The organism is Streptomyces sp. MUSC 14 (assembly GCF_001866675.1).
Classification (GTDB): Bacteria; Actinomycetota; Actinomycetes; order Streptomycetales; family Streptomycetaceae; genus Streptomyces.
In genome coordinates this window covers 1-55,759 of the sequence record NZ_MLYN01000092.1, presented here as the reverse complement: position 1 = coordinate 55,759, position 55,759 = coordinate 1, and the positions used below count along the sequence as shown (strand labels likewise).

At 71.3% G+C, this 55,759-nt stretch carries 53 protein-coding genes and 1 pseudogene (1 of these 54 cut by a window edge); 27 read left to right on the top strand and 27 right to left on the bottom strand.

Annotation, left to right across the window (positions count from 1 at the left end):
• The 3 genes from BIV25_RS43640 to BIV25_RS43630 all read right to left on the bottom strand — a co-directional run.
• On the bottom strand, positions 1-106 hold the start of the coding sequence (locus tag BIV25_RS43640; RefSeq protein WP_071378145.1) for an AI-2E family transporter. Its footprint begins 968 nt before the window's first position; 106 of the gene's 1,074 nt are visible here — the first part of the coding sequence; it begins with the start codon at positions 104-106; its stop codon lies off the left edge, out of view.
• 56 nt (positions 107-162) lie between these two features.
• Positions 163-1,140 carry a pirin family protein gene (locus BIV25_RS43635; RefSeq protein WP_071378144.1) on the bottom strand — a complete coding sequence of 326 codons (978 nt, stop codon included), beginning with the start codon at positions 1,138-1,140 and terminating at the stop codon, positions 163-165.
• A 116-nt stretch (positions 1,141-1,256) separates the two neighbouring features.
• Positions 1,257-1,742 carry an SseB family protein gene (locus BIV25_RS43630; RefSeq protein ID WP_071378143.1) on the bottom strand — a complete coding sequence of 162 codons (486 nt, stop codon included), beginning with the start codon at positions 1,740-1,742 and terminating at the stop codon, positions 1,257-1,259.
• Positions 1,743-1,938: 196 nt separating this feature from the next.
• Here BIV25_RS43630 and BIV25_RS43625 point away from each other — a divergent pair, with 196 nt between their 5' ends.
• On the top strand, positions 1,939-3,765 hold the full coding sequence (locus BIV25_RS43625) for an acyl-CoA dehydrogenase (RefSeq protein WP_071378142.1): 1,827 nt from the start codon (positions 1,939-1,941) through the stop codon (positions 3,763-3,765).
• A gap of 74 nt (positions 3,766-3,839) precedes the next feature.
• The gene (locus BIV25_RS43620) at positions 3,840-5,138 is read left to right on the top strand and encodes a M18 family aminopeptidase (RefSeq protein WP_071378141.1); all 1,299 of its coding nucleotides are present in this window, start codon (positions 3,840-3,842) and stop codon (positions 5,136-5,138) included.
• A gap of 44 nt (positions 5,139-5,182) precedes the next feature.
• Here the strand turns inward: BIV25_RS43620 and BIV25_RS43615 are convergent, their stop codons facing one another.
• Together BIV25_RS43615 and BIV25_RS43610 are read right to left on the bottom strand one after the other, a co-directional pair.
• Positions 5,183-7,027 carry an NHL domain-containing thioredoxin family protein gene (locus tag BIV25_RS43615; RefSeq protein WP_071378140.1) on the bottom strand — a complete coding sequence of 615 codons (1,845 nt, stop codon included), beginning with the start codon at positions 7,025-7,027 and terminating at the stop codon, positions 5,183-5,185.
• 34 nt (positions 7,028-7,061) lie between these two features.
• Positions 7,062-7,457, bottom strand: a complete 396-nt coding sequence (locus BIV25_RS43610) for a cupin domain-containing protein (RefSeq protein WP_071378139.1) — start codon at positions 7,455-7,457, stop codon at positions 7,062-7,064.
• 52 nt (positions 7,458-7,509) lie between these two features.
• On the opposite strand from BIV25_RS43610, the gene BIV25_RS43605 reads away from it, so the two are divergent.
• Together BIV25_RS43605 and BIV25_RS43600 are read left to right on the top strand one after the other, a co-directional pair.
• On the top strand, positions 7,510-8,514 hold the full coding sequence (locus tag BIV25_RS43605) for a GlxA family transcriptional regulator (protein WP_071378138.1): 1,005 nt from the start codon (positions 7,510-7,512) through the stop codon (positions 8,512-8,514).
• Positions 8,515-8,545: 31 nt separating this feature from the next.
• Positions 8,546-9,040, top strand: coding sequence for an LURP-one-related/scramblase family protein (locus tag BIV25_RS43600; protein ID WP_071378137.1), 495 nt, complete (start codon positions 8,546-8,548; stop codon positions 9,038-9,040).
• A 21-nt stretch (positions 9,041-9,061) separates the two neighbouring features.
• Here BIV25_RS43600 and BIV25_RS43595 read toward each other — a convergent pair whose 3' ends face one another.
• A complete protein-coding gene (locus BIV25_RS43595; protein ID WP_071378136.1) occupies positions 9,062-9,886 on the bottom strand; it encodes a carbon-nitrogen family hydrolase in 825 nt (274 codons plus the stop codon).
• Between the two features lie 219 nt (positions 9,887-10,105).
• On the opposite strand from BIV25_RS43595, the gene BIV25_RS43590 reads away from it, so the two are divergent.
• Positions 10,106-10,930: a maleylpyruvate isomerase family mycothiol-dependent enzyme gene (locus BIV25_RS43590; protein ID WP_071378135.1), complete on the top strand. Its 825-nt coding sequence runs from the start codon at positions 10,106-10,108 to the stop codon at positions 10,928-10,930.
• A gap of 128 nt (positions 10,931-11,058) precedes the next feature.
• On the opposite strand, the gene BIV25_RS43585 is transcribed toward BIV25_RS43590, so the two are convergent.
• Together BIV25_RS43585 and BIV25_RS43580 are read right to left on the bottom strand one after the other, a co-directional pair.
• Positions 11,059-12,369 carry a nitrate/nitrite transporter gene (locus BIV25_RS43585; protein WP_071378134.1) on the bottom strand — a complete coding sequence of 437 codons (1,311 nt, stop codon included), beginning with the start codon at positions 12,367-12,369 and terminating at the stop codon, positions 11,059-11,061.
• The gene (locus BIV25_RS43580; protein WP_071378156.1) at positions 12,366-13,037 is read right to left on the bottom strand and encodes a GntR family transcriptional regulator; all 672 of its coding nucleotides are present in this window, start codon (positions 13,035-13,037) and stop codon (positions 12,366-12,368) included. The genes BIV25_RS43585 and BIV25_RS43580 overlap by 4 nt, the downstream gene beginning before the upstream one ends.
• A 189-nt stretch (positions 13,038-13,226) precedes the next feature.
• Here BIV25_RS43580 and BIV25_RS43575 point away from each other — a divergent pair, with 189 nt between their 5' ends.
• The 3 genes from BIV25_RS43575 to BIV25_RS43565 all read left to right on the top strand — a co-directional run bounded on the left by BIV25_RS43575 (position 13,227) and on the right by BIV25_RS43565 (position 15,686).
• Positions 13,227-14,138, top strand: coding sequence for a D-alanyl-D-alanine carboxypeptidase family protein (locus tag BIV25_RS43575; RefSeq protein ID WP_071378133.1), 912 nt, complete (start codon positions 13,227-13,229; stop codon positions 14,136-14,138).
• Positions 14,139-14,265: 127 nt separating this feature from the next.
• On the top strand, positions 14,266-14,613 hold the full coding sequence (locus BIV25_RS43570; protein ID WP_071378132.1) for a GntR family transcriptional regulator: 348 nt from the start codon (positions 14,266-14,268) through the stop codon (positions 14,611-14,613).
• Positions 14,610-15,686 carry a DUF1648 domain-containing protein gene (locus BIV25_RS43565; protein WP_256257181.1) on the top strand — a complete coding sequence of 359 codons (1,077 nt, stop codon included), beginning with the start codon at positions 14,610-14,612 and terminating at the stop codon, positions 15,684-15,686. Before BIV25_RS43570 ends, BIV25_RS43565 begins: the two co-directional genes overlap by 4 nt.
• A 52-nt stretch (positions 15,687-15,738) precedes the next feature.
• On the opposite strand, the gene BIV25_RS43560 is transcribed toward BIV25_RS43565, so the two are convergent.
• Positions 15,739-16,275: a hypothetical protein gene (locus tag BIV25_RS43560; protein ID WP_256257180.1), complete on the bottom strand. Its 537-nt coding sequence runs from the start codon at positions 16,273-16,275 to the stop codon at positions 15,739-15,741.
• A gap of 413 nt (positions 16,276-16,688) precedes the next feature.
• On the opposite strand from BIV25_RS43560, the gene BIV25_RS53870 reads away from it, so the two are divergent.
• Positions 16,689-16,811 (top strand): hypothetical protein, encoded by a 123-nt coding sequence (locus BIV25_RS53870; protein ID WP_256257179.1) that lies wholly within the window; start codon positions 16,689-16,691, stop codon positions 16,809-16,811.
• 128 nt (positions 16,812-16,939) lie between these two features.
• Here BIV25_RS53870 and BIV25_RS43555 read toward each other — a convergent pair whose 3' ends face one another.
• Positions 16,940-18,028: a DUF6183 family protein gene (locus tag BIV25_RS43555; protein ID WP_079177273.1), complete on the bottom strand. Its 1,089-nt coding sequence runs from the start codon at positions 18,026-18,028 to the stop codon at positions 16,940-16,942.
• 217 nt (positions 18,029-18,245) lie between these two features.
• Here BIV25_RS43555 and BIV25_RS43550 point away from each other — a divergent pair, with 217 nt between their 5' ends.
• The 7 genes from BIV25_RS43550 to BIV25_RS43520 all read left to right on the top strand — a co-directional run bounded on the left by BIV25_RS43550 (position 18,246) and on the right by BIV25_RS43520 (position 23,980).
• Entirely contained in the window at positions 18,246-18,674 is a 429-nt protein-coding gene (locus BIV25_RS43550; protein ID WP_071378129.1) for a WXG100 family type VII secretion target, read from the top strand.
• A gap of 61 nt (positions 18,675-18,735) precedes the next feature.
• A complete protein-coding gene (locus tag BIV25_RS43545) occupies positions 18,736-19,053 on the top strand; it encodes a WXG100 family type VII secretion target (protein ID WP_071378128.1) in 318 nt (105 codons plus the stop codon).
• The gene (locus BIV25_RS53865; protein WP_256257178.1) at positions 19,053-20,810 is read left to right on the top strand and encodes an RNase A-like domain-containing protein; all 1,758 of its coding nucleotides are present in this window, start codon (positions 19,053-19,055) and stop codon (positions 20,808-20,810) included. Before BIV25_RS43545 ends, BIV25_RS53865 begins: the two co-directional genes overlap by 1 nt.
• 89 nt (positions 20,811-20,899) lie before the next feature.
• A complete protein-coding gene (locus tag BIV25_RS43535; protein ID WP_143076811.1) occupies positions 20,900-21,529 on the top strand; it encodes a hypothetical protein in 630 nt (209 codons plus the stop codon).
• The gene (locus tag BIV25_RS43530; RefSeq protein WP_071378126.1) at positions 21,526-21,831 is read left to right on the top strand and encodes an RNase A-like domain-containing protein; all 306 of its coding nucleotides are present in this window, start codon (positions 21,526-21,528) and stop codon (positions 21,829-21,831) included. The genes BIV25_RS43535 and BIV25_RS43530 overlap by 4 nt, the downstream gene beginning before the upstream one ends.
• A gap of 22 nt (positions 21,832-21,853) precedes the next feature.
• On the top strand, positions 21,854-22,543 hold the full coding sequence (locus BIV25_RS43525; protein ID WP_071378125.1) for a contact-dependent growth inhibition system immunity protein: 690 nt from the start codon (positions 21,854-21,856) through the stop codon (positions 22,541-22,543).
• A gap of 480 nt (positions 22,544-23,023) precedes the next feature.
• Positions 23,024-23,980 (top strand): Bro-N domain-containing protein, encoded by a 957-nt coding sequence (locus tag BIV25_RS43520; RefSeq protein WP_071378124.1) that lies wholly within the window; start codon positions 23,024-23,026, stop codon positions 23,978-23,980.
• Between the two features lie 99 nt (positions 23,981-24,079).
• On the opposite strand, the gene BIV25_RS43515 is transcribed toward BIV25_RS43520, so the two are convergent.
• From BIV25_RS43515 to pdhA (BIV25_RS43505), 3 genes are read right to left on the bottom strand one after another with little or no spacing between them, the layout of a single operon-like run.
• Complete coding sequence (locus tag BIV25_RS43515) at positions 24,080-25,462, bottom strand: dihydrolipoamide acetyltransferase family protein (protein ID WP_071378123.1); 1,383 nt, start codon at positions 25,460-25,462, stop codon at positions 24,080-24,082.
• Positions 25,463-25,472: 10 nt separating this feature from the next.
• Positions 25,473-26,450 (bottom strand): alpha-ketoacid dehydrogenase subunit beta, encoded by a 978-nt coding sequence (locus BIV25_RS43510; protein ID WP_071378122.1) that lies wholly within the window; start codon positions 26,448-26,450, stop codon positions 25,473-25,475.
• A gap of 1 nt (position 26,451) precedes the next feature.
• On the bottom strand, positions 26,452-27,693 hold the full coding sequence (gene pdhA, locus BIV25_RS43505) for a pyruvate dehydrogenase (acetyl-transferring) E1 component subunit alpha (RefSeq protein ID WP_071378121.1): 1,242 nt from the start codon (positions 27,691-27,693) through the stop codon (positions 26,452-26,454).
• A gap of 729 nt (positions 27,694-28,422) precedes the next feature.
• Between pdhA (BIV25_RS43505) and BIV25_RS43500 the strand changes: the two genes are divergently transcribed.
• Positions 28,423-29,403 (top strand): phosphotransferase, encoded by a 981-nt coding sequence (locus tag BIV25_RS43500; protein ID WP_256257177.1) that lies wholly within the window; start codon positions 28,423-28,425, stop codon positions 29,401-29,403.
• Between the two features lie 75 nt (positions 29,404-29,478).
• Here BIV25_RS43500 and BIV25_RS43495 read toward each other — a convergent pair whose 3' ends face one another.
• Positions 29,479-31,179 (bottom strand): protein kinase, encoded by a 1,701-nt coding sequence (locus BIV25_RS43495; protein WP_079177272.1) that lies wholly within the window; start codon positions 31,177-31,179, stop codon positions 29,479-29,481.
• A gap of 343 nt (positions 31,180-31,522) precedes the next feature.
• On the opposite strand from BIV25_RS43495, the gene BIV25_RS43490 reads away from it, so the two are divergent.
• Positions 31,523-33,169 (top strand): protein kinase, encoded by a 1,647-nt coding sequence (locus BIV25_RS43490; RefSeq protein WP_071378120.1) that lies wholly within the window; start codon positions 31,523-31,525, stop codon positions 33,167-33,169.
• A gap of 183 nt (positions 33,170-33,352) precedes the next feature.
• On the opposite strand, the gene BIV25_RS43485 is transcribed toward BIV25_RS43490, so the two are convergent.
• Entirely contained in the window at positions 33,353-33,895 is a 543-nt protein-coding gene (locus BIV25_RS43485; RefSeq protein WP_071378119.1) for a bacterial proteasome activator family protein, read from the bottom strand.
• A 174-nt stretch (positions 33,896-34,069) separates the two neighbouring features.
• Between BIV25_RS43485 and BIV25_RS43480 the strand changes: the two genes are divergently transcribed.
• Positions 34,070-34,816 carry a hypothetical protein gene (locus tag BIV25_RS43480; protein ID WP_071378118.1) on the top strand — a complete coding sequence of 249 codons (747 nt, stop codon included), beginning with the start codon at positions 34,070-34,072 and terminating at the stop codon, positions 34,814-34,816.
• A 44-nt stretch (positions 34,817-34,860) separates the two neighbouring features.
• Here BIV25_RS43480 and BIV25_RS43475 read toward each other — a convergent pair whose 3' ends face one another.
• Positions 34,861-35,841, bottom strand: a complete 981-nt coding sequence (locus BIV25_RS43475) for an NAD(P)H-quinone oxidoreductase (protein ID WP_071378117.1) — start codon at positions 35,839-35,841, stop codon at positions 34,861-34,863.
• Positions 35,842-35,914: 73 nt separating this feature from the next.
• A pseudogene (locus BIV25_RS43470) lies at positions 35,915-36,607 on the bottom strand (TrkA family potassium uptake protein); the annotation flags it as partial.
• A gap of 92 nt (positions 36,608-36,699) precedes the next feature.
• Between BIV25_RS43470 and BIV25_RS43465 the strand changes: the two are divergent.
• On the top strand, positions 36,700-37,803 hold the full coding sequence (locus tag BIV25_RS43465) for a TrkA family potassium uptake protein (RefSeq protein ID WP_079177270.1): 1,104 nt from the start codon (positions 36,700-36,702) through the stop codon (positions 37,801-37,803).
• Here the strand turns inward: BIV25_RS43465 and BIV25_RS43460 are convergent.
• The 5 genes from BIV25_RS43460 to pdhA (BIV25_RS43440) form a co-directional block, all read right to left on the bottom strand.
• Positions 37,796-39,145, bottom strand: coding sequence for a molybdopterin molybdotransferase MoeA (locus tag BIV25_RS43460; RefSeq protein WP_071378115.1), 1,350 nt, complete (start codon positions 39,143-39,145; stop codon positions 37,796-37,798). The two genes, BIV25_RS43465 and BIV25_RS43460, sit on opposite strands and share 8 nt — an antisense overlap.
• Complete coding sequence (locus BIV25_RS43455) at positions 39,142-40,056, bottom strand: NTP transferase domain-containing protein (RefSeq protein WP_071378114.1); 915 nt, start codon at positions 40,054-40,056, stop codon at positions 39,142-39,144. The genes BIV25_RS43460 and BIV25_RS43455 overlap by 4 nt, the downstream gene beginning before the upstream one ends.
• Positions 40,057-40,171: 115 nt before the next feature.
• Positions 40,172-41,566: a dihydrolipoamide acetyltransferase family protein gene (locus tag BIV25_RS43450; protein ID WP_071378113.1), complete on the bottom strand. Its 1,395-nt coding sequence runs from the start codon at positions 41,564-41,566 to the stop codon at positions 40,172-40,174.
• Positions 41,566-42,570 carry an alpha-ketoacid dehydrogenase subunit beta gene (locus tag BIV25_RS43445; protein WP_071378112.1) on the bottom strand — a complete coding sequence of 335 codons (1,005 nt, stop codon included), beginning with the start codon at positions 42,568-42,570 and terminating at the stop codon, positions 41,566-41,568. Before BIV25_RS43445 ends, BIV25_RS43450 begins: the two co-directional genes overlap by 1 nt.
• Entirely contained in the window at positions 42,567-43,721 is a 1,155-nt protein-coding gene (pdhA, locus tag BIV25_RS43440) for a pyruvate dehydrogenase (acetyl-transferring) E1 component subunit alpha (RefSeq protein WP_071378111.1), read from the bottom strand. The genes BIV25_RS43445 and pdhA (BIV25_RS43440) overlap by 4 nt, the downstream gene beginning before the upstream one ends.
• Positions 43,722-43,896: 175 nt before the next feature.
• Here pdhA (BIV25_RS43440) and BIV25_RS43435 point away from each other — a divergent pair, with 175 nt between their 5' ends.
• Positions 43,897-44,397: an Lrp/AsnC family transcriptional regulator gene (locus BIV25_RS43435; protein ID WP_107486703.1), complete on the top strand. Its 501-nt coding sequence runs from the start codon at positions 43,897-43,899 to the stop codon at positions 44,395-44,397.
• Between the two features lie 15 nt (positions 44,398-44,412).
• Here BIV25_RS43435 and BIV25_RS43430 read toward each other — a convergent pair whose 3' ends face one another.
• Together BIV25_RS43430 and BIV25_RS43425 are read right to left on the bottom strand one after the other, a co-directional pair.
• Positions 44,413-45,000: a TetR/AcrR family transcriptional regulator gene (locus tag BIV25_RS43430; protein WP_071378109.1), complete on the bottom strand. Its 588-nt coding sequence runs from the start codon at positions 44,998-45,000 to the stop codon at positions 44,413-44,415.
• The gene (locus BIV25_RS43425; protein WP_071378108.1) at positions 44,997-46,511 is read right to left on the bottom strand and encodes a 3-hydroxyacyl-CoA dehydrogenase; all 1,515 of its coding nucleotides are present in this window, start codon (positions 46,509-46,511) and stop codon (positions 44,997-44,999) included. The genes BIV25_RS43430 and BIV25_RS43425 overlap by 4 nt, the downstream gene beginning before the upstream one ends.
• Before the next feature lie 159 nt (positions 46,512-46,670).
• Between BIV25_RS43425 and paaN the strand changes: the two genes are divergently transcribed.
• The gene (gene paaN, locus BIV25_RS43420; RefSeq protein WP_071378107.1) at positions 46,671-48,377 is read left to right on the top strand and encodes a phenylacetic acid degradation protein PaaN; all 1,707 of its coding nucleotides are present in this window, start codon (positions 46,671-46,673) and stop codon (positions 48,375-48,377) included.
• Here the strand turns inward: paaN and BIV25_RS43415 are convergent.
• From BIV25_RS43415 to BIV25_RS48690, 3 genes are read right to left on the bottom strand one after another with little or no spacing between them, the layout of a single operon-like run.
• Positions 48,374-49,153 (bottom strand): RNA methyltransferase, encoded by a 780-nt coding sequence (locus tag BIV25_RS43415; protein WP_071378106.1) that lies wholly within the window; start codon positions 49,151-49,153, stop codon positions 48,374-48,376. The two genes, paaN and BIV25_RS43415, sit on opposite strands and share 4 nt — an antisense overlap.
• A gap of 10 nt (positions 49,154-49,163) precedes the next feature.
• Positions 49,164-50,411 (bottom strand): HTTM domain-containing protein, encoded by a 1,248-nt coding sequence (locus tag BIV25_RS43410; protein ID WP_071378151.1) that lies wholly within the window; start codon positions 50,409-50,411, stop codon positions 49,164-49,166.
• A gap of 14 nt (positions 50,412-50,425) precedes the next feature.
• A complete protein-coding gene (locus tag BIV25_RS48690; protein WP_371273144.1) occupies positions 50,426-51,160 on the bottom strand; it encodes a DUF5819 family protein in 735 nt (244 codons plus the stop codon).
• A gap of 751 nt (positions 51,161-51,911) precedes the next feature.
• Between BIV25_RS48690 and paaA the strand changes: the two genes are divergently transcribed.
• Genes paaA through BIV25_RS43380 form a run of 5 tightly spaced genes read left to right on the top strand, consistent with a single transcriptional unit; the run spans position 51,912 to position 55,585 of the window.
• Entirely contained in the window at positions 51,912-52,988 is a 1,077-nt protein-coding gene (gene paaA / locus BIV25_RS43400; RefSeq protein ID WP_079177268.1) for a 1,2-phenylacetyl-CoA epoxidase subunit PaaA, read from the top strand.
• Entirely contained in the window at positions 52,985-53,272 is a 288-nt protein-coding gene (paaB, locus tag BIV25_RS43395) for a 1,2-phenylacetyl-CoA epoxidase subunit PaaB (protein ID WP_053660983.1), read from the top strand. Before paaA ends, paaB begins: the two co-directional genes overlap by 4 nt.
• A complete protein-coding gene (paaC, locus tag BIV25_RS43390; RefSeq protein WP_071378104.1) occupies positions 53,269-53,988 on the top strand; it encodes a 1,2-phenylacetyl-CoA epoxidase subunit PaaC in 720 nt (239 codons plus the stop codon). Before paaB ends, paaC begins: the two co-directional genes overlap by 4 nt.
• Entirely contained in the window at positions 53,982-54,521 is a 540-nt protein-coding gene (paaD, locus tag BIV25_RS43385) for a 1,2-phenylacetyl-CoA epoxidase subunit PaaD (RefSeq protein ID WP_071378103.1), read from the top strand. The genes paaC and paaD overlap by 7 nt, the downstream gene beginning before the upstream one ends.
• Positions 54,521-55,585, top strand: coding sequence for a 2Fe-2S iron-sulfur cluster-binding protein (locus BIV25_RS43380; RefSeq protein ID WP_071378102.1), 1,065 nt, complete (start codon positions 54,521-54,523; stop codon positions 55,583-55,585). Before paaD ends, BIV25_RS43380 begins: the two co-directional genes overlap by 1 nt.
• Positions 55,586-55,759: the final 174 nt, after the last annotated feature.

Here is a 55,759-nt window from a genome sequence, read left to right as displayed (position 1 = left end):
GGAACTCCCCGCACAGCCGCACCCCGACCCAGGCCACCCCCGCGACGAGCAGCAGCACGGCGCACCAGGCGGCGAGGCGCCGGACGGGGTCGGGGAGCAGATGCACGCGTCCAGCGGATCATCTCCGCCGGACGTGTGCCCTGTTTCCTTGGACCGACCGGGTCAGCCCTGCGGGCCCTCGGCGGTCATGCCGTGCACCGCCGGGATCGTGCCCAGCCGGCCCTTCTGGAAGTCCTCGAAAGCCTGCTGCAGCTCCTCCCGGGTGTTCATCACGAACGGGCCGTAGTGCGCCATGGGCTCACGGATCGGCTGTCCGCCGAGGAGGACGACCTCCAGGTCCGGGGTGTGGCCGTCCTGCTTCTCGTCCGCGCGGACGGTCAGCGCGGACCCGGCGCCGAACACCGCGGTCTGCCCCAGGTGGATCGGACGCCGCTCGGCCCCGACCGCGCCGCGCCCCGCCAGGACGTACGCCAGGCCGTTGAAGTCCTCGCGCCAGGGCAGGGTGATCTCCGCGCCCGGCGCCAGCGTCGCGTGGATCATCGTGATCGGCGTGTGCGTGATCCCGGGACCCTGGTGGCCGTCCAGCTCGCCCGCGATGACCCGCAGCAGCGCGCCGCCGTCGGGGGAGGTGAGCAGCTGGACCTGGCCGCCGCGGATGTCCTGGTACCGCGGCGCCATCATCTTGTCCCTGGCGGGCAGGTTCACCCACAGCTGGAGCCCGTGGAAGAGACCGCCGGACACCACGAGGGACTCCGGCGGGGCCTCGATGTGCAGCAGGCCCGAGCCGGCCGTCATCCACTGGGTGTCGCCGTTGGTGATGGTGCCGCCGCCACCGTTGGAGTCCTGGTGGTCGAAGATCCCGTCGATGATGTAGGTGACGGTCTCGAAGCCGCGGTGCGGGTGCCAGGGGGTGCCCTTGGGCTCGCCCGGCGCGTACTCCACCTCACCCATCTGATCCATCATGATGAACGGGTCGAGGTGGCGGTAGTTGATCCCGGCGAACGCCCGGCGCACCGGGAAGCCCTCGCCCTCGAACCCGCCCGGAGCGGTGGTGACGGCCAGCACCGGACGCGCCACGGCGTCGGCGGGTGCGGTCACACGGGGCAGCGTCAACGGGTTCTCGACGGTCACTGCAGGCATGGTCGGTACCTCCTTGTGCGCCCACTTTAGTTGAGCGTTGAACTTTTCACCACCCCCAACGCGAAGAGCCCGGAGGACATTCCCTCCGGGCTCCCTGGATCGAGACGGTGTGCGGCTCAGCCGCCGTACATGCGGCGCATCGCGAAGTCCACCATCTGCTCGACGGCCTTCGCGTCGAACACCATGCGGTGCTCCCCCTCCATGTCCAGGACGAAGCCGTAGCCGGTCGGCAGCAGGTCGATCACCTCGGCGCCGGTGATCACGAAGTACTTGGACTCCTTGCCCGCGTACCGGCGCAGCTCCTTCAGCGAGGTGAACATCGGGATCACCGGCTGCTGGGTGTTGTGCAGGGCGAGGAAGCCGGGGGTGTCACCGCGCGGGCAGTACACCTTCGACGTGGCGAAGATCTGCTGGAAGTCCTCGGCGGCCATCTGCCCGGTGGTGAAGGCGCGCACCGCGTCCGCGAGGGAGGGCGGGGACGGCTCCGGGTACAGCGGCGGCTGCTGGCCGTACCCGCCGACTCCGCCCTGCATCTGCTGCTGCGCCGAGCCGTACTGCTGCTGAGCAGCACCACCGTCCATAGGCTGGCCGTATCCGTACATGGGCGCAAGCGTACCGAGGCCCGGGGCGGCGCAGGGGCAGAGCGGCAGAACCCCTGCGGACTAGACCCTTCTCACACTCGGGCCGATAGGGGTTGCGTCTTATTACCGACGGGTAGCATCATCGTAGCTACTTGTTGGTTCGTGAACTAGGTGCGAGGAGTCAGTGCCTCGCCGATCCCTCTACGGAGCCGTCACCATGGGGCACTACAAGCCGAATCTCCGCGACATCGAGTTCAACCTCTTCGAAGTACTGGGGCGCGACAAGGTGTACGGCACCGGCCCGTTCGAGGAGATGGACGTCGAGACCGCCAAGAGCGTCCTGGAGGAGCTGACCCGCCTCTCCGAGAACGAGCTGGCCGAGTCCTTCGCCGACGCCGACCGCAACCCGCCGGTCTTCGACCCGGAGACCAACACCGCGCCGGTCCCCGCGTCCTTCAAGAAGAGCTACCAGGCCTTCATGGACTCCGAGTACTGGCGCCTCGGCCTGCCCGAGGAGATCGGCGGCACCACCTCGCCGCGCTCCCTGATCTGGGCCTACGCCGAGCTGATCCTGGGCGCCAACCCGGCCGTGTGGATGTACTCCTCGGGCCCCGCGTTCGCCGGCATCCTCTTCGAGGAGGGCAACGAGGTCCAGAAGCACATCGCCTCGATCGCCGTGGAGAAGCAGTGGGGCTCCACGATGGTGCTCACCGAGCCCGACGCGGGCTCCGACGTGGGCGCCGGCCGCACCAAGGCGGTCCAGCAGGAGGACGGCTCCTGGCACATCGAGGGCGTGAAGCGCTTCATCACCTCCGGTGAGCACGACATGTCGGAGAACATCCTCCACTACGTCCTCGCCCGCCCCGAGGGCGCCGGCCCCGGCACCAAGGGCCTGTCCCTCTTCCTCGTGCCGAAGTACGAGTTCGACTTCGAGACCGGCGAGCTGGGCGAGCGCAACGGCGTCTACGCCACCAACGTCGAGCACAAGATGGGCCTGAAGGCCTCCAACACCTGCGAGATGACCTTCGGCGACCGGCACCCCGCCAAGGGCTGGCTCATCGGTGACAAGCACGAGGGCATCCGCCAGATGTTCCGCATCATCGAGTTCGCCCGCATGATGGTCGGCACGAAGGCGATCTCCACGCTCTCCACGGGCTACCTGAACGCGCTGGAGTACGCCAAGGAGCGCGTCCAGGGCCCCGACCTGGCGCAGTTCATGGACAAGTCCGCGCCCAAGGTCACCATCACCCACCACCCCGACGTGCGCCGCTCGCTGATGACGCAGAAGGCGTACGCCGAGGGCATGCGCGCCCTCGTGCTCTACACCGCCTCCGTCCAGGACGCGATCCAGGTCAAGGAGGCGAACGGCGAGGACGCCGCCGCCGAGCACGCGCTGAACGACCTGCTCCTGCCGATCGTCAAGGGCTACGGCTCCGAGAAGGCCTACGAGCAGCTCGCCCAGTCGCTCCAGACCTTCGGCGGCTCCGGCTTCCTCCAGGAGTACCCGATCGAGCAGTACATCCGGGACTCCAAGATCGACACCCTCTACGAGGGCACCACGGCGATCCAGGGCCAGGACTTCTTCTTCCGGAAGATCGTCCGCAACCAGGGCGCCGCGCTGAACGCCCTCGCCGAGGACATCAAGAAGTTCCTGGCGCTCGGCACCGGCGGCGAGGAGCTGTCGGGCGCCCGTGAGCACCTGGCCAAGGCGGCCGTCGAGCTGGAGGCCATCGTCGGCCTGATGCTGACCGACCTCGCGGCCACCGAGCAGGACACCAAGAACATCTACAAGGTGGGCCTGAACACCACCCGCCTGCTGCTGGCCTCCGGTGACGTCGTCATCGGCTACCTGCTCCTCAAGGGCGCCGCGATCGCCGCCGAGAAGCTGGGCACCGCCTCGGCGAAGGACCAGGCCTTCTACACCGGCAAGATCGCCGCGGCGAAGTTCTTCGCCGCGAACGTCCTGCCCGGCGTCACCCTCGCCCGCAAGGTCTCCGCGGGCGTCGAGCTGGACCTGATGGAGCTGGACGAGGCCGCGTTCTGATCCCGTAGGTCCGTCGCGCGGGCCCGCTTCCCTTCCGGGGGGAGCGGGCCCGCGCCCGTCGTTAAGGTGAACCCATGAGCGCATCCGCTGCCCGCTTCGACCGCGGCCACACCGACGACCTGATGTCCTTCCTGGCGGCCGGACCGTCGCCGTACCACGCGGTCGCGACCACCGCGGCGCGGCTGGAGAAGGCCGGCTTCCGGCAGGTCGCGGAGACGGACGCCTGGGACGGCGCGCGCGGCGGCAGGTACGTGCTGCGCGGCGGCGCGATCGTCGCCTGGTACGTCCCCGAGGGCGCCGAGCCGCACACCCCGTTCCACATCGTCGGCGCGCACACCGACTCCCCGAACCTGCGCGTCAAGCCGCAGCCGGACAGCGCTGCGCACGGCTGGCGCCAGGTCGCCGTCGAGATCTACGGCGGACCGCTGATGAACTCCTGGCTGGACCGCGACCTGGGCCTGGCCGGCCGGCTGACCCTGCGCGACGGCTCCTCGGTGCTGGTGAACGTGGACCGCCCGCTGCTGCGCGTCCCCCAGCTGGCGATCCACCTCGACCGCTCGGTGTCCACGGAGGGCCTCAAGCTCGACAAGCAGCGCCACCTCCAGCCGGTGTGGGGCCTCGGCAACGACGTGCGCGAGGGCGACCTCGTCTCCTTCCTGGAGCAGGAGGCCGGGCTCGCGGCCGGCTCGGTGGCCGGCTGGGACCTGATGGTGCACCCGGTGGAGCCGCCGGCCTACCTCGGCCGCGACCGCGAGCTGGTCGCCGGACCTCGCATGGACAACCTGTTCTCCGTGCACGCGGCCACGGCAGCCCTGGCCGCCGCCACCTCCGGCGCCGCCCTCACCCGCATCCCGGTGCTCGCCGCCTTCGACCACGAGGAGAACGGCTCCCAGTCCGACACCGGCGCGGACGGCCCCCTGCTCGGGTCCGTCCTGGAGCGCTCGGTCTTCGCCCGCGGCGGTTCGTACGAGGACCGCGCCCGCGCCTTCGCCGGCACGGTCTGTCTGTCCTCCGACACGGGCCACGCCGTCCACCCCAACTACGCCGAGCGCCACGACCCGACCCACCACCCCCGGGTCAACGGCGGCCCCATCCTCAAGGTCAACGTCAACAACCGCTACGCCACGGACGGTTCGGGCCGCGCGGTCTTCGCCGCGGCCTGCGAGAAGGCGAACGTCCCCTTCCAGACCTTCGTCTCCAACAACTCCATGCCCTGCGGCACCACGATCGGCCCGATCACCGCGGCCCGCCACGGCATCCGCACGGTCGACATCGGCGCGGCGATCCTGTCGATGCACAGCGCTCGCGAACTCTGCGGCGCCGACGACCCGTTCCTCCTGGCGAACGCGCTGACGGCGTTCCTGGAGGGCTAGCCGGCGACTCGGGGGAGGGCGCCACTCCGGCACCCCCGGCCGTCCTACTCGTCCATCCCCGCCAGCACCAGCGGCAACCGGTCCGCGCCGCCCGCCGTGAGCCGCACCGGAACACCCCAGTCCTGCTGGTGCACATGGCAGGCGGGGTGCTCTCCCCCAGTCTCCGACCGGGAGGTGCCCCCATCCGGGTCGTCGTCGCAGCTCGCCGCCATCGCCGAGACGTGCAGCACCCCCTCGGTGACCGTGGGGTCCAGCTCCAGCTCCCGGCTCAGGCCGGTGCCCGTGCCCTCGCCCTCGATGAGGAGCTCGGGCGGGGTGGAGGAGACCAGGAGGCGGGTCGAGGGGCCGTAGCGCGTGTCCAGCTTCTGGCCGGCGGGCGCCTGGAAGATCACGTCCAGCTGAAGGCGGCCCGGCGCGACGTCGGTCGCCGCGCGCCGGGTGCGGTGGGCGACCGACTCCACGCGCACCGCCTCCTCGGGCAGCCGCAGCCGGGTCAGCCGGTGCCGGGCCGACTCCACCACCACGAGGTCCTCGCCGACGAGGACGGCGTCGCTCGGCTCGCGCAGATCGGTGGCGAGCGTCGTGACCTCACCGGTCGCGGGGTCGTAGCGGCGCAGGGCGTGGTTGTAGGTGTCGGCGACCGCGACCGAGCCGTCCGGCAGCGCGGTGACGCCCAGCGGGTGCTGGAACAGGGCCTGTTCGGCCGCGCCGTCCCGGTGCCCGAAGTCGAACAGGCCGGTGCCCACGGCCGTGTGGACGTGTCCGTCGAGGTCCACCCAGCGCAGGGCGCTCGTCTCGGAGTCGGCCAGCCACAGCCGCTCGGCGCCGGCCGCGAGGCCGGAGGGCTGCGCGAACCAGGCCTCGGCACCGGGTCCGTCCACCAGCCCCTCGTTGGTGGTGCCCGCCGCGACGGCCACGGCCCGGTCGGCCGGGTCGTACGTCCACAGCTGGTGGACGCCTGCCATCGCGATCCACACCCTGCCGCCGAAGACCGCCACGTCCCACGGCGAGGAGAGGTCCACCTCACGGGCCGGACCCGAGGTCGGCGACCCCTGCCACCACTGCCGGCCCGTGCCCGCCAGGGTGGTCACCGCACCCGTGGCGAGATCGAGGCGGCGCAGGGCGTGGTTGACGGTGTCGGCCACGACCACCACGCCGTCGCCGAGCAGGGCCAGCCCCTGGGGCTCGTTGAACGAGGCCTCCTCCGGACCGCCGTCCGCCAAGCCGCGCACGCCGGAGCCGATCCGGCGTACGACGGTCTCGGCGTCCTCCGCCAGCTCCACCAGCTGGTGCCGGGTGGTGTCGCTGACCAGCACATGCCCCGAGGGCAGCAGCAGGGCCTTGCCCGGGAAGCGCAGGGTGGTCGGCTCCGGCTCCGGCGGTACGTACGGACCGTCGCCACGGCGCAGGGTGCCCTTCGCCTCGTGCTCGGCCTCCAGCTCCTCGACCAGTCTCCCGATGGCGTGCGCATGCCCCTCACCGGCGTGCTGGGCGACGACGTACCCCTCGGGGTCGACGACGACGAGCGTCGGCCACGCGCGCACCGCGTACTGCTTCCAGGTGGCCAGCTCCGGGTCGTCCAGCACCGGATGCCGCACGCCGTAGCGCTCCACCGCGTCCACGACCGCCCCGTGCTCCGCCTCGTGCACGAACTTCGGCGAGTGCACGCCGATGACCACCACCGTGTCCTTGTGCTTCTCCTCCAGCTCGCGCAGCTCGTCCAGGACGTGCAGGCAGTTGATGCAGCAGAAGGTCCAGAAGTCCAGGACGACGATGCGTCCGCGCAGGTCGGCGAGGCTGTACTGCCTCTCGCCGGTGTTGAGCCAGCCGCCCTTGCCGATCAGCTCGGGGGCGCGGACGCGGGCACGTCGGGGTGCGGAGTCGCTCATGGATCCAAGGGTGCCACCCGGCTCCGACACCGGGTCAGGCCAGGGCGTGGCCCGTGGTCGCGTCCACGTGGTCGGGGACCTCCTCGTGCCGGTCACCGACCGAGAGGGTGCCGGTGGGCTCGAAGAGGAGGACTTCGGCGCGCCGGGGCGCGGACGGCCGGTGCTCGGTGCCGCGCGGGACGGTGAACACCGACCCCTTGGTCAGAACGACCGTGCGCGCACCGGCCGGCTCGCGCAGCCCCAGGTGCACCTCGCCGTCCAGGACCAGGAAGAACTCGTCGGTGTCCTCGTGCACGTGCCAGACGTGTTCGCCCTCGAACTTGGCGATACGGACGTCGTAGTCGTTGACGGCGGCGACGATGCGGGGGCTCCAGCACGCGTCGAAGGAGGCGAAGGCCTTGTCCAGGGAGATGGGTTGCGTGGGTTCCATGGGTTTATCGTGCAGCCGGGCAGGTCCCGCGCACGAGTGCTAGGAATTGCACATGCCGCAAGGATCCTCTCAAGCGCGCCCGCGTCGGGCTCGTGCGCCCCATCGCGTCACCGTCATTGTCGACGCGGGCACCAACCCCTTCGAGGTCGGCGTCGCCACCGAGCTGTTCGGCCTGCCCAGGCCCGAACTGGGCGTCCGGGGACCGCTGTACGAGGTGACGCTGTGCACGCCCGGCTCCGGGGTCCGGATGAACCACGGCTTCTTCACCCTGACCGGCGTGTCCGGCCTGGAGGCGGTGGACGGGGCCGACACCCTCGTCGTACCGGGCCGCCCCGACAACGTCGTACCGCGCGGTGCCGACGTCCTCGACGCCATCCGCCGCACGCACGCGCGTGGAGCCCGGGTCATCAGCTTCTGCACCGGCAGCTTCGCCCTCGCCGAGGCGGGACTGCTCGACGGCCGGCGCGCCACCACGCACTGGATGTGGGCGGACACCTTCCGGAAGCTGCATCCCAAGGTGCTGCTGGAGCCGGACGTGCTGTTCGTGGACGACGGCGACCTGCTCACGGCCGCCGGCAGCGCGGCCGCGCTCGACCTCGGGCTGCACGTCTGGCGCCGCGACCACGGCGCCGAACTCGCGAACGCCGTCTCCCGGCGCCTCGTCTTCGCCGCCCACCGGGACGGCGGCCAGCGGCAGTTCGTGGAGCGCCCGGTGCCCGACGTGCCCGACGAGTCGCTCGGCCCGCTGCTGGCCTGGTCGCAGGAACGGCTGGCCGAACCGCTGACCGTGGCGGACCTCGCCGCCCGCGCGGCCGTCAGCCCGGCCACGCTGCACCGCCGCTTCCGCGCGCAGCTCGGCACGACCCCGCTGGCCTGGCTGACCGGGGAGCGGGTCGCCCTGGCCTGCCGGCTCATCGAGCGGGGCGAGGAACGCCTGGACGTCGTCGCGGCCCGCAGCGGCCTCGGCACGGCGGCCAATCTGCGGGCCCGGCTGCGCCGTGAGACAGGGCTCAGCCCATCGGCGTACCGCAGGCGCTTCGGACCGTCGGAACGGTGATGATCAAGAAGCGGCGGGGAACGGTACCCGCATGAGATTCCTCGTACGCGACCGGCTCCTCGGCATCGGTGAAGACTATTGGATCGAGGACGAACACGGCCGGAAGGTGTTCCTCGTCGACGGCAAGGCGATGCGGCTGCGGGACACCTTCGAGCTGAAGGACACCCACGGACACGTGCTGATCGACATCCACCAGAAGATGTTCGCCCTGCGCGACACGATGGTGATCGAGCGGGACGGCGAGGGCCTGGCCAGGATCCGCCGCAAACGCCTGTCCCTGCTGCGCCACCACTACCGGGTCGCCCTGGCCGACGGCACCGAACTGGACGTCAGCGGAAAGATCCTGGACCGCGAGTTCGCCGTCGAGTACGACGGCGAACTCCTCGCGGTGATCTCCCGCCGACGGCTGCACCTGCGCGAGACCTACGGCGTCGACGTCGTCCGCGAGGACGCGGACCCGGCTCTGCTGATCGCCGTGACGGTGTGCGTGATCCACCTCGCGGAGAAGGAGCGCGAGGAGGACTAGGGGGACTGGGGAAACTGGGGACTAGGAGGCGTCGTGGGGCGGGCGCAGGCCGAGGACGCGGTCCTTCAGGGCGGGGAACTGCTCGCGGGTGACGGCCACCTTCTCCGGGTCGAGGTCGACCGTGAGGACCTCCTCGCCCGGTCCCGCCTCGGCGAGCACCTCGCCCCACGGGTCCACCACGATCGAGTGACCGGCCTGGGGAACTCCCGCATGGGTCCCGGCCGTTCCACAGGCGAGCACGAACGCCTGGTTCTCCACCGCCCGCGCCTGAGCCAGCAGCGTCCAGTGCGCGCGCCGCCGCTCGGGCCACCCCGCCGGGAGGACGAGGATCTCGGCGCCGGCGTCGACCAGTCCGCGGAAGAGTTCGGGGAAACGGAGGTCGTAGCAGGTGGCCACGCCCAGCGTGGTCCCGGGCATGCGGACCGTCACCAGCTCCTGCCCCGCGCCCATCAGCACGGCCTCGCCCTTGTCGAAGCCGAAGCGGTGGATCTTGCGGTAGGCGGCGGCCAGTTCACCGGAGGGGGAGAAGACGAGAGAGGTGTTGTAGAGGGTCCCGTCGCCCGCGGCGGAGCCGCTGCCGGACGCGGCGCGCTCCGGGATCGACCCGGCGTGCAGCCACACGCCCGCGTCGCTCGCGGCCTTGGCCATCGTTTCGTACGTCGGCCCTTCGAGCGGCTCGGCCTCACTGCCGAACTCCTCGTAGGCGAAGGCGCCTGTGGTCCACAGCTCCGGGAGGACCACGAGGTCGGCACCGGCCTGCTCCCGGACCAGCCCGGCCACCCGTTGCCGCCGGGAGTCGACCGATTCGTCCTCGTTCACGGCGATCTGGATCAGCGAGGCGCGCACACTACCACCGTCCTGGCATTCGAGAGGTCCACACAGGCCTACGATCGTCACACGAAAGCACTGCCGAGGTGACTGATTGCAGCGTAACTTGGGGGTCCCCCCGATTCGAGCGCAGCCGAGAATCGGGGGAGGTCCAGACACCCACCGCCGTGCCGCCGCCGCCCGCTGGCAACGCCGCCACAACCTGCCCGTGTACCGACCGCCGAGGGGTCCCGTTCCGTGAGTCTGCATCCCACCCTCCAGCCCTACGCCGACGCCTGGACACACTCCGTCGAAGCGATATCCGGGATGCTGCAGCCGCTCGTCGAGGGCGAGTGGAACCGGCGGACTCCCTGCCCCGGCTGGTCGGTCCGGGACGTCGTGTCGCACGTCATCGGCCTGGACTGCGAGATGCTCGGGGACCCGCGCCCCATCCACTCCCTGCCGAGCGACCTCTTCCACGTCAGGACCGAGCACCAGCGCTACATGGAGATGCAGGTCGACAGCCGCCGCCATCACACGGCGCCGGAGATGACGGCCGAGCTGGAGTACACGATCATCCGGCGCAACCGCCAGCACCGCAACGAGTCCCGCGACCCCGGCACCACGGTGCGCGGCCCGCTCGGCAAGGACGTCACCCTGGAGCAGGCCTATCGCACCCGGGCGTTCGACGTGTGGGTGCACGAGCAGGACCTGCGCACGGCCCTCGGCCTGCCGGGCAACCTCGACTCGCCGGGTGCGCACGTGGTCCGCGACGTCCTTCTGGAGGCGCTCCCCAAGGTCGTCGCGAAGGACGCGAACGCGCCGCGCAGCTCGGCGATCGTCTTCGACGTGCACGGCCCGGTGGAGTTCCTGCGCACGATCCGCGTCGACATCCAGGGCCGGGGCACCTTGGAGACGGCCCCGGCCCTCGGCCCCGCCGCCACGCTCTCGCTCGACTGGGAGACCTTCGTCCGTCTGGCCTGCGGCCGCGTCACCCCGGAGGCGGTGCCGGACCGGGTGAAGACCGAGGGCGACCCGGACCTGACGGCGGCGATCCTGCGCAACTTCACGGTGACGCCGTAGGCGGTGTCGTGGCGGGCAGCTGTCGGCGGTGAGCGCGCAGCGGGTTGTCACAGCGGAGTGTCACAGCGGGTTGTCCGGCCTCTCGGTCCGCTGGAGACGGGTGACGCGCGGGCGGGAGCGCGCGTCGGCTAGGCCGCGGGCACGTGCACCGTCTCCACCCGGCTGGCGACCAGCCGCTCGCGCTCCCGCCGGGCCGCCCGCCCCCGGAGCCGCAGGATCTGGCTGACGCCCAGCGCCTGCAGCACGAACACCGACGAGAACGCGACGTCGTAGTCGTCACCCGTGGCGTCCAGCAGCACCCCGATCGCGAACAGCGTCGTCATCGAGGCGATGAACCCGCCCATGTTGGTGATCCCGGACGCCGTCCCCTGCCGCTCGGGCGGATTGGCCGGCCGCGCGAAGTCGAAGCCGAGCATCGACGCCGGACCGCACGCCCCGAGCACCGTGCACAGCACCACCAGCAGCCACATCGGCGCCCGCTCCCCCGGGTACAGGATCGTCGCCGCCCACATCAGCGCCGTGGCCCCCACCGTCCCGAGCGCCAGCGGCAGCCGTGCCGCATGGTGCCGGGCGACGATCTGGCCGTAGACGAGCCCGATCACCATGTTGGACAGCACGACCAGCGTCAGCAGCTCGCCGGCCGTGGCCCGGCTCAGCCCCTGGGCCTCGACCAGGAACGGCAGGCCCCACAGCAACAGGAACACCATCGCGGGGAACTGGGTGGTGAAGTGCACCCACAGCCCCAGCCGGGTCCCCGGCTCCCGCCAGGACGCCAGGATCTGCTGCCGCACGTAGGCCGCGCCCCGGTGCGGGGACGGCTCCGGCTCGTACCCCTCGGGGTGGTCCTTCAGGAACAGCAGCGTCAGCACCAGCACCACGGCACCGGCGAGCGCGCTGCCCGCGAACGCCGGGGTCCAGCCGATGCTGTGCAGCAGCCGGGCGAGCACCAGGGTGGAGACCAGGTTGCCGGCCATGCCGACGAGCCCGGCGAGCTGCGCGATCAGCGGACCGCGCCGGGCCGGGAACCACCGGGTGCCGAGGCGCAGCACGCTGATGAAGGTCATCGCGTCGCCGCAGCCCAGCAGGGCCCGGGAGGCGAGCGCCGTGCCGTACGACGGCGAGAAGGCGAAGCCGAGCTGCCCGGCCGTGAACAGCACCGCGCCGATGGTCAGCACCTTCTTCGTGCCGAGCCGGTCGACCAGCAGGCCGACGGGTATCTGCATGCCGGCGTAGACCAGCAGTTGAAGTATGGAGAACGTGGACAGCGCGGAGGCGATCACGTGGAAGCGGTCTGCGGCGTCCAGACCCGCGACACCCAGTGACGTACGGAAGATGACGGCGACGAAGTAGACGGCGACGCCTATGGACCATACGGCGGCGGCGCGACGGCCGCCCGGCGGGTCACCCGGAAGAGTGACCTTGCCCGTCGTGACGCTCATCGGACCTCACCCCGCGCGAGGTGCTCGAACCAGGACACGTGCCGGTGCACGACCCCGACGGCCGCCTGCGCGTCCCCGGCGCGCAGCGCCTCCAGGATCTCCTCGTGCTCGGCCAGGGTCTTGGCGATCCGGTCCGGGTGCGAGTGCATGACGGCGACACCCATCCGCAGCTGGCGGTCGCGCAGTTGGTCGTAGAGCCGGGAGAGGATCTCGTTGCCGCCGCTGCGCACGATCTCCGCGTGGAAGGTGCGGTCGGTCACCGCGGCTCCGGCCAGATCACCGGCGGCGGCCTGCGCCTTCTGCTGCTCCAGCAGCGCGGCGAGCCGCTCCAGCAGCGCGGGCGGCGCGGGTACGGCCTTGCGCGCGGCGTGCTCCTCGACCAGCTGCCGGGTCTCCACCACATCGGCGATCTCCTGCGCGGAGACGGGCAGCACGAGGGCGCCCTTCTTCGGGTAGAGCCGGATCAGCCCCTCGGCCTCCAGCCGCAGCAGCGCCTCGCGCACAGGGGTGCGCGAGACCCCGACGGCGTCGGCCAGCTCGCCCTCGGTGAGCAGCGTCCCGCCCTCGTAACGGCGGTCGAGGACACCTTGTTTGACGTGGGTGTAGACGCGGTCGGCGGCAGGTGGCTGTTTGATCGGGGACGCTGGCTGCTGGACGGCCGTTTTCATGCCCACAGAATAGATACAACACGTACGCATGTGACGCCGACGTCCACGATCCGGACGGGACCGAAGTCCCCGGCAGCAACCGCACAACCTTGTGTGCTACTTACGTGTCACACGTGTGCGGCCCTCTGCTCTCGCCACCTCAACTCGGCCGCACTTCAGGGGCATTCAAGACAATCGGGGTACTTCACTTTGATTACCGGCATTCACGGCACCCGCAGGACCCGTATCCGCAGAGGCGCCGCCGTCGCCGTCACCTCCGGCGCGCTGCTCGCGACCGGCGCCCTCACCGCGGTGCCCGCGCAGGCCGTCACGGCGCCCTCGATCGTGGCCGCCGGCGGCTACGTGATGAACAACGCGAACGGTGCGTCGCTCTACACCAAGGCCGCGGACACCAAGCGGTCCACCGGATCCACCACCAAGATCATGACCGCCAAGGTCGTGCTCGCCCAGTCGAACCTCAACCTCGACAAGAAGGTGACGATCCAGAAGGCGTACAGCGACTACGTCGTCAAGAACAACGCCTCCCAGGCCCACCTGATCGTCGGCGACAAGGTCACCGTCCGCCAGCTGCTGTACGGCCTGATGCTGCCGTCCGGCTGCGACGCCGCCTACGCGCTCGCCGACACGTACGGCTCCGGCTCCACCCGCGACGCGCGCGTGAAGAACTTCATCGGCAAGATGAACACCGCCGCCAAGAGCCTGGGCCTGAAGAACACGAGCTTCGACTCGTTCGACGGCATCGGCAACGGCGACAACTTCTCGACGCCGCGCGACCTGACGAAGATCGCCAGCAGCGCGATGAAGAACGCCACGTTCCGCGCGATCGTGAAGACGAAGGCCTACACCGCGAAGACCATCACCAAGACGGGCAGCACCCGCACGATGGCCGCGTGGACCAACACCAACGGGCTCCTCAGCAGCTACAGCGGCACCATCGGCGTGAAGACCGGCTCCGGCCCGGAGGCCAAGTACTGCCTGGTCTTCGCCGCGACCCGGAACGGCAAGACGATCATCGGCACCGTCCTCGCCTCCACGTCCATCCCGCAGCGCGAGTCGGACGCCAAGAAGCTCCTCTCCTACGGCTTCACCAGGCTCGGCTGACGCCCGGCCGGACAGACATCCACGGGCCCGTCGCGACCAGCGGCGGGCCCGTCGCCGTTCCCGGGCACCACCTGGGCGATGCCGGACGCCATGAGATGAAGTGAATGGTGCTAGTGTCATTGGCACCATGCTGCTGCGTCTGGACAAGACCGACACCCGCCCCCTGCACGAGCAGGTCGCGGCGGCGATCCGACGGGCCGTCGCCGAGGGCGAGTGCCACGCCGGGGAGCGGCTGCCCTCCGCCCGCGATCTCTCCGAGGCCCTGGACATCAACGTCAACACGGTCCTGCGCGGCCTGCGCGAACTGCGGGACGAGGGCCTGCTGGAGTTCCGCCGGGGCCGCGGGATCACCGTGGCCGAGGGGGCCGCCCGGCGGTCCGGACTGCAGCTCAGGGTGCGGGAACTGGTCGCGGAAGCCTCCCGGCTCGGCTACAGCCGCACCGACCTCATCGACATGATCCGGGGGATCTCATGACGGACGGGGACAACAAGAAGGACGGCGCCGGTCCGGCCGCGGACAGCGACGGACGCGGTGGGCACGGTGGACGCGGTGGGCACGGTGGGCACGGTGAACGCGGTGGGCACGGTGAACGCGGTGAACGGGCCGCGCGCTGGGGAACCGCGGGGTGCGTCGCGGCCGTCACCGCACTGCTCGCGGGCCTGCCCTGGGCCGCCCGCGGCCGGCTCCCCGGCCGCCTGGCCACCCACTGGAGCGGCCCCGGCGCCCCCGACGGGTCGATGCCGCTGTGGGCGGCCGCCGTGTTCCCGGCCGGGATCTGGCTGCTGATCGCCCTCGCGGCCTCCCTGAGCCGGCTTCGCGCACGGGCGGGCACCCGCCCCTGGCGGGGGATCGTCCTGGCCCCCACGGGTACCGCCCTCGTGAGCGCGCAGGCGTCCGTCGTCCGGGCCAACCTCGACCGCACGGACTGGCACGATGCCCGCCAGCCGGCCTGGGCCATCGTGCTGGTCCTGGTCCTGACGGGAGCTGCCCTGGCGGTCGCCTGGCGGATCGCCGTCCGCGTCGCCTCCGCCGCACCCGCCACCGCACCACCCGAGCTGGACCTGCCCGAGGGGGAGCGGCTGGCGTGGTTCTCCCACGCGGCCAACCCCTGGCTCCAGTTGCTGTCCGCCGCCACCGGCCTGGTCGCCGCCGGCACACTGGTGGCCCTCGCCGGCGGCCTGGCGAACCCCGCCGCGCTGTGGCCCGTGTTCGCGGTCTGCGGCGTCACGGCCCTCGTCGGCGGCGTCTTCTCCTCGGTCCGCGCGAAGGTGTCGGAAACGGGCCTGGAGGTGGCGTTCGGCCCCCTCGGCTGGCCCGCCCGGCACTGGTCCCCCGCCGCCATCGAGTCCGCCCGCGCCGAACAGCGCCGCCCGTCCGAGGTCGGCGGCTGGGGTTACCGCCTCAGCGGCCTCGGCACGACGGTCATGCTGCGCGCCGGCGACTGTCTGGTCGTACGCCCCCGGGGCCGCCGTAGCGACTTCGCGGTCAGCGTGGACGACGCCGAGCGCGGCGCGGCCCTGCTGAACTCCCTGCGCCGACGGGGCTGAACCGGCATCGACCGAGCCGGCATCAGCAGAGGCGACAACGACTGAGGCGGTGTCAGCGTATGCGTCGGCCCTCCTTCGCCGGGAGCTGGTCGTAGGTCTTGAAGGTGTACATGGCGTCGTAGGTCATCAGGTTTCCCGTGGCCGCCGGCAGACCGAACCGGTGGTTGAGGAGGCCGGTGAGGGGACCGCAGTCCTCGGCGGCCGGGGCGGTGAACGTGTCGTCGTACGCCGAGAACGTGATCACGGGCGGGTCCTGGGAGAGCCACGTGGAGGGGCCGGAGCGCTTCAGCTGGAAGTCGACGGGTGCGCTCGCCCCGACGGCACAGCCGTGCCGCAGCAGCGGGCTCAAGAGCCGGAGGCGGAGGCTGAACCGGCCGGTGTAGGCGTCGAACCGGCCTCCGTACTCCGGCTGTATCGCCAGCCCCAGGGCCGCCGGGCGATCGCCCGCGGGGGTACCGGTCAGTCCGCCCGGTACGGCGGTCGGCCTGCTGTGCATCGCGCCCCACACCTGCCCGTCGCCGCCGTCCGGCAGCGGGCCCTCCGCGTGCGTCATGGTGATCGGGGCGAACGTCACCGTGACCTTGCCCATCGTCAACCGTGGTGCCGCGGTGTGCACTTCGCATCTCCAGCGGGCCGGGTCGACACCGTCGGGAAGGGGTGGACAGTCGCTGAAGTCGGTCGCGGACACGGTGGTGGATGCGCGCCCGCACATCCGAGTCACGCAACGGCACGTAGTCTCGTTCGCTCCTCGCGACCTTCGTGATCGAAGCCGCAACGCCTCGGCCGCATGCGCCTGCCGTGGATCGCACTCCTCCCGCATCCGCAGAAGCTCTCCGCCGAGCCTGCGCCCCAGGACGGGCGTGATCGTCCGTCCACGGTCCGGATCGCCGACACGAAGCGGCCCGTTCCCCACGCCAGACACCACGTGGCCCAGCTCGTCCTCCGCGGGGCATCCCGGTGCCGACGCCGACGCGGCCCTGGTCGCGAGTGAGTTGTGCACCAATGGCCTTACTGCACGGCTGTCTGCGGGGCCGGCTGTTCCGGCTGGAGACCACCCTGCACGGCGCGACCCTCCGTATCGCCCCCACGGATCCGCCGGTCGAAGCGGCTGCCGCAGGCACGTAGCGCCCGTGCCGACGGGCAGTTCGGACGAGGGCTGCTGATCGTGGAGGCGCTCACCGACAGGTGGGCCGTGGAGCCCCTGGCCGTCGGCAAGTCGGTGTGGGCGGAGTGGGACGTGACCGCCGGCTCCGTCAGTCCGTGTCCGTGGCCGCGAGGACAGCGAGCCGCCGCCCGTCCGGGGTGAGGGCGGCGATGCCGTAGTCGTCCAACTCGTTGTGGAACCATTCCGAATCCGCCTCGAAGCGGTACCAGGCACAGGCCCTGGCCCGGCGTTCGACCTCCTGCGCACTCTCGGCGGGCCCGGCACCGCTCAGTTCCGCGATGGAACGCCAGGCGGCCAGGCGGCCGTACGCCCCGTAGATGCCCTCGTGATAGATCCCGCCCAGCGATCCGGTGGCGAACAGCGTCTGCCAGACGTCGTCGAGGGAGCACGGCTCTCCCTCGAACCTGTCGTCGTCGCCCAGCCCCGCCACACAGTCCATGGGCAAGGTCGCCAGGACGGCGAGGACCTCGTCACGGGGTATCGGTTGGTCGGCGACGAACACACGGGCCTCGTGGTCGCCCCAGCCGCCGGCCTCGGGCGGCCACCCGATCGCCGCGATCGCGTCGAGCGAGGACACCTCGCGTAGGACGTGCCCGGCGGCGGCTGCCCTGCGTGCGCCCCGGTCCACGCCGACCGGGGCGGACAGACCGTACCTGAAGCCCTTCCTTCTGCCTTGGTACGACCGGCTGTGGAAGCCGGCTCCGCGCTCCATGTCCGCGAGCCGGTCGGGCAGCCAAGCGAGGCGGTGCAGCGTCCGGTCCGGGCGTAGCGCGTGACGCGGTACCAGCGTCTCGGGATCGGTTCCGCGCAGCAGTAGTTCATGAAAGAGACAGGCACGCAGTTCCTCGTGCCTGTCGCCGCTGTCCCGAAGGACGTACAGAGCGTCCTCCAAGGGTTGCGCCTCGGCTATCAGGGAAGCGAGCAGACGAGGTGCGCACCCGTGCCCCATACGCGCCTGCCCGGCCTGGACCGCCAGCGGCAGCAACTGCTGCACGAACCGCCGCCCAGGGGTGAGCGCCAGCACCCGCAGTACGTGCCCGAGATCACCGTCCAGCATCCGCAGCCGCTCGTACGTCTCGCGCCGCTGCTCGGCCAGGACCGTACCGAGGTCGGTGATCCGCTCCGTCTCCCCTCTCTTCGCCCAGGTCTCGATCTCGTGCCATGAGTACTGCTCCACCTCGTTCCCTCCCCGCACGCTTGCGCCCTGCGTACCTCGGCTTCCCGCACGGCGTCACCCGGCGCGCCGTGCTGTCGTTCCGTCACATTTACGCATTAACTTGATGCGTTCTTGAACACCGTCGGCAAAAGGCCTGGCTCCGGTGTCAGTCGTCCTCCGTAGGATGACGACATCAGTGAAGCAGCAGTGTTGCCCATGTCCGGGGGAGGCATACGGAATGGTTCGAGGTGCAGGACCAGAGCACGGCGGAAAAGCCGACCTCCACGTCTCGTCCAAGGACCTGACCAGACTCGCGGAAGACCTCGACGGCATGCAGGACCATCTCGACAAACAGGTCCGACGCATGGACGAGCTCGTCGACCGCATCGAGGCCGGCTGGCGCGGGCCGGCGGCCACGACGTATCGGAAGTTCCACCGAGCGGCCGCCAAGGACGCCGTGCGCATCCGTGAGGCGATGAAGCAGTTGGAGGAGGCTGTACGGCTCAGCCGGGACGGCTTCTCCGAAACGGATCTGGGCGTGCTCGAACGCATGCGTGGCATCCATGTCGACATCGACAGCGAAGTGGACAAGCTGTCCACCCCGCACGGGGCGGCCGGGGCGGCCGACAGCGCGTCGCAACCGCGCAGCAGTCTCGACTCGTACTGATACGAGCAGGCACGACAGACCTGCGGTACCGACATACGCAGGAAGTACCAGGGGGATGAGAATGCCGACCGGATCCGGTCCTGCCGACGACCACATATCGGTGTCTTTCAGCACGCTCCAGGAACTCACCGTCGAGCTGGAGGACATCCTCAAAAAGCTCAACGACAGACTCGACGACCTCTACGGCCGTGTCGAACCCGTCGTCCTGTCCTGGAAGGGCGAGGCCCGCGAGATCTTCGTCCAGAAACTGGATGAATGGGACCGCTCCGCCCAGGATCTCCAGGCGGACCAGAAGTGGCTTCACGGGTACGTCACCACCGGCCACGCCAACTACACGGCAGCCCACCAGGCGGTCCTGCGCGGCTGGGGCGCCGCCTGATGGGTACGGGAACGCGTCCGAGCGATGCCCAACGTCAGCAGGAACGGGACCAGCTCAAGACGACCGCGCCCGGCTCCGGCGGCGGCTTCGATCTGAAGCCGCCGCACCTGTACTACACCTCGGCCGTGGTACGCGACGGGCAGTTCGACTACGACAAGGGCGCGACGACGCTGGTGAGCGCCCTCAACAAGTACAGTCAATCGGCGGGCACGGGATCGGGGCCCGACGCCTTCGCCAAGGCCTATATGCAGATCGCCCAGAAGTTCATCGAGGTCTGGGCGGCCAGCGTGGTGAGCGTCGGCGGTGTCGCTGTCGGTCTGACCCTGACGGCCAACAACTACCAGGCGGCGGACTGGGCTTCGCGAGGCATGTACGGTCCCCCGCCGCGCCGCACACCGCCCGTCGTCATCGACAAAGCACCCGACTACGGGCAGATCAACGACATCAAGTGGTCCGGGACCGGCCAGGACGCCGACTCATGGGCGATTTCCGGAGCCCTCGGCGAGATCCCCGACTTCATCGCGGGCGTCATCCGGCCTGCCATCGAATACGGTCTGAACCTCGGCAAGACCCATGAAATAACCCCCGGCGCCCGCGAAGATGACCTCAAAGGCATGGCAAGCGCATGGCAGGAGGCCGGAAAAACGTCACTCAAAGCGGGTGACAATTTCACGTCCGCCATCGCGTACATGACGGACCCCCAGGGGAACAACGAGTGGCAGAGCGCGATGAAGTCCTTCTGCCAGTCGATCTGGGGGACCACCCCTTGGGGACAGACCCGTGACACACAGGGGCAGACCACTCAGCAGGGCGGCCGCAGTTGGGCGACTTCGGGGACCGTCGCGCCGGATCAGCGCCGGCCGATCCTGGAGGTTCTGCAGCACACCGCCGACACCCTGCAGAAGACCTGTTCCGACTTGGTCCAGGCCGCGCAGACGTGCCGGCAGACCACCACCGGTCTCGCCAAGAAGGCCGCCCAGGGGATGGTGGATGAGCTGACCAGTGGGAACCCGCTGAAGATACTCGAACTCGCGGGCCCCCAGATGTTCGCGACATTGGTCTGGACGTTCCGGAAGCACATGGACCGAGAAGCGGCGGACAAAGCCGTCGAGATCTACCAGCAGAAGTTCCACGAAGCCGCCACCACGCTGCTCGCCCTGGAATGGGAACTGGACGAAGCACTCAGAAGCGCGCCCACGTTCGTCGCCGAGGAGGCCAGGGCCGAAGGCTTCGGCAGCCGATCCCTCCACGAATTCAAGAACGAACACCAATACACCGTCGACCAGGACGAGAAGAACCACTTCTTTCCGATTGACCTGGCCAGCGACGAAGGGCTCTACGGCGGTCACTCCATCGAAAAGCACGTGGGCCTGACCGACGACCAGCTGAGGGCACGACTCCGAGACGACTCGAGCGCCAGCTCCGCCTCAAGTTTCAAGGACCTGGCATCGGCCCAGCGATACACCCAGGCCGCCCTCGACGACGTCGACAACGCCGATCGGATCGAGAAATGGATTGAAGGCGTAAAGAGGAGACAGAGAAACAATCCAAATTATGACCCGAACAACTCAAAGATCCAGCCGCCTGTTGAGCTTTCTTTCAACGACGTGACCGGCTCCACCGTCAGCGGTGCCGACTACGCGCAGAACGGCGACCGAGCCCAGGCAAGCGACACTCACAAAGTCCGGGTTGTACTAAGATACCGTGACGGACTCAATCCTCCGTTCATCGTTGTCACCTCCATGCCGGTGAGCTGAGAAATTCCATGGAGGGAAACACCTTGCCATCGTTCACGTGGTCCGCCTTCGACAGAGGCCCGACGGCCAGAATCCTGGATCTCGCCGTCATGTGCCAGGAATCCGGCGGGAGATACTCGCTGACCGACGAACTGGCGGCCTTCGTAAGGCTGGTGCAGTCGTCGAACGAGGCCCAGTGGCTCTGTCCCGTCACCACGGTGACGGCCCTTCTGGATCTCACCGCCCAGTATCTCGACGGGCAGCACGGGGAGTTGCCGCAGGAGTTCACAGCCAAGCTCGCTCGTGCCGCAGCCGGCTTGGACGGAGCCGAGTACCTGCGCACCCTGGCGGGAACCCTTCGAGCCATCGAGCGGGACACTGCGGGTGCGACCACCCCGTCCGCAGGCGCCGGGTGGGACACTGACATCCGCTTCCGCATGCTCCGAGGGTTCCATGACAACTGGATCGGGTCGGGCGAGTACGCGTCGTTGGAGGAGGCGATCAGTGCCGCGATCGACTCGGAGCATCCCTTCTGCGGGGACTTTCTCGGCCCTGTTGCCGCAGAGGCCGAGTCCGCCCTCGTGCGCCTCCTGGATTCGGCCGACTCCGGAGCCGGCCTCTCGCACACGATGCCCTGGGCCACCGCAGCGACGCTCACCATGCTGCTGGACGCCGTCAACAGCCACATGCGGCACGAACACCCCGCCCCTCTCACGACGCCGGACCACGACCAACGATGAACACCACACAGCGCACCGCCACCTACCCCGACCGGGAGACGGCCCAATGGGCCACCCAGCAGGTCGTCACCGCGAACGAGCAGCTCATCCACCGCTGGCTCGCCCAGTCCTCGCGCCCGCGCCTGACCATCGAGGCTTCCTGGCCGTCGCGGTCCGAGCCGGTCGGGCGCGTGCTGTTGCGGGCGATGATGCTGGCCGGCCGGGAGCCGGTGGACGTACACGCCGCCCGGGTGATCCTCAAGCGGGACGCATCGCGCCCGCACGGCTTCGCCGTCCACGCCACGTTCCCCGTCTATCTGTAGAGACCCGCAGAGGCTGACCATCGTGCCCTTGAGTCCCCTAGAACACGACCGTCGCTACGGCGAACTCGACCAGGTCATGCGCGCCTACCTCGGGCAGCCCGCGGACGACACCCCGGATCAGCCCAGTGAGGCCCTGGTCGCCTACCTCCGGTACGCCTGGCACAACCGACCGTGGGCCCTCGCCATCGCCGAGCGGCAACTGCGGGATTACGCCGACAACCCTCCCGGACGGCTCCGGCTGCGCCTCGGCGAGTATTACGCCATCCCCGACACCGGCCGGGCCGAGAGCGACGTCAAGCAGTGGCTGTACTGCCTCGCCGACCACATCAAGCACAGCGTCGAGAGCGGAGAGGTACCGCCCCTGGCGCCCCCCGCCACCCACTGGGAATGGCACGCCCGTTTTCCTGAGCTCGGCCAGTTCCTCGGCGGCTGGTTCTTCCAGGACATGCCGGACGAGTTCGACGGACACGATGCGGCAGTCGATGACTACCGGGCTTCCACCGATCCCCAACTCGTGGCCCGTCTCGTCGGAGAGCTCCATGAGTTGCTCTCCCTGGACCTGGACGAGTCCGACTACGCCCTCGCCGTCGCCGAACTGGGCATGGAAGTCGACGCACCCGCGCCGTACTCGCCGAGCGGCTGGCTGGCGCTGGTCGCCGAGCGGCTTGCCACGCCGCGTGCCGACTACGGTCCGACCGCCTTGGCGGAGTGAAGTGCCCTGCTGACGGGCTGAGTTGTCGGCGCTGACGAGGTGACTGGCCCACGACGGACGTGTGTACGTGCGCTCGGGGCAGCTCTCGCCGACGGCCGGAGGCACCAAGGGGATCCAGGCCGCCGTCGCCGCCGAAGTCCACGTCGTTCCGCGACGGTTGCGGAAGGACTGGGAGCGGCACGCCACCGGCCCGGAGGGTCTGTCATCCGCTCGGCAGGTCGAGGAGGCGCTGGAAACCCTCGGCGCGCGGTGCCGTGGAACGCATAGGCCGGTTCGCCGAAGGCCGAGGGCACCTTCGAAGGCCTCGTCACCGGCACCGACGGTCGGCGCTCCACCGTGCTGATCCAGGTCGGCGAGGGCTGACGCTGGAGCCCGCCGTCCCGCGTTCCCGGTGAGCTTCACCCTCAATCGTGAACTTCCCGCTTGCAGTTGGCATATTCGATTCCCTCCGCTCTACGTTCCGCAGCGGAGGTGGTTCACATGATCGAACCCAGCAAGCAGCCGGACTCGCCCCGCCGGCACGAGGCGATCGACGTCAGCGACTTCGTGTACGCGGCGACGGGCGCCCGCGTCAGGCGGCTGACGATGCCGGACGGGAGTCACTGGTTTCCGGCGGTGGATGTGTGCAAGGAACTCGGGCACACCAATCCGCAGAAGGCGCTCTCCGACCATGTCCCCGGCGGCCATCGAGAGTCTCTTGAGACCCTAACTGGAGGTTACGGTCTCAGCATTCCCGCAGGTAGAGAGTGGCGCCGAGACCTGAACGTCATCTCTCTGCAGGGTCTCGTCCTCCTCGTCCAGGCCTGTACGAAAGCCACCTGCGCTCCCTTCAAGCAGTGGGTCGCCGAGGTCATCGAGACCGTCCAGCGGGAGGGGTCCTACACCCTGGAGGAAGCCGAGGTACAGCCCGCCGACCCCGGTGCTCCCATCGCCTACGCCATGCCGGAGCAGGTGGCGGAGGCCATCGTCCGGCTGGAGGCGCACAACCTTCAGGTGGACGAGGATCTCGCGACCGCACAGCGCGAATCACTGGCTGTGCAGCGGGAGTTGCTCGCCACGCAGCAGGCCGCCATCAGCGCCCAGGAAGCCATGGCGACGGCGATGCAGCGCATCGCCGACCGCCTCGACGTCCTGGCCCTCGGCCGTCCCGTGCCGCCGGCGAACGCCTCCACGGCTCTGCCCACGACGGAGTCCGTCCTGGCGGACTGGCGACAGCGGCTGTCCGTGACGGAGGACGTGTGGGCCGTGGCCGTGGTGATCGCTCCCGTCCTCGTGGACAAGGGCGAACTGCGCGAGCCACTCGAATCCATTGCCGCCCGGACGGGGCTCTCGGTGCGGCGTGTCAATGAATGTCTACGGCTGCTGCGGCGGCACGCCTGTATCCGTTCCCGGGGCGGGGCCGAGGACGGGGCGCCGGTGTACGTGTTGAACCGGTGAACGGCTGAGCACGGGAGGCCGGTCGCAAGTCGTAGTTGCGGCCGCCCTCCCGTGGCTACGAGGCTACCCACTCAGGGTCTCAACAGCCCTTGAAGCCCCTCACGCCCAGCTGATCAGCCTCTTCGGCTGTTCCAGGATCGCGGCCACGTCCGCGAGGAACTTGGAGCCCAGTTCGCCGTCGACCAGGCGGTGGTCGAAGCTCAGCGCCAGCGTGGTGACCTGGCGGGGCTTGACCTTGCCCTTGTGGACCCACGGCTGGAGCTTGATCGCACCGATCGCGAGGATCGCCGACTCACCGGGGTTGAGGATCGGTGTGCCGGTGTCGACGCCGAAGACGCCGACGTTCGTGATGGTGATCGTGCCGCCCTGCATCGCCGCCGGGTACGTCCTGCCCTCGCGGGCCGTCGCCACCAGCTCGCCGAGGGCCCCGGCCAGCTGCGGGAGCGTTTTGTCGTGCGCATCCTTGATGTTCGGCACGATCAGGCCGCGCGGGGTGGCCGCGGCGATGCCCAGGTTGACGTAGTGCTTCTGCACGATCTCCTGGGCGGCCTCGTCCCAGGACGCGTTGATGTCCGGGTTGCGCTTGATCGCGACCAGCAGCGCCTTGGCGATCAGCAGCAGCGGGTTGACCCGCAGGCCCTGGAACTCCTTGTCCTGCTTCAGCTCCTCGACCAGCTTCATCGTGCGCGTCACGTCCACGGTCACGAACTCCGTGACATGCGGCGCGGTGAAGGCCGAGCCGACCATCGCCGTGGCCGTCGCCTTGCGGACACCCTTGACGGGGATGCGGGTCTCGCGCGCGGTGTCGTACGACGCCACGGGCGCCGACGCGGGCGTCACGGGGGCGGCGGCGACCGTCGGTGCGGCCGCAGCGGGCGTGGCCGCCGCGTGGACGTCCTCACGGGTGATGACACCGTCGGGGCCGGACGGCGTGACCGTGTCCAGGTCGACGCCGAGGTCCTTGGCCAGCTTGCGCACCGGCGGCTTGGCCAGCGGGCGGGGCTTGTCCACGGCCGGGGCGGCGTGGCCGTTCAGCTCCGCCTGGATCGCCTGGGCCGGTACCGGGACCGTGGCCTCGGAGCCCTTGCGGGGGCGGCGCTTGGTGGAGGACGTCGCCACGCCGTAGCCGACCAGGACCGGCTGGCGGCCCTCCGGCTTCGGCTCCTCCGCCGGGGCCTCGGCCGGCACCGCGGGCTCCGTCTGCGCCGGGGCCGGCGCGCCGCCCGCCACGTCCACCGCGATGATGGTCGTGCCCACGTCGACCGTCGTGCCCTCGGGGAAGTGCAGTTCGCGGACCACGCCGTCGTAGGGGATGGGCAGTTCGACGGCCGCCTTGGCGGTCTCGACCTCGCACACCACCTGGCCGTCGGTGACCGTGTCGCCCGGCTGGACGTACCACTTGAGGATCTCGGCCTCGGTGAGTCCCTCGCCGACGTCCGGCATCTTGAACTCGCGTACGGACGCTTCCGTCATCGTCGTCACGACCCTCTCCTCAGTACGCCAGCGAGCGGTCGACGGCGTCGAGCACGCGGTCCAGGTCCGGCAGGTACTCCTCCTCCAGGCGGGCCGGCGGGTACGGGGCGTGGTAGCCGCCGACCCGGAGCACCGGGGCCTCCAGGTGGTAGAAGCAGCGCTCGGTGATCCGGGCGGCGATCTCCGCGCCGGAGCCGAAGAACACCGGCGCCTCGTGGACGACGACCAGGCGGCGGGTCTTCTCGACGGACGTCTGGATCGCGTCGAAGTCGAGCGGGGAGACCGAGCGCAGGTCCAGGACCTCCAGGGACTTGCCCTCCTCGGCCGCCGCGTTCGCGACCTCCTGGCACAGCTTCACCATCGGGCCGTACGCCGCCAGGGTCAGGTCGGTGCCCTCGCGGACGACCTGTGCCTTGTGCAGCGGCGCCGGGATCGCGTCGACGTCCACCTCGGCCTTGTCCCAGTAACGGCGCTTGGGCTCGAAGTAGATCACCGGGTCGTCGCTCTGGATGGCCTGCTGCATCATCCAGTACGCGTCCGACGCGTTGGAGGGGCTGACCACCTTCAGGCCCGCCACGTGCGCGAAGAGCGCCTCGGGGGACTCGGAGTGGTGCTCGACCGCGCCGATGCCGCCGCCGTAGGGGATGCGGACGACGACCGGCATCTTGACCTTGCCCAGCGAGCGCGCGTGCATCTTCGCGAGCTGGGTGACGATCTGGTCGTAGGCCGGGAAGACGAAGCCGTCGAACTGGATCTCCACTACCGGGCGGTAGCCGCGCAGGGCCAGGCCGATCGCGGTGCCCACGATGCCGGACTCCGCCAGCGGGGTGTCGATGACCCGGCTCTCGCCGAAGTCCTTCTGCAGACCGTCCGTCACCCGGAACACGCCGCCGAGCTTGCCGACGTCCTCGCCCATGACCAGGACCTTGGGGTCGGTGTCCAGGGCACGGCGCAGCGACTCGTTGATGGCCTTGGCCATCGCCATCTTCTCGGCCATGTCAGTGACCCCCTTCAGATGCGTCCGCGAACGACGCCTGGTAGGCGGCGAACTGGGCGCGCTCCTCGTCGACGAGCGCGTGCCCGTCCGCGTACACGTTCTCGAAGATGGCGAAATGATCCGGGTCGGGCATGGCGCGGACCACTTCGCGCACTCGTTTGCCCAACGCCTCGGACTCGGTGTCGAGTTCCGCGAAGAATCCCTCGTCCGCGTGGTTTGACGCCTCCAGGTACCGGCGAAGGCGCAGGATCGGGTCCTTCGCCTCCCAGGCGGCGCGCTCGTCGTCGGCCCGGTAGCGGGTGGGGTCGTCGGAGGTGGTGTGGGCGCCCATGCGGTAGGTGAACGCCTCGACCAGGGTGGGGCCCTCGCCCCTGCGGGCGCGCTCCAGCGCCCACTTCGTCACCGCGAGGCAGGCCAGCACGTCGTTGCCGTCGACGCGGACGCCGGGGAAGCCGTAGCCCTGGGCGCGCTGGTAGAGCGGCACCCGGGTCTGCTTCTCGGTCGGCTCGGAGATCGCCCACTGGTTGTTCTGGCAGAAGAACACGACCGGGGCGTTGTAGACCGCGGAGAACGTGAACGACTCGGCCACGTCGCCCTGGCTGGAGGCGCCGTCGCCGAAGTAGGCGATCACCGCGCTGTCCGCACCGTCCTTGGCGATGCCCATCGCATAGCCGGTGGCGTGCAGCGTCTGGGAGCCGATGACGATCGTGTAGAGGTGGAAGTTGTTGCTGTTCGGGTCCCAGCCGCCGTTGTTCACGCCGCGGAACATGCCGAGCAGGTTGGTCGGGTCGACCCCGCGGCACCAGGCGACGCCGTGCTCGCGGTAGGTCGGGAAGACGTAATCGTCCTCACGGGTGGCCCGCCCGGAGCCGATCTGAGCGGCCTCCTGGCCCAGCAGGGAGGCCCACAGGCCCAGCTCGCCCTGGCGCTGGAGGGCGGTGGCCTCGGCGTCGAAGCGGCGGGTGAGCACCATGTCGCGGTACAGGCCGCGCAGGTCTTCGGGGGTGATGCCGGCGACGTAGGCGTCGTACTCGGCGTTCTTGACCCGCTTGCCCTCGGGCGTGAGGAGCTGGACGAGCTCGGGCTCGGCGCTCTTCTTCGCGGCGGTACGGGTGGTGCGGGTGGTGCGCTTGGTACCGGTGGCTCCGGACGCGGTGCCGGACTTCGCTCCGGTACCGGTCTTGCCGGCCTTGTCTGCGGCGCTGCGTCGCGGCTGGCGCGCGGCACTGCTGTCCACGGTCACGTGTGCTCCTCCGTCGTTCCGGCCCCCGGGGTTGCCGGTAGGCCAGTGCGGCTCACCTGTTTCGACCACGGGGCACGGGGTGGGTGCCACTCGGCCGGGAACAGGCGTGACAGGTGCCCCGGCGAGCGCCCTGCAACCAACACGTTACCCAGTGCCTCACATTTCTGTGAAACCCCATCTGACCTGCGCCTTTGATTGGATTTCCAAGTAAATTCGAGGGAGCGGGAAGCGTGCTGGTCACAGCCTCGCGAACGGCCGGAGCATGCGCACGTTATCCCGCGCACCCAGGTCACGGGAAGAGTCTGCGTGTGAGACAGGCCGCATACGCGAAGGCGTAAAAATCATGGCATTTCCCCTCGATGGCCACGAGTCCGTGCGCCGGGATGTCCACGAAACGCCCTCCGTCGAGCCCGGCACCGCGGCGGGGACACGCGGGTACGCGTTCCGGCCAACGGGAGATCCGCCGCGGCCCCACCGGGGCGGGAGCGAGCGTTTGCTTCCCACCGAGAAGGCGATCAAGAATTGCGTTTCGAGTCGGCTTTCTGAAAAGGGCGAAAGCAACGGAAATCTCTGATAAAGCCTGCCGCGTGACCGAAAGCGATCATCGCCGACTGTTTGTGACAACCCCCAGCTCACGGGGGCTTTTCGTGCCCTAGCATCTGCGGCGTGCCGCGCTCTTGTGTACCACCCTTCGTACCCCAAGCGCCCCCTCTGGGCGACGTGCTCCGCATGTACTCCGCCGGTAGTGCTCTCACCTGTGAACCGGTCATGCAGGGCCTGCTCAATCGCGCATACCGGGTGTGCACCACCCGCGGCAGCTATTTCCTGAAGCACCATTTCGACCCCGACACCGCCGACCCCGCCGCCATCGAGCGCCGTCACCTGGCCACCCGGCGCCTGGCCGACCTGGGCGTCCCCGTCCCCGTGCCGCTCGCGTCCCGCGAGGGCCGTACGGTCGCCGTCGTCGGCGGCCACGCCTACGCCCTGCACCCCTGGATCGACGGCCGGCACCGCCACGGCGGCCAGCTCACCCGGCCCGAGAGCGCGCGTCTGGGAGCGGTCCTGGGCGCCGTGCACGCCTGCCTGGAGCGCGTCATGCCACCCAAGGGGCGCACGCGTCCGGCCACGAGCCCCCATCCCGTGGAGAGCGCCGACCCGGCCGACACCTTCGACCTCATCGACGACCTGCTCGGCAGGGTCCGGCGCCACCGTCCCGCCGACGCCTTCGACGAACTGGCCCGGCACCGGCTCCTGGAACGCCGCGCGCTCCTGGAACAGCACGCGGACCGGCGCCCACCGCGCGGGAGCTCGGTGGGCTGGGTGCACGGCGACTTCCACCCGTTCAACCTGCTCTACAAGGACGGCGCGCCCGCGGCCATCGTCGACTGGGACCGGCTCGGCGTGCAGCCCCGCGCGGAGGAGGCCGTACGTGCTGCGGTGATCTTCTTCGTACGCCCCGCGGGCGCCCTGGACCTGCCGAAGGTACGCGCCTACGCGCGCGCGTACCGGCGCGCGGCCGGGGCCACGCCCTCGGAGCTGTCGGCGGCCGTGCACCGGGTGTGGTGGGAGCGGCTGAACGACTTCTGGATGCTGCGCTGGCACTACGAACGCCGTGACACGCGCGCGGACTGTCAGTTCCCGGCCGCGTCGGCGCTCGTGGTGTGGTGGACGCGCGAGTACGACGCCGTCTGCGAGGCGTTCACGGGCTGACGGCGCCCGCGACCGCACCCGCCCCGGGCACCGACCGGCTCACGGGGAGGCCGTCACGGGCGCCGGAGGGGTCCTTCAAGCGGTGGGGTCGCCCGCCACGCCGGAGGTCACGCTCGCGTCCGTGCCGCCGTTCGTGGTGCCGGTGGTCGTGCCGCCATTGGTGGTGCCGCTGGTGGTACCGCCGTTGGTCGTGCCGCCCGTGTTCGTACCGCCGTCGGTCGTACCGCCATTGGTCGTGCCACCGTCGGTCGTACCGCCGTCGGTCGTACCGCCATTGGCGGTGCTGGTGCCCGTGGACTGCGACGGGGAGGTCTGCGGATCCGTCGGGCTCTTGGTGTCGGACTGCGAGGTCTGCGGGTCCGTCGGGGTGTAGCCGGTGCCGCCCGAGCCGGTGTCCGAGCCGTTGTACGTGCCCGGGTCGGTCGGCTGGTCGGTGCTGCTGTCCGACGGCGACGGGGAGTTCGAGTCGTCCGACGCGGACTGCGAGGGCGTCGTCGACTGCTTGGTGTCACCGCCGTTCTTGCCGCTGCCGCCCGAGTGGTTCAGCGCCATCGCGACGCCCGCCGCGATCGCGATCACCGCGAGGACCGCGACGATCCACAGCTTGCCGCGTCCGCCGCCCCTGTTGCCGTGCCCCTCGAAGCCGCCGTCGTCGCCGTTGCCGTACCGGGACGGCAGGATCGGCTGCGGGATCTGCGCGGTGCCGGAACCGAAGTCGCCCGGGTGCTGCATCGCGGTCGTCCCCGCGAAGCCGCCCGCCGGGGTGTGCCGGCCGTCGTGCGACTGCACCGGGCCGGTGTTCCAGGTGCCCGTGTGGCCGCCCGCCTCGTAGAGCATCTGCAGGCCGTACTGGATCAGCCCGCGCATCTCCTCGGCCGTCTGGAACCGGTCGTCCGGCTCCTTGGCGAGCGAGCGCATGACCAGGCCGTCCAGCTCCGGCGGGCAGCCGTCGGTGACCTGCGACGGCGGGGTCGGCATGTCCTGGACGTGCTGGTAGACCACCGACAGCGGGGTCTCGCCGGTGAACGGGGGCCGCAGCGCGAGGAGTTCGTACAGCAGGCAGCCGGTCGCGTACAGGTCGGAGCGGTGGTCGACGGCCTTGCCGAGCGCCTGCTCCGGGGAGAGGTACTGCGGCGTGCCCATGACCATGCCGGTCTGCGTCATCGTCGACTGGGCGCCGTGCAGCGCACGCGCGATGCCGAAGTCCATCACCTTGACGGCGCCGCTGTTCGTGATGATCACGTTGGCCGGCTTGATGTCACGGTGCACGATGCCGTGCTGGTGCGAGTAGGCAAGCGCTTCCAGCACGCCCGAGACGATGATCAGGGCCTGCTCGGGGCCCGGCGCCTCGGCGTTCATCAGCAGGTCGCGGATGGTGCGGCCCTCGACCAGCTCCATCACGATGTACGGCACGGACTGGCCGCCGCCCCCGGCGGAGCCGCCGTAGGGCACCGTGTCCTCGCCGGAGTCGTACACGGCGACGATCGCGTGGTGGTTGAGGCCGGCGACGGACTGTGCCTCGCGGGTGAAGCGGGCCTTGGAGACCGGGTCCTCGGCCAGGTCGGCACGGAGCAGCTTGACCGCCACGGTCCGGCCCAGCCGGACGTCCTCGGCCGCGAAGACCTCGGCCATGCCACCCCGGCCCAGCCGGTGGGTCAGCCGGTAGCGGCCGTCGCCGACGAGCCCGCCGTTGCCCCACAACTCCGGCGCGTCCGACATGCCGCCGCCACTCGCCTCGGGGTCGGACGGGCCCTGGGCGCGCTGCGTCTGTGCCATCAGTCCTCGCCGTCGTTTCTGCCCGCGGTGCGCGCGGTGTTGTCACGGTCTCCGTCGGCCACGCTACAGGGTTCGTGGGTGCCACCGGTTCGGAACGGGAACCGGGACCAGCCACGAGCGTGACCGGCCATGAAACCTCTAGCACGCGCTGTCGTGCAAATTCTGTGTGCCGGTCGTACGCCCCCTGTAACGCTTGCGCGACGCTTCTTGCGCGTACGGTCACGGAACGGGCACCGAGCTTGACGTGTCAGTGCCCTGGGGCAGACTTGGCCGGTAATGACACATTCGATCAAGGCCCTGCGATGAGCGAAAGCGCCGGACGGCCGGTGGGGGACGGGGAGAGATGAGCCAGGACGGCGCGCACGGCCGGTATGCGGGGCAGGCCCTCGCCGGCGGCCGCTACCAGCTGCGGGATCTGCTCGGCGAGGGCGGTATGGCCTCGGTGCACCTGGCGTACGACGCCGTGCTCGACCGCCAGGTCGCGATCAAGACACTGCACACCGAGCTCGGCCGGGAACAGGCGTTCCGTGAGCGTTTCCGCCGCGAGGCCCAGGCCGTGGCCAAGCTCACGCACACCAACATCGTCTCGGTCTTCGACACCGGCGAGGACGATCTCGGCGGCACGGCCATGCCGTACATCGTCATGGAGTACATCGAGGGCCGCCCCCTGGGCTCGGTCCTCGACGAGGACATCCGGCAGTACGGCGCGATGCCCGCCGACAAGGCCCTGAAGGTCACCGCCGACGTGCTGGCGGCACTGGACATCAGCCACGAGATGGGGCTGGTCCACCGCGACATCAAGCCGGGCAACGTGATGGTGACCAAGCGTGGTGTGGTCAAGGTCATGGACTTCGGCATCGCCCGCGCCATGCAGTCCGGGGTCACCTCGATGACCCAGACCGGCATGGTCGTCGGCACCCCGCAGTACCTCTCGCCGGAGCAGGCCCTCGGCCGCGGCGTGGACGCCCGCTCCGATCTGTACTCGGTCGGCATCATGCTGTTCCAACTGGTCACCGGGCGGCTGCCGTTCGACGCGGACTCGCCGCTCGCGATCGCGTACGCGCACGTGCAGGAGGAGCCGGTCGCGCCCTCCACGATCAACCGGTCCCTGCCGCCGGCGGTGGACGCGCTGGTCGCCCGCGCGCTGAAGAAGAACCCGAACGAGCGCTTCCCGACCGCCGAGGCCATGCGCGACGAATGCCTGCGCGTCGCCGCCTCCTTCCAGGCGGCCGCGCCGAGCATCGTGCCGGGCGCCGCGCAGACGCAGAGCGGCTCGGGCGTCGGCTCGGCGGTGTTCCCGCCGGTCGACCAGACCGCCCAGCAGGCCCCCGGCCCGGTGCAGACGCCGTACCAGCCGGGTCCGTACGGCGCACCGCAGACCCCCGCCCCGGCCGCCTACGGCTACCCGCAGCAGGGCGGCTACCAGACGCCGCCCCCGGCGGGCTACGCCCCGCAGGCCGCGCAGGCCCCGACCCCGCCTCCGTACGGGGTCACGGCCCCGACTGCCCAGACGGTCACGCGCACCGCCGGCTCCGGCGGCGGCAAGAGCAACAAGCCGGTGATCATCGGCTCGATCGCGGTGTCGCTGGTCGCGGTCGTCGGCCTGATCGTCGCGCTGACCCTGAACAGCGGCGGCAACGACAACAACGCGGGCGGCGGCGGTGCGAGCGCCTCGTCGTCCACCTCGCACAAGGCCGGCTACCGAGGCCCCGACACCACCCGGGTCATCGACAAGACCAAGTGCACCGAGCCGACCGAGTCCTACGACGACACGAAGAAGGTCGAGCTGCCGGACTTCCGGTACAAGGACATCAACTCGGTGAAGGCGTGCTTCCAGGCGGCCAGCTGGAAGTACCAGATCACGCCCGTGAACGACAACACCTGGGGCGACGGCACGGTGCTGGACGAGTTCCCCGCCGCGGGGACGTCCGTCGACCCGAAGGACCCGGGCACCGTCCAGCTGAAGGTGTCGAACGGCAATCCCGCCTGAAATCGCCGCGAACTGAAGCAAGCTGACGCTTCTTCTCGACGGCGGCAACGGTTCCGCGGAACGAAGAACGGGCCCGGCACTTTCCGTGCCGGGCCCGAGTCGTGCACGGCGCGGGCCGCATCGTCACTGGTACGGGCCGGTCACCACCGGTCCGGATGCGGCGTCACCGGTACGGTCCGGTCGTCACAGGTACGGTCCGCCCGCTCGGCCGCCCGTGTGCGGGTCGTCGCCCTCGTGCCCCGTGACACCGGGCGGCAGCGCGCGGCGCATCTGCTCCAGTTGGGCCCGCGCGGCCATCTGCTGGGCGAAGAGAGTCGTCTGGATCCCGTGGAAGAGGCCTTCGAGCCAGCCCACCAACTGGGCCTGCGCGATCCGCAGTTCCGCGTCGCTCGGGGTGGCGTCGTCGTTGAACGGCAGGGAGAGCCGCTCCAGTTCCTCGACCAGTTCCGGCGCCAGGCCGTCCTCCAGCTCCTTCACCGAGCTGGCGTGGATCTCCTTCAGCCGGACCCGGCTGGCCTCGTCCAGAGGAGCCGCGCGCACCTCCTCCAGGAGCTGCTTGATCATGCTGCCGATCCGCATGACCTTGGCCGGCTGTTCCACCTGCTCCGTCACCGGGATCTCGCGGGAGTCCTCGTCCCCGTTGCCGCCGCCGAGCGCCATTCCGTCCTGGCCCACGACGAGGATCTGAGGATTCTCCGGCGACCGTTCGTTTCTCGGCATCTCCATGCCGCCATTCTCTCGCACCCGTACACCTCATCACCGTGGTGCCCCCTCCTGGGAGTGATCCACCGTTTCGACCCGACGGAGCATTCTGAAATGCCCTGATTGTCAATAAATGTGAGGCTTATTTCTGCCGGTCATCCATCGATCACCGCATCCCGGCTCCGGGAGGTCACCGACGTGACTCCATGGCTGCGACTCACCCTCCGCTCCATACGACTGCTGCTCGCCCTCGCCGTGCCGGCGGCCCTGCCCGCGTACGGCACCGGCACCGCGTACGCCCTGCCCGTCTGCGCGGCCGACCCCGGCCCGGGGACCGCGGCCGGCCCGAACCGCCCGCACCACTCCGGGTCCAGCTCCAGCTCCAGTCACGCGAAGCGTCCTGGCCACGCGGCTCAGCCGAACGGCTCGGGCGGCCTGGGCAGCCCGCCCGGCTCGGTCAGTTGCCGACCGGACGGCCCGGGGCATCGGCCAGGGAATCCGGATCACGGCGAGCGGGGCAGCCGGGGCTCTCCCAGCCCGGCCGCTTCGCCCCTCCCCATGCCCTCCGGCTCCTCCTCGGCCTCGCACCACTCCGGGGCCGCCGACCCGACCCGGGCGGGCAGCCTGGCGGGCGAGGGGCGGCTACGGCCGGGCCGGCCGGACGGGCCCGCGGCCGAGGTGGAGGGCGGTGACGCCCCCGTGCCGACCCGGGCCCCCGGCGCGGGCCGGTCGGAGGAGCCGGAGACCGCGGACCTCCCCGTCGTGACGCCGACGGCCCCGGACGCCTCCGGCGACTCCGGTCACGACCGGACCCCGGCCCGCCACGCCGCCCCCCAGGGCGAGACCGCCACGGAGCCGGTACTCCAGCTCCTCCCGCTGGGCAGCGGCCTGGTCCTCATTGGCCTGGGCCTGGCGTTCCTGGGCCTGAGACTCCGCAGGGGCTGACGGCGGCGGACGGCCGCCCAGGATCGCCGATCGGGCACCGCTCCCTACGGCACCACCAGCAGCACCTTGCCCACGTGGCCGCTGGCCTCCAGGACCCGGTGGGCCTCGGCCGCCTCCGGCATGGGAAGTTCGCGGTCGACGACCGGGCGGACGCGACCGGAGGCGATCAGGGGCCACACGTGCTCGCGGACGGCGGCGACGATGGCCGCCTTCTCACCGAGCGGCCGGGCACGCAATGATGTCGCGCTGACCGCGGCCCGCTTGCTGAGCAGGGTGCCGATGTTCAGCTCGCCCTTCGCCCCGCCCTGCAGGCCGATGATGGCGAGCCGGCCGCTGACGGCGAGCGCCTCGACGTTGCGCTCCAGGTACTTCGCCCCCATGTTGTCGAGGATCACATCGGCCCCGGCGCCCCCGGTGGCCTGCTTGATCTCGGCGACGAAGTCCTGCTCGCGGTAGTTGATCAGGATGTCCGCGCCGAGCTCGGCGCAGCGCTCCAGCTTCTCCTTCGTCCCGGCGGTCACCGCGACCTTGGCGCCGACGGCCTTGGCGAGCTGGATGGCCATGGTGCCGATGCCGCTGGAACCGCCGTGCACGAGCAGCGTCTCGCCGGGCCGCAGGTGGGCGACCATGAACACGTTGGACCAGACGGTGCACACCACCTCGGGCAGCGCGGCCGCCTGCGTGAGGTCGATGCCCTCGGGCACGGGCAGCAGCTGCCCGGCCGGTACGACGACCTTCTCGGCGTAGCCGCCGCCCGCGAGCAGTCCGCACACCGCGTCGCCGACGGCCCAGCCGGAGACTCCGGGGCCGAGCGCGGCGATCCTGCCGGAGCATTCCAGGCCGGGGTAGGGGGAGGCGCCGGGCGGCGGGTTGTAGAAGCCCTGCCGCTGCAGGACGTCGGCACGGTTGACGGCGCTGGCCACCACCTCGACCAGCACCTCGCCCTCGCTGGGCACCGGATCCGGGGCCTCCGCCCACACCAGCGCCTCGGGACCACCAGGTTCGGGAATCGTGATCGCATGCATGCCGGTGACGCTACTCCCCGTGGGTGCCCTGTCCCGGGCAGGCTCCCCAGGCGTGCGTTCCCGGTCCCGGTGCTCAGTCGAGCGGCAGCGGCCGGATGCCCGGGGCGGCCCGGTTGCCGGGGGACGCGCGGACGATGGTGATGAGCCGGTCGGTCAGCTGGAGGGCGCCGACGGCCGGGTCGTCGTAGCCGAGCAGCCGGTGTCCGCGTACGACGCTCACGACGAGGTCGTCGGCCTCGCGCGGCCGCTTGCCCACCTCGCCGCGCACCACCGGCCGTTCGACGAGGTCCAGGCCGCTGCCCTGCTGGATCAGGTCCTCCATGACCAGGCCGGCGGCGGGGCTGAGCACGGACAGGCCGAGCAGCCGGCCGGCCGCGCTGGCGCTGGTGATGACGGCGTCGGCGCCGGACTGCTTGAGCAGCGGGGCGTTCTCCTCCTCGCGCACGGCGGCCACGATCTTCGCGCCCCGGTTCAGCTGGCGGGCCGTCAGTGTGACGAGGACGGCGGTGTCGTCGCGCTGCGGCGCCACGATGATCTGCCGGGCCTTGTGCAGCTCGGCGCGCCTGAGCACGTCGCTGCGGGTGGCGTCGCCCATGACCCCGGTGTAGCCCTCGGCGGTCGCCGCGTCGACGGCCTTGGCACTGGGGTCGACCACGACCACCTGTTCTGTCCTCAGCCCGGTCGCACAGACGGTCCGGATCGCCGACCGCCCCTTGGTGCCGAAGCCGATGACGACGGTGTGATCCCGCAACGTGCGTCTCCATCTCATGTGTGGTCCGACGCCGACTCCGGGCGCCAAGGGCAACAATGGCAAAACGGTCTCCAGCGTCACGACACGGACAGCAGAGGAAACGCACGATGAGTGCCCCAAGGCAACCAGGCTCGGACAGGACTCGCCTTCCCCTCCTCCGGTCCCTTCGCCACTGGTCCAGAGCCGAGGACGGCCAGTCGGTCCGGTTGCCGGTCGGCGTGACCGTACCGCCTCTCCAACAGGTGCTCCGGCGCCTGGCCGTGGCGATGCTGGTGCTCGTCCTCACGACACTGGTCGTGTGGCTGGACCGTAGCGGGTATCAGGACAACGCGGACGGCAAGGTGGATCTGGTCGACTCCGCGTACTACGCGACCGTCACCCTCTCCACCACCGGATACGGCGACATCACCCCGGTCAGCCACGGCGCCCGCCTCGCCAACATCTTCGTCATCACGCCCCTGCGCGTGCTGTTCCTGATCATCCTGGTCGGCACCACGCTGGAGGTCCTCACCGAGCGCACGCGCAATCAGGTCCGGATCGAACGCTGGCGCGCTCGCATCCGCGATCACGTCGTCGTGGTGGGCTACGGCACGAAGGGCCGTCATGCCGTCGAGACCCTTCTGGGGCAGGGGACGCCAAGGGAACAGATCGTCGTGGTCGACCCGCAGAAGAAGGCGGTGGACCTGGCCACCAGTGACGGGCTTACCGCGGTACACGGCGACGCCACGCGCACGGAGACGCTGAGCAGAGCCGAACTTCACCGGGCAGCTCACGTCATCGTGGCTCCCCAGCGCGACGACACCGCGACCTTGGTCACCCTCACTGCTCGGCAGCTCAACAGGAGCGCCTCGATCGTCGTCGCCGTCCGAGAGGACGAGAACGTGCCGCTGCTGAAGCAGAGCGGCGCCAACGCAGTGATCACCAGCTCCAGTTCGGCCGGCCGGTTGCTCGGCGTGGCGATGTCCAGCGCGCACAGCGCGGACGTCCTCGAAGACCTCATGACGTACGGGAGCGGACTGGATCTTGTGGAGCGCCCGGTGTCCCCGGGTGAGGTGGGGCACTCTCCACGTCAGAGCCCTGATCTGGTCGTCACCGTCATGCGGGGCAAGGAGATGCTGGACCATGCCGATCCCCGAGCGGAAACCCTTCGGGCCGGGGACCGGCTGATCACCATTCAGCGTGCTGCGTCCCGGCCCGGACGTTTCACGTGAAACACACCCCGATCCCGGCGCTCGCCCACGGCAGATCCAGCAGCTCGGTCTGCGCACCCTGCGCTGCCCCGCCGGGCGGTACGACGGCCAGCGCGTCGGCGGCGGCGACCCCGCGGAGCATGGCCGGGCCGTTGTAGTGCAGCGGTACGGCACAGTCGCCGCGCAGCACCACGGGGACGAGCCGGGTGTCGTGCGGGTGCCCCTGGACCGCCTCGGTCAGCGGCACCGCGTACCGCTCGGGGGCCGGATGGGCGGCGAGGGTGCGCAGCAGCGGCTCGGCGAGCGTGAGCAGGCCGGAGACGGCCGCGAGGGGATTGCCGGGGAGGCCGACGAGATGCTGGTCGGCCTTGGTGCGGGCCAGCAGCATGGGGTGACCGGGCCGCACCGTGACCCCGTCGACGAGGAGTTCGGCGCCGATGCGGTCCAGGGTCGGGTGCACATGGTCACGCGGGCCCGCGGCGGTGCCGCCGGTGGTGACGATCAGGTCGGCGTCGGAGCCGGTTACGGCCCGGTACAGGACCTCGGCGTCGTCGCCGATCCGCTGCATCGCGACGACTTCGGCGCCGAGCGCACGCAGCCACGGCGGCAGCAGGGGGCCGAGCGCGTCCCGGATCAGCCCGTCGTGCGGCAGCCCCTCGGTCAGCAACTCGTCGCCGAGGACGAGGACTTCGGCGCGCGGCCGGGGTACGGCGGTGACGGTGTCGTATCCGGCTGCGGCGGCAAGGCCGAGGACGGCAGGGGTGACCAGGGTGCCGATGGGCAGCAACTGGTCGCCGCTGCGGCACTCCTGGCCGCGCGGGCGGATGTCCTGGCCGTGCGCCAGGTCCCCGGTGGCGTGCAGCCGGCCCTGCATGTCGGTGTGGCCGTGCTCACCGCGCAGGACCGCGGTGGTGTCGGCGGGAATGCGGGCGCCGGTCGCGATGCGCGCGGCCTCGCCGTCGGTGAGCGGCTCGGGCAGGCCGTGCCCGGCGAGCACGGCCTCGCCACGCACCAGCCAGGGGCCGGGTCCGGCGACCGCCCAGCCGTCCATCGCGGAGGTGTCGAACGAGGGCAGGTCGGTGAGGGCGTCGAGGGGAGCGGCCAGGACCAGGCCGAGGGCGTCGCCGAGCGGCACGGAGACGGGGGCGCGGCGGGGGCGGGTGCGCGCGGCGCGGGCGGCGGTCTCGCGGGCCTGGTGCCAGGGGGTGGCCCGGTGCCGTTCGCCGTCTGTGTCGGGCTCCGGAGCGGACGTCTGGCCCGCGTTGTCGTCCCTGGGTTGTCTCACGAGGGCGAGGGCCTCCTCCAGGTCGAGGTCGTCGCTGTCCTGCGCGGGCGCCCCGGTCCGGGTGCCGGGGGCGGTCATCCGGCGTCCGGGGTGCCCGGGCCGCTGCCGTCCCCGCCTCCGGCCTTCGCCTCGTTCTCCTCTTCCCAGCGCAAGGCCAGCGCGGTGGCCTTGCGGGCGGCCTCGGCGACGGCCTCGGGGCCTCCCTTGCCCTGGGCCGCGGCGTAGCCGACGAGGAAGGTGGTCAGCGGGGCGGCGGGCCGGGCGACACCGTGCGCGGCGTCCCGGGCCAGGTCGAGCAGAACGCCGGTGTCGACGTCGAGGTCGATGCCCAGCTCGTCCTTGACTGCGGAGATCCATTCATCCAACACGTGCCCATGCTCCCTGATGCGTGCCCTGGCGTCGGCGATGTCGTCCCAGGTGTCGCAGTCGAAGGACGCGAGCGGGTCCGGGACACGGGTGAGGCGGAGGGCACCGGTCAGCCGGCGCAGGGGCAGCCCGGTCAGGCCGTCGGCCCCGGCCGCGAGGGCGCCCAGTTCACGGCGCAGCGCGCCGGTGCGGTAGGCGGCGACGAGCGGCTGGTCGCGGCCGCCCGCGTCGGTGAGCAGCGCGCCGTCGGCGCCGCTGTCGCGCAGGGCGGCCAACAGGCGCTGGAGGGTGGCGGGTTCGAGGAAGGGCAGGTCGGCGGAGAGCACGGCGACATGCTCGGCGGTGGTCAGGCGCAGTCCTGCCGCCAGCGCGGCGACCGGTCCGGCGCCGGGCGGCTCCTCGCGCGTCCAGAGCACCGGCCGCGCGGTGCGCCGCCGGGCGGCCACGACGACCGTCGTACGGGCGCCCGCGCAGGCGGTGAGCACCCGGTCGAGCAGGGCCCGGCCGCCGACCCGCAGCCCGGGCTTGTCGGCCCCGCCGAGCCGCCGGGCGGCGCCGCCGGCCAGCACGACGGCGTCGTACGGCGCGGGCGTCCCGGGCATGGCGGGGGCGTTGTGGCTCATCCCCCGAGTATGTCCCGCCCAGGCCTGCTTGTATGCGCCGCGCCGGTCTCCCGCGGACGGCCCGCGGGTGCCGCGGGGCCGTTCGCGGGGACCCGGTGCCGGGTACCCGCGGGTGTCACAGGGTGCGCAGGAGCACCGCCGGCTGCTCCACGCAGTCCGCCACGTACCGCAGGAAGCCGCCGGCCGTGCCGCCGTCGCACACCCGGTGGTCGAAGGTGAGCGAGAGCTGGACGACCTGGCGCACCGCCAGCTCGCCCTCGTGCACCCAGGGTTTGGGGACGATGCGGCCGACGCCGAGCATGGCCGCCTCGGGGTGGTTGATGATCGGGGTGGAGCCGTCGACGCCGAAGACCCCGTAGTTGTTCAACGTGAAGGTCCCGCCCGTGAGTTCCCCGGGCGTCAGGGTGCCGGTGCGGGCGGCCTCGGTGAGGCGGGCGAACTCGGCGCTCAGCGCCTCGGCGTCGCGCGCGTGGGCGTCCCGGACGACCGGCACGACCAGCCCGCGTTCGGTCTGCGCGGCGAATCCGAGGTGGACGTGGTCGAGCCGGACGATCTCGCGGGCCTCCGTGTCGACGAAGGAGTTCAGCTCGGGGAAGCGGGCGAGGGCGGCGGTGCAGATCCGGGCGAGGAGCGCGAGCAGGGAGATCCTCGGGCTTCCAGCGGCGTTCATCGCGGCACGCGCGCGCATGAGTTCGGTCGCGTCCGCGTCCACCCAGCAGGTGGCGTCCGGGATCTCCCGGCGGCTGCGGGAGAGCTTGTCGGCGACGGCTCCGCGCACGCCCTTGAGGGGGACGCGGACCCCCGCGGCGTGCGGGGCCGGGGAGGCGGGGGCGGACACGGCCGGGACGGCGGGTGCCGCCGCGGTCGGTGCCTCGGCCCAGCCGTTGCCCTGGGCTGTCCTGGCCCGCAGTACGCCCTCGACGTCCGCGCGCAGGATCAGTCCGTCCGGGCCGGAGCCCGCCAGCTGCCGCAGGTCCACGCCGCCCTCACGGGCGAGCCTGCGCACCAGCGGGGAGATCACGGGCACGGGGCCCTCCGTGTGGAGCGCGGTCACGGGTACGGCGGCAGCGACGAGCGAGGCCGGGGTCCCGTTCCGCCCTGCCGCTGCGCCTGGGACTGGTGTGCCGTTCCCTGCGGTCCTCGTGCCCGCACCGTCGGCCGCCATCGGCGCCGGCCGCAGCCTCCGGCGTCGCGCGGGCGCGTCCGAAGTGCCGTATCCGACCAGGACGTTGCCGGAGCCCTCGGGCTCGGTGTGCGACGCCGGTTCACCCACCGCGACCGTCAGCAGCGGGGCGCCGACGGGCAGTTCGGTGCCCTCCTCACCGAAGCGGGCGGTGACCACGCCGCCGTAGGGGCAGGGCACCTCGACCATGGCTTTGGCCGTCTCGACCTCGACGACCGGCTGGTCGACGGCGACGACGTCACCGATCTGGACGAGCCAGCGGACGATCTCCGCCTCGGTGAGTCCTTCGCCGAGGTCGGGGAGCTTGAACTCCAGCACCTGTGCCATCAGCCCTCGGCCTCCCACTGCAGCCGGGCCACGGCGTCCAGGATGCGGTCGACGCCGGGCAGGTGGTGCCGCTCCAGCATGGGCGGCGGGTAGGGGATGTCGAAGCCGGCCACGCGCAGCACGGGCGCCTCCAGGTGGTGGAAGCAGCGCTCGGTGATCCGGGCCGCTATCTCGCCGCCCGGTCCGCCGAACCCGGTGGACTCGTGGACGACGACCGCACGTCCGGTGCGCCGGACGGCCGCGCAGACCGTCTCGTCGTCGAACGGCACCAGGGAGCGCAGGTCGACCACTTCCAGGTCCCAGCCCTCGGCCCGGGCCGCCTCGGCGGCCTCCAGGCAGACCGGCACGGAGGGGCCGTAGGTGACGAGGGTGGCGCTGCGGCCCGGCCGGCGCACCACCGCGCGGCCGATGGCCTCCACGTCGGTCGGGTGCTCGGGGTTCCAGGTGTCCTTCGACCAGTACAGCCGCTTGGGCTCCAGGAAGACCACCGGGTCGTCCGAGGCGATCGCCTGGCGCAGCAGGCCATAGGCGTCGGCGACGGTCGCGGGCGTGACGACGTGCAGGCCCGGGGTGGCCATGTAGTAGGCCTCGGAGGAGTCGCTGTGGTGCTCGACGCCGCCGATGCCGCCGCCGTAGGGGACGCGGACGGTGATCGGCAGCGGCATCCGGCCGCGCGTGCGGTTTCGCATCCGGGAGACATGGCTGATCAGCTGCTCGAACGCCGGGTAGGCGAAGGCGTCGAACTGCATCTCCACCACCGGGCGCAGGCCGTACATGGCCATGCCGACGGCCGTGCCGAGGATGCCTGCCTCGGCGAGCGGGGTGTCGGTGCAGCGGTCCTCGCCGAACTCCTTGGCGAGGCCGTCGGTGACCCGGAAGACGCCGCCGAGCGCGCCGACGTCCTCGCCCATGACGTGCACACCGGGGTCGGCGGCCATCGCGTCGCGCAGCGCGCGCGTGAGAGCCTGCGCCATGGTGGCGGGCTTGACGGCGACGGTGGTCATCGGGCGCCGCCTTCCCGCTCGCCGTGCTGCTCCTGCTCGGCGTCCAGCTCGGCCTGCAACAGGGCGCGCTGTTCCCGCAGTTGGGCGGTGGTCTCGGCGTAGACGTGGTCGAAGAGGGCCATGGGGTCCAGTTCCGGATCGCGGTTCATGCGGGCGCGCAGGGAGGCGGCCATCTCCTCGGCGTCCTGCCGGGCGGCCTCCTTGCCGGCCTCGTCGATCAGTCCCCGCGCGGTCAGCTCCGCCTCCAGCAGCTCGATCGGGTCGTGCGCGCGCCAGGCCTCGACCTCGGTGTCGCCGCGGTAGCGGGTGGCGTCGTCGGCGTTGGTGTGGGCGTCGATGCGGTACGTCACCGCCTCCACCAGGGTGGGTCCGCCGCCCGCGCGCGCGTGCTGCACGGCGTCGCTGAGGACCTCGTGGACGGCCGCCGCGTCGTTGCCGTCGACCAGCCGGCCCGGCATGCCGTATCCGACGGCCTTGTGGGCCAGGGAAGGCGCAGCGGTCTGCTTGGCGAGCGGGACGGAGATGGCGAAGCCGTTGTTCTGCACGAGGAAGACGACCGGCGCCTGCCAGACGGCGGCGAAGTTCAGCGCCTCGTGGAAGTCGCCCTCGCTGGTGCCGCCGTCGCCGACCAGGGCGAGGGCGACGACGTCGTCGCCCTTGAGGCGGGCGGCGTGCGCGAGGCCGACGGCGTGCGGCAGCTGGGTGGCCAGCGGGGTGGACAGGGGGGCCACACGGTGGGTGTGGGGGTCGTAGCCGGAGTGCCAGTCGCCGCGCAGCAGCGTGAGCGCCTCGACGGGGTCCACACCCCGGGCGACGACGGCGAGCGTGTCGCGGTAGCTGGGGAAGAGCCAGTCGCGTTCCTGGAGGGCCAGCGCGGCGGCGACCTGGCAGGCCTCCTGGCCGGTGCTGGAGGGGTAGACGGCGAGTCGGCCCTGTTTGGTGAGCGCGGTGGCCTGGGTGTTGTAACGGCGGCCGCGGACCAGCTGGGCGTAGAGCCGGCGCAGCAGGTCGGGGTCGGCCTTGGCGGCCGTCCGGGTGCCGAGGACGCGGTAGGGCTCGGCCTCGGGCAGCAGCGGCGCGGGGTCCGTACGGGGCTGCCAGGCGGGCGGCGGCGAAGGCCGGTACGCGCCTCGCTGCTCCATGACCGTCATGACGGCACCTCCTCGTGGGAGCGGCTACGGGAAGCGGGTCGACGGTGACCCGTCCCACCTACCGATTGTTCGGTCGTCGGCACATTTTGGCTACAGGCACCTTCAGGCTGTGGACAAACGGTTCTCCACAGCCTGGAATGAACGCAGGACGTCCACGGCGAGGGAGCGGTGGGACATGGCAGCTGAACAATTGGCCGAGGGACCGCAGAACGGCGTCCCGCTGCCGCCCCCGCGACCGCTGGACGCCATCGATCAGGACATCCTGAAAATCCTCCAGGGCGACGGCCGCGCCTCGATACGTGCGGTCGCCGAACGCGTCCACGTCTCGCGCGCCAACGCGTACGCGCGGATCAACCGGCTCGTCGAGGACGGGGTGATCCGGGGGTTCGGCGCGCGCGTGGACCACGAGCGGGCGGGGCACGGCACCTCGGCGTACGTGACGCTGAAGATCGTCCAGAACACCTGGCGCACCGTCCGCGAGCAGCTCAGACAGCTGCCCGGCGCCTCGCACATCGCTCTGGTGGGCGGCGACTTCGACGTCCTGCTGCTGGTGCACACGCCCGACAACCGGGCGCTGCGCGAGCTGGTGCTCACCCGGCTCCAGGCGATCCCCGAGGTGCTCAGCACGCGCACGCTGCTGGTGTTCGAGGAGGAGGACCTGGAGCCGGAGGAGTAGCGGGCGTGCCGCCGATCAGGCGCTGCGCAGGCCGGAGAAGACGAGCCGGGCGACGGCGTCGGCCACCTCGCGCTCGCCGGCGCCGCGCGGGTCCGGCCGGTACCACTCCACGATCGAGTTGATCATGCCGAAGACCAGCCGGGTGGCCAGCCGGACCTCCACGTCGCCGCGCACGTCACCGTCGGCGGCCGCGGCCTTCAGCAGCTCGGCGACCCGGTGGTCGAAGTCGCGCCGCCGCTCCAGCGCCCACCGCTCGGTCTCGGTGTTGCCGCGCACCCGCAGCAGCAGCGTCACGTACGGCAGCTCGCCGATGAGCACCTCGACCATGCGGCGCACGACGTGCTCCAGACGCTCGACGGGCCTGCCCACACACGCGTGCTCCTCGTCGAGGATGGCGAACAGTCCGTCCAGGGCCCGGCTGACGGCCCGGCGCAGCAGCTCCTCCTTGCCGCTGACGTGGTGGTATATCGACGACTTGGAGATGCCGGCTGCCTTGGACAGGTGCTCCATGGAGGTGCCGTCGTAGCCGCGTTCGTTGAAGACCTGCACGGCGACGGACAGGAGCGTCTCCGGGGTGTACGTGTCGCGTCTGACCGTGGTCACGAGGCGCCCTCCCGCTTGTCGACGGCGTATGCGTGGCGGTAGAGCGCGAGCGAGGGCGCGTACCGTCCGGACGGGTCGCGCTCGTGCATCTCGTCCAGGACGTCGATGGCGAAGTCACGACCGAGCCTGCGGTCCCATTCGAAGGGGCCGAGCGGGTAGTTGACCCCGAGGCGCATGGCCGTGTCGATGTCCTCCTCGGTGGCCACGCCCTTGGCGACGGCGTCGTGGGCGAGGTCGATGACCCGGGCGACCGTGCGCGCGACGATCATGCCGGGGACGTCGCCGATGACGCTGACGTCCTTGCCGAGTGCCTGGAACAGGCCGGTGGCCTCGGCGAGGGTCTGCGGCGAGGTGTCGTGGACGGCGGACAGGGCGATGCGGGTGGCCGTGCGGTAGTCGAGGGCGAGGTCGAAGTAGACGACGTCCCGGAACTCCACGGAGGTCTGCCCGTCGGCGAGGACCAGCTGGCCGCCGCCGGGCAGCACCAGGCGGGTGCCGTTGTCCTCGCCCTCCTCGCGGACCGGGATGCCCGCCTCGCGGATCAGCGGGAGCAGACCGGCGGCGGGGCCGAGGTCGCCCTCGGCGATGACGTACGCGGGCGGCCGCTCCTCGTCGGCGGTGTGCGGCTCGGCCGGCTCGGCGTCCGCGGCGTAGTCGTACCAGCCGTGCCCGCTCTTGCGGCCGAGACGGCCGGACTCCACCAGCCGGCGCTGCGCCAGGGAGGGCGTGAAGCGCACGTCCTGGAAGAAGGCCTGCCACACCGAGTGCGTCACGGACTCGTTGACGTCCTGCCCGATCAGGTCGGTCAGCTCGAAGGCGCCCATCCTGAATCCGCCGGAGCCGCGCAGCACCGCGTCGATGGTGGCCGGATCGGCCGCCTGGGCCTCGTAGACGGCGAACGCCTCGGCGTAGAACGGCCGGGCGATGCGGTTGACGATGAAGCCCGGGGTGTCCGCGCAGGCCACCGGGGTCTTGCCCCAGGCGCGAGCGGTCTCGTACGCGCGCGTGGCCGACGTGACGTCGGTGGCGAACCCGGAGACGACCTCGACCAGCGGCAGCAGCGGGGCCGGGTTGAAGAAGTGCAGGCCGACGAAGCGGCCGGGATGGCGCAGGGCGCCGCCGATCGCCGTCACCGACAGCGAGGAGGTGTTGGTGGCGAGCAGGCAGTCCTCGTCGACGATGTCCTCCAGCTCGCCGAAGAGCTGCTGTTTGACGTCCAGCCGCTCCAGGACGGCCTCGACGACCAGTCCGCAGTCGGCCAGCCCGGCGAGGTCGTCGACCGGCTTCAGCCGGGTGCGGGCCGCGTCCCGGTCGGCGGCGCCGAGCCTGCCCTTCTCCACGAGCCGGTCCAGCCGGGCGCCGATCGCTTCGGCCGCGTCCCGGGCCCGCCCGGCGACGGCGTCGTACAGCCGCACGGGGTGGCCGGCGACCAACGCGACCTGGGCGATGCCCTGGCCCATGGTGCCGGTGCCGACGACGGCCACGGGGCTGCTGAGGTCGAGTGCTGTCATGTGCGCGATCCTCCCGCACGGGGTTTTCCACAGATGCGGCGGTCCCCCTTGTCCCGACCGATCGTTCGGTTACTCTAGCTCTGACGATCCCATCCCGCTGCTCTTTCTGCCAGGTCGTGAACTCGACGGAGAGTTCCCCAGACGAGGAGTTGGTCCCGCATGGCCGCCGAACTGACCGCGCCCGAGCTGATCGCGAAGCACCGGCCCACCCTGGACCAGGCGCTGGAAGCGATCCGTACGCGCGCGTATTGGTCCCCGCACCCCGAGCACCCCAAGGCCTACGGCGAGAACGGCAGCCTGGACGCGGCGGCGGGCAAGGCCGCCTTCGACGCCGTGCTGAACACCCGGCTGGACCTCGGCCAGCCCGGCACGGACGGCTGGACCGGCGGCGAGGTGTCCCCGTACGGCATCGCGCTGGGCGTGGAGTACCCGCACGCGGACGTGGACGTGCTGCTGCCCGCGATGAAGGCCGGACAGCACGCCTGGCGGGACGCGGGCGCGGAGACGCGTGCGGTGGTCTGCCTGGAGATCCTCAAGCGCATCAGCGACCGGACCCACGAGTTCGCGCACGCCGTCATGCACACCAGCGGCCAGGCCTTCATGATGGCGTTCCAGGCGGGCGGCCCGCACGCCCAGGACCGCGGCCTGGAGGCGGTGGCGTACGCGTACGCGGAGCAGGTCCGCACCCCCGAGACGGCCGAGTGGGCCAAGCCCCAGGGCAAGCGCGACCCGCTGACCCTCAGCAAGCAGTTCACACCGGCCCCGCGCGGCATCGCCCTGCTCATCGGCTGCAACACCTTCCCGACCTGGAACGGCTACCCGGGTCTGTTCGCCTCCCTCGCCACCGGCAACGCGGTCCTGGTCAAGCCCCACCCGCGCGCGGTGCTGCCGCTCGCGCTGACCGTGCAGGTCGCACGCCAGGTCCTCACCGAGGCCGGCTTCGACCCGAACCTGGTCGCGCTGGCCGCCGAGCGCCCAGGCGAGGGCATCGCCAGGCCCCTGGCCACCCGCCCCGAGATCCGGATCATCGACTACACCGGGTCGACGGCCTTCGGCGACTGGCTGGAGGCCAACGCCCGCCAGGCACAGGTCTACACGGAGAAGGCCGGCGTCAACACGGTGCTGGTGCACTCCACGGACGACTACAAGGGCATGCTGTCCAACCTGGCGTTCTCGCTGTCCCTGTACAGCGGCCAGATGTGCACCACCCCGCAGAACCTGCTCATCCCCCGGGACGGCATCCGCACCGACCAGGGCTCCAAGACCTTCGACGAGGTCACCGCGGACCTCGCCCGCGCGGTCGACGGCCTCCTCGGCGACGACGCGCGCGCGAACGCCCTGCTCGGCGCGATCGTCAACCCGGACGTCAAGGCCCGCCTGGAAGCCGCGGCCGGCCTCGGCGAAGTCGCCCTCGCCTCCCGCGAGATCACCAACCCGGACTTCCCGGACGCGGTCGTGCGCACCCCCGTCGTCGTCAAGCTGGACGGCGCGCGGAAGTACTGGGAGGGGGCGGACGACCAGGCCGCCTACATGAGCGAGTGCTTCGGCCCCGTCTCCTTCGCCGTCGCGGTCGACTCGGCGGCCGACGCGGTGGAGCTGCTGCGCCGCACGGTCCGCGAGAAGGGCGCGATGACGGTCGGCGCCTACACCACCGACCCTGAGACCGAGCGGGCCGTCGAGGAGGTCTGCCTGGAGGAGGCGGCCCAGCTGTCGCTCAACCTGACCGGCGGGGTGTACGTGAACCAGACGGCCGCCTTCTCCGACTTCCACGGCTCGGGCGGCAATCCGGCGGCCAACGCCGCGCTGTGCGACGGGGCGTTCGTGGCGAACCGGTTCCGGGTCGTCGAGGTGCGCCGGGAGGCCTAGGAAGGGGCCCCGGCAACGGCCCGAGAGGCCGAGGGCGCGCCCCCGGTGATGCTCCAGTGGTACAGCGTCATCGCCACGCTGGTGGCCAGGTTGTAGCTGGAGACCTGGGGGCGCATCGGCAGCGCCAGCAGGTGGTCGGCACGCGCGCGCAGCTCGGCCGACAGCCCGCTGCGCTCCGAACCGAACGCCAGCACGGCGTCGTCGGGCAGCGTGGTGCCCCGGATGTCCTCGCCCTCGGGGTCGAGGGCGAACAGCGGCCCGGCGGGCAGCTCCTCGACGCCGAGGCGTTCCACGGCGGTGGCGAAGTGCAGCCCCGCGCCGCCGCGCACGACGGTGGGGTGCCACGGGTCGAGCGTGCCCGTGGTGACCACCCCGGTCGCCCCGAAACCGGCGGCGAGCCGGATCACGGCCCCGGCGTTGCCCAGGTTCCTGGGGTTGTCCAGGACCACGACCGGCGCGGTGCGCGGGGTGCGGGCGAGCGCCCGCAGACTGGCCTCACGGGACGGCCGTACGGCGAGCGCGGCCACCCCGGTCGGATGGGGTCGTGGCACGAGCGAGGCGTACGTCTGCGCCGGCACCTCGGTGAGCAGGGCGTCCAGCGCGGCCCGCACGTCCTGGGCCAGTTCCTCGGCCAGGGCGAGCGCGGCCGCCCGGTCGGTGGTGACCGCCACCGGCACCTCGGCTCCGAAGCGCACGGCGTGCTTCAGGGCGTGGAAGCCGTCGAGCAGCACGGCGCTGCCGGTGTGCGCACGCCAGCGGGTCAGCGGGTCGGTCATGCCGTGAACCCTACGCGGCGCCCACCGCGCCCGGAGCGCTCTGCTCCGCCCTCTCCGGCTGCCCCGGTTCCGCCTGCGATTCCGACGAAGAGCGCGGTGCGGGCACCGTGCGCTCCCCGCGCCCGGTGATCCGCGCACGCGCGCGTGCCACCAGGGCGCCCAGCCGGCGCAGGAAGGACGTCGGCAGGAAGACCGCGTCGGCGGTGATCATCGCCAGCGAGAAGAACGGCAGGCCCAGCACGACCGCGATCACCGCGTGCTCCAGCATCATCGCCACCAGCAGGACGTTCTTGACCCGCCGGTTGAACAGGGTGAACGGGAAGGCGACCTGCACCATGACCGTCCCGTAGGCGACGATCATCATGATCGTGCCACTGGAGGACATCAGATCGGCGAGGCCCGGCCATGGCGAGAAGTAGTCCAGGTGGAGCGGATAGTAGACGGCGGTGCCGTCCTGCCAGCGCGAGCCCTGGATCTTGTACCAGCCGGCCGTCGCGTAGATCAGGCACGCCTCCGCCATGATCACGGCAAGAGCACCGTTGTGCAGGACATTGGCGACGACGTCCAGCAGGATCCGCGGGTCCCGTGCCTTCGCCCAGCGGCCGACGGCCCACCACAGGCCGAGCCCCGCCAGGACCGCCCACAGCAGCACGGGGATCAGCCAGCCGTTGTCGAACCGGCCGGTGACCGTCACGAGGACAAGCGCCAGGCCGAGCACCGCCCACAGGGCCGGCCCCAACCGGTCGGCGGGAAGCCGCTCCCCACGCGCGCGTGCCGCCTCGGCGCGCCGCGCCCGCAGCGCGTCCAGCGACCACACCTGTCCGCAGCGCGTGAACACCAGGTAGATCGACATCAGGTGCAGGACGTTGTCCCCGCCGTCGCCGACGAAGACGCTGCGGTTCTGCAGCGACAGCACGCCCACCATGAACAGCACGGACGCCGTCCGGGTGCGCCAGCCGAGCAGCAGGGCGACGCTCGCGAGGACCGCCAGCGCGTAGAAGCACTCGAACCATAGCTGCCCGTCGGTCCACATCAGGGCGGTGAAGGCGTGGTTGTCGGCCGTCAGCTCCTTGGCGAGGCTCCAGCTCCACGGTCCGGCCGGGCCGTACAGCTCCTGGCGGTGCGGGAACTCCCGCAGCAGGAACAGCAGCCAGGTCCCGGCGAACCCGATCCGGATCACGGCGCTCTGGTACGGCCCGAGCGCCGCCCCGGTCACCCGGGCGATCCCGCGCGAGAGGGTCACGGAAAGACGAGTCAGAGGGGAAGAACCGTTCACCGCACACCCCCGGCGGCCTCGTCGGCGGTCACGGTCCACCAGGGCAGCAGGCGGTAGACGGGCTGGTCGGACACGCGCTCGGGACTCCACTTCGGCGGCTGCACATTGGTGGTGCGGGAACGGATCTGCACCTGCTGGATGACGCCCAGCCTGTCGGGCGGCGCGTTCCGGTACAGACGCATCACCACGATCCGGCGCAGGTACTCCTCGGAGAGGGAGCCGCGCATGCCGACGGGCCGGTTGTCAGTACCGTGCGTGGCGGTGAAGAAGTCCCAGGCCCGGCGCAACTCGTTCTGCTCGGTGTGGCTGGGCGCCAGGTTCCCGTCGATGGCGGCACCGTCCTCGGCGGACAGATCGGTCCACCCGGTGGTCCGCAGCTCACCGCCCTTGGTCCGCACCTCGGCACGCACCTGGACGGCGATGTTCTGCTGCAACGGGTTCGGGGCGAACAGCTTCCAGTTCTGCTCGAACTCGGGGTACACCCACTCCTCGACGGCCTTGCCGTGCTGCTTCGTCACCGTGTTCGCGGGGGCGAGGCTGAGGAACACCATCAGCACATGCACACCGGCGGCCACGGCGACCGCGGCGAGGGCGAGTGCCGCGGCGATCTGGTAGCGGGGGGAGAGCGCGGCCACACCGGTACGGGGTACGGCAGGCGGCACAGCGGCAGCACCTGCCCCGGCGGCCGGTCCCGCCCCCGTCTCCTCGGCCTCGGCGCCCGGTCCGGTCACCGGGCCCGTCTGATCCGCCCGACCGAACCCGCCCGACGGGCTGGGCCCGTCTGCCCGACCGGGCTCGTTCGCCCAGCTCGGACCCTCCGCCCGGGCCGACTCGCCACAAGCCGAGTCGCCGCCTCCCGAATCGCTGCGTCCCGCGTCATCGGGCCCCACTTCACCAGGTCCCGCGTCATCGGGTTCAGGACTGCCAGGGCCGTCGGGGCCGTCGGGGCCGTCGGGATCAGCGGTTCCGGAGCGGCCGGAGCCAGACCTTCGGGTGCCCGGGTCACCGGTGTCAGGGCCGGCGCCGGCCGGAGCTTCGGCCGGGAGACGCGCCCCGGTCGGCCCGTCGGGGCCGGGCCCGGCCCCCGGGTCCTCGTCGTACGCGTCCATTCCGTTCCCGTCCCCCGTCTCGGCTCGGTCATCTCGGTTCGGCCGGCCCCGCGGCCGGCTCAGGTATGCGGCGCCCGTCCCGGGCGCCCCACGGTTCCCGCACACCACGGTGCGGCGTCCGCACGGAACGGTACTCAGCCCCGGCCGCCGAGCGCAGCCCCGGGTACGGGCCCGGGCCCGTGGTCCTCGCCACGCCGTACGGCACCGGACCCCGGCCGCACCCGCCTCCGCTCCGGTTGTCCACAGGCCGCCCACCGGAGTTTTCCACAGCGGTTGACACTCCACAGCGCCCCGGCACACCATTGACACCACACGGACCGAACGATCGGTCGGGACAGTGTTCACCGCAGAACCCGAGGTCAGGGGGACCGCAATGGCCACACCAGCCGCGCAGCGCACGGCCCGCACGGAGGCGGACGGCACGCCGGACACCGTCGACACGACGGCCTACCAGCGCGCTTTCGACGCGGCCGTGGCCGCCGACGAGCGCGTCGAACCACGCGACTGGATGCCCGACGCCTACCGCGCGACCCTGGTCCGGCAGATCGCCCAGCACGCACACTCCGAGATCATCGGCATGCAGCCGGAGGCCAACTGGATCACCCGCGCCCCCAGTCTGCGCCGCAAGGCGATCCTCATGGCCAAGGTCCAGGACGAAGCCGGCCACGGCCTCTACCTGTACAGCGCGGCCGAAACCCTCGGCACCAGCCGCGAAGAGCTGCTCGACAAACTCCACAGCGGCCGCCAGAAGTACTCCTCGATCTTCAACTACCCGACCCTGACCTGGGCCGACGTCGGCGCGATCGGCTGGCTGGTGGACGGCGCCGCGATCACCAACCAGGTCCCGCTGTGCCGCTGCTCCTACGGCCCCTACGCGCGCGCCATGGTGCGGATCTGCAAGGAGGAGTCCTTCCACCAGCGCCAGGGCTACGAGCTGCTGCTGGCCCTCAGCAAGGGCACTGCGGAGCAGCACGCGATGGCACAGGACGCGGTGAACCGCTGGTGGTGGCCCTCACTGATGATGTTCGGCCCGCCCGACGACGCGTCGCAACACTCCGCCCAGTCGATGCAATGGAAGATCAAGCGCCACTCCAACGACGAGCTGCGCCAGCGCTTCGTCGACATCTGCGTCCCCCAGGCCGAATCCCTGGACCTCACCCTCCCCGACCCTGACCTGCGGTGGAGCGAGGAGCGGGGGCACTACGACTTCGGCCCGATCGACTGGACGGAGTTCTGGGAAGTCCTCAAGGGCAACGGCCCCTGCAACGAACAGCGGATCACCCAGCGCCGCCGCGCCCACGACGAGGGAGCGTGGGTCAGGGAAGCGGCCGCCGCCTACGCCGCCAAGCACACCGGCCACACGGACGGCACACGAACCACCGGACACCGGACGACCGGACAGCAGACAGGTCACGAGACGGCTCACGAGACAGAAGCGGAGCGAGCATGAGCACCACCGACTGGCCCCTGTGGGAGGTCTTCGTGCGCTCACGGCGCGGCCTCTCCCACACCCACGCCGGCAGCCTGCACGCGCCCGACGCCGAGCTGGCCCTGCGCAACGCCCGCGACCTCTACACCCGGCGCGGCGAAGGCGTCTCGATCTGGGTGGTCCCCGCCACCGCGATCACCGCCTCCTCCCCCGACGAGAAGGACCCGTTCTTCGAACCGGCCGCCGACAAGCCCTACCGCCATCCGACCTTCTACGACATCCCGGAAGGGGTGAAGCACCTGTGACCGCCACCGCCCCGGTGACCGCCGCGCTCGCCCTCGGCGACGACGCCCTGGTGCTCTCCCACCGGCTGGGGGAGTGGGCCGGCCACGCCCCCGTCCTGGAGGAGGAGGTCGCCCTCGCCAACATCGCCCTGGACCTGCTCGGCCAGGCCCGGGTGCTGCTGTCACTGGCCGGCGACGAGGACGAACTCGCCTACCTGCGCGAGGAACGCTCCTTCCGCAACCTCCAGCTGGTGGAGCAGCCGGGCGGCGACTTCGCCCACACCATCGCCCGCCAGCTGTACTTCTCCACCTACCAGCACCTGCTCTACGCCGAACTGGCCACGGGCGACGGTCCCTTCGCGCCCCTGGCCGCAAAGGCGGTGAAGGAGGTCGCCTACCACCGCGACCACGCCGAGCAGTGGACCCTGCGCCTCGGCGACGGCACCGAGGAGAGCCACGGGCGGATGCACCGCGCCTGCGAGGCGCTGTGGAAGTTCACCGGGGAGATGTTCCAGCCGGTGGAGGGCCTCGACGTCGAGTGGACCCGCCTGGACGAGCGCTGGCGGGAGTCCGTCGAGGCCGTCCTCCGCCGTGCCACGCTGCCCGTCCCCGAGGGACCCCGCACCGGCGCCTGGTCCGCGGGCGCCGGCCGGCAGGGCCTGCACACCGAGCCGTTCGGCCGGATGCTCGCCGAGATGCAGCACCTGCACCGCAGCCACCCGGGGGCGACATGGTGACCGCCACCGCCCTGGAGGCGGAACTGCTGGAGCTGGCCGGTGCGGTGCCCGACCCCGAACTGCCCGTGCTCACCCTGCGGGAACTGGGCGTACTGCGCGCGGTGCACGTCCAGGGCACCGACACGGTCGACGTCGACCTGACCCCCACCTACACCGGCTGCCCCGCCATCGAGGCGATGTCCCTCGACATCGAGCGGGTCCTGCGCGCCCACGGCATGCGCGAGGTCACGGTCCGCACGGTCCTCGCACCCGCCTGGACCACCGACGACATCACCCCCGAAGGCCGCCGCAAACTCCGGGAGTTCGGCATAGCTCCCCCGCGCGTACGAGACGGCTCCGACCCGGTGCCGCTGTCCCTCGGCCCGACCCGAACGATCGCGACACACGCCGCGGCCGACCCGGACCCCGTCCGCTGCCCGCACTGCGGATCGGCCGACACGGAGCTGCTGAGCAGGTTCTCCTCCACGGCCTGCAAGGCGCTGCGCCGCTGCCTGGCCTGCCGTGAACCGTTCGACCACTTCAAGGAGTTGTGATGGCGCGCTTCCACCCGCTCCAGGTGGCCGCGGTCGACCGGATCACCGACGACGCCGTCGCCCTCACCCTCACCGTCCCGCCCGCCCTGCGCGCGGAGTTCCGGCACGCACCCGGCCAGCACCTGGCCCTGCGCCGCAGAGTCGACGGCACGGAGATCCGGCGAACCTACTCCATCTGCTCCCCCGCCCCCGACCCGGCCGGCCCGGGCCCGGACACGCTGCGCGTCGGTGTACGGCTCGTGGAGGGCGGCGCCTTCTCCGCCTACGCGCTGAAGGAGATCAACGCCGGCGACGAGCTGGACGTGATGACCCCGGCCGGCCGCTTCACCCTGGACCCGGCGCCGGGCCTGTACGCGGCGATCGTCGGCGGCAGCGGCATCACCCCGGTGCTGTCCATCGTCACCACCCTGCTGGCGCGCGAGCCGGAGGCCCGGTTCTGTCTGATACGCGGTGACCGTACGGCCGCCTCGACGATGTTCCTGGAGGAGGTCGCCGATCTGAAGGACCGCTACCCGGAGCGGTTCCAGCTGGTGACCGTGCTCTCCCGGGAGGAGCAGCAGGCGGGCCTGCCGTCCGGCCGGCTCGACCGGGAGCGGCTGACCGCACTGCTGCCCGTGCTGCTGCCGGTCGAGCGGGTCGCGGGGTGGTTCCTGTGCGGGCCGTACGGGCTCGTGCAGGGCGCGGAACAGGCACTGCACAAGCTGTCCGTGGACCGCTCCCGGATCCACCAGGAGATCTTCCACGTGGACGCGGGCTCGCCCCCGGCCGCTTCCGCCCAGTCCCCCGCGCACAGCACGGTCACCGCCCGGCTGGACGGGCGCGGCGGCAGCTGGCCGGTGCGCGACGGCGAGACGCTGCTGGAGACGGTCCTGCGCAACCGGCCCGACGCGCCCTACGCCTGCAAGGGCGGAGTGTGCGGCACCTGCCGAGCCTTCCTGGTCTCCGGCGAGGTCCGCATGGACCGCAACTTCGCCCTGGAGTCGGAGGAGACGGAAGCCGGGTATGTGCTGGCCTGCCAGTCGCATCCGCTGACGGAACAGGTGGAGCTGGACTTCGACCGCTGAGGGCTGCCCCGGCCGAATCGGGGGGTGGGGAGGGAGGGGGGAGGGGGAGGCCCCCACAAGGAGTCCCAACCCACCGAGAACCAACGCCCCTCCGCCCCTCCACCCCCCACCCCCATTCCCTTCTCCTAGAACCTGTTCTATCTTGACGCACCGTCAGATCACTCGATCCGCCGG

Coding starts and splice junctions, on each gene's coding strand:
- BIV25_RS43635 (WP_071378144.1), bottom strand. CDS start 1,140: ATGCCTGCAGTGACCGTCGAGAACCCGTTGACGCTGCCCCGTGTGACC.
- BIV25_RS43630 (WP_071378143.1), bottom strand. CDS start 1,742: ATGTACGGATACGGCCAGCCTATGGACGGTGGTGCTGCTCAGCAGCAG.
- BIV25_RS43625 (WP_071378142.1), top strand. CDS start 1,939: ATGGGGCACTACAAGCCGAATCTCCGCGACATCGAGTTCAACCTCTTC.
- BIV25_RS43620 (WP_071378141.1), top strand. CDS start 3,840: ATGAGCGCATCCGCTGCCCGCTTCGACCGCGGCCACACCGACGACCTG.
- BIV25_RS43615 (WP_071378140.1), bottom strand. CDS start 7,027: ATGAGCGACTCCGCACCCCGACGTGCCCGCGTCCGCGCCCCCGAGCTG.
- BIV25_RS43610 (WP_071378139.1), bottom strand. CDS start 7,457: ATGGAACCCACGCAACCCATCTCCCTGGACAAGGCCTTCGCCTCCTTC.
- BIV25_RS43605 (WP_071378138.1), top strand. CDS start 7,510: ATGCCGCAAGGATCCTCTCAAGCGCGCCCGCGTCGGGCTCGTGCGCCC.
- BIV25_RS43600 (WP_071378137.1), top strand. CDS start 8,546: ATGAGATTCCTCGTACGCGACCGGCTCCTCGGCATCGGTGAAGACTAT.
- BIV25_RS43585 (WP_071378134.1), bottom strand. CDS start 12,369: ATGAGCGTCACGACGGGCAAGGTCACTCTTCCGGGTGACCCGCCGGGC.
- BIV25_RS43580 (WP_071378156.1), bottom strand. CDS start 13,037: ATGAAAACGGCCGTCCAGCAGCCAGCGTCCCCGATCAAACAGCCACCT.
- BIV25_RS43570 (WP_071378132.1), top strand. CDS start 14,266: ATGCTGCTGCGTCTGGACAAGACCGACACCCGCCCCCTGCACGAGCAG.
- BIV25_RS43565 (WP_256257181.1), top strand. CDS start 14,610: ATGACGGACGGGGACAACAAGAAGGACGGCGCCGGTCCGGCCGCGGAC.
- BIV25_RS43560 (WP_256257180.1), bottom strand. CDS start 16,275: ATGGGCAAGGTCACGGTGACGTTCGCCCCGATCACCATGACGCACGCG.
- BIV25_RS53870 (WP_256257179.1), top strand. CDS start 16,689: ATGGCCTTACTGCACGGCTGTCTGCGGGGCCGGCTGTTCCGGCTGGAG.
- BIV25_RS43550 (WP_071378129.1), top strand. CDS start 18,246: ATGGTTCGAGGTGCAGGACCAGAGCACGGCGGAAAAGCCGACCTCCAC.
- BIV25_RS43545 (WP_071378128.1), top strand. CDS start 18,736: ATGCCGACCGGATCCGGTCCTGCCGACGACCACATATCGGTGTCTTTC.
- BIV25_RS53865 (WP_256257178.1), top strand. CDS start 19,053: ATGGGTACGGGAACGCGTCCGAGCGATGCCCAACGTCAGCAGGAACGG.
- BIV25_RS43535 (WP_143076811.1), top strand. CDS start 20,900: ATGTGCCAGGAATCCGGCGGGAGATACTCGCTGACCGACGAACTGGCG.
- BIV25_RS43530 (WP_071378126.1), top strand. CDS start 21,526: ATGAACACCACACAGCGCACCGCCACCTACCCCGACCGGGAGACGGCC.
- BIV25_RS43520 (WP_071378124.1), top strand. CDS start 23,024: ATGATCGAACCCAGCAAGCAGCCGGACTCGCCCCGCCGGCACGAGGCG.
- BIV25_RS43510 (WP_071378122.1), bottom strand. CDS start 26,450: ATGGCCGAGAAGATGGCGATGGCCAAGGCCATCAACGAGTCGCTGCGC.
- BIV25_RS43500 (WP_256257177.1), top strand. CDS start 28,423: ATGTACTCCGCCGGTAGTGCTCTCACCTGTGAACCGGTCATGCAGGGC.
- BIV25_RS43495 (WP_079177272.1), bottom strand. CDS start 31,179: ATGGCACAGACGCAGCGCGCCCAGGGCCCGTCCGACCCCGAGGCGAGT.
- BIV25_RS43490 (WP_071378120.1), top strand. CDS start 31,523: ATGAGCCAGGACGGCGCGCACGGCCGGTATGCGGGGCAGGCCCTCGCC.
- BIV25_RS43485 (WP_071378119.1), bottom strand. CDS start 33,895: ATGGAGATGCCGAGAAACGAACGGTCGCCGGAGAATCCTCAGATCCTC.
- BIV25_RS43475 (WP_071378117.1), bottom strand. CDS start 35,841: ATGCATGCGATCACGATTCCCGAACCTGGTGGTCCCGAGGCGCTGGTG.
- BIV25_RS43465 (WP_079177270.1), top strand. CDS start 36,700: ATGAGTGCCCCAAGGCAACCAGGCTCGGACAGGACTCGCCTTCCCCTC.
- BIV25_RS43460 (WP_071378115.1), bottom strand. CDS start 39,145: ATGACCGCCCCCGGCACCCGGACCGGGGCGCCCGCGCAGGACAGCGAC.
- BIV25_RS43455 (WP_071378114.1), bottom strand. CDS start 40,056: ATGAGCCACAACGCCCCCGCCATGCCCGGGACGCCCGCGCCGTACGAC.
- BIV25_RS43450 (WP_071378113.1), bottom strand. CDS start 41,566: ATGGCACAGGTGCTGGAGTTCAAGCTCCCCGACCTCGGCGAAGGACTC.
- BIV25_RS43445 (WP_071378112.1), bottom strand. CDS start 42,570: ATGACCACCGTCGCCGTCAAGCCCGCCACCATGGCGCAGGCTCTCACG.
- pdhA (WP_071378111.1), bottom strand. CDS start 43,721: ATGACGGTCATGGAGCAGCGAGGCGCGTACCGGCCTTCGCCGCCGCCC.
- BIV25_RS43435 (WP_107486703.1), top strand. CDS start 43,897: ATGGCAGCTGAACAATTGGCCGAGGGACCGCAGAACGGCGTCCCGCTG.
- BIV25_RS43425 (WP_071378108.1), bottom strand. CDS start 46,511: ATGACAGCACTCGACCTCAGCAGCCCCGTGGCCGTCGTCGGCACCGGC.
- paaN (WP_071378107.1), top strand. CDS start 46,671: ATGGCCGCCGAACTGACCGCGCCCGAGCTGATCGCGAAGCACCGGCCC.
- BIV25_RS43415 (WP_071378106.1), bottom strand. CDS start 49,153: ATGACCGACCCGCTGACCCGCTGGCGTGCGCACACCGGCAGCGCCGTG.
- paaA (WP_079177268.1), top strand. CDS start 51,912: ATGGCCACACCAGCCGCGCAGCGCACGGCCCGCACGGAGGCGGACGGC.
- paaB (WP_053660983.1), top strand. CDS start 52,985: ATGAGCACCACCGACTGGCCCCTGTGGGAGGTCTTCGTGCGCTCACGG.
- paaD (WP_071378103.1), top strand. CDS start 53,982: ATGGTGACCGCCACCGCCCTGGAGGCGGAACTGCTGGAGCTGGCCGGT.
- BIV25_RS43380 (WP_071378102.1), top strand. CDS start 54,521: ATGGCGCGCTTCCACCCGCTCCAGGTGGCCGCGGTCGACCGGATCACC.